The following is a 57,671-nucleotide window of genomic DNA, read 5'->3' on the forward strand; positions in this document are numbered from 1 at the left end:
TGCTCTAAAAGAAGAATTCGAGCAGTTTAAGGAACAAGCTTCAAAACCTCAAATGGTTTGGGTTTCTGGTACTTATTTAGGCAAAAATGAGGATTGCTATGGTCCAATCAATGCACCTCATATGATGAATACAAATGAATATCCTTTTGTATTAACCGGTCCTGATCCAGATATGAAGCATCCAAAGTATGATTATGCAGCTAACAAATGGATTGACCGTGGTGAAGCATACTATGAAGCACAGGTTAAGGAATTATCCAATGATTTAAAAGGATATACTCAAACTGTTTCAAATTTACAACAATCACAGAACGTAGCTATTAATCAATCAGCTCAATTGGCTAAAATGCTTGAAAGTTCAAAGCAATCACAAGAAGCTACGCAAAAGGCTTTACAACAATTGACAGTAATGGTTTCTAAGATTGTACAAACGGCACCAAGTTCAAATCCAACTTTTGAAAGTACAAGCAATGAAGAGAAACAACAATAGGAGGTATTTAGAATGACTTTTGATTTCAATGCAATGTGGTTTGACAACTATAAGGTTTGGTACGACTGTGGATGGTACACAAAGGAACAACTAAGATCGTTTGTACCAAATCTTTTCTTAAGCCCAGAAGGCTATGAAAAAATTACGGGTGATAGCTATGAAACACAGAATTAATACAAGTTTTATCTTGATTGGCTTAACCTTAGTGGCATTATCACTTTCATTTTTATCTGATAGGAATTTCTTCTTTTATCCGCCTGAGTGGGCACCAACTTTCAATGATATTAGGATTGATATTATTGGGATTATAACCGGCATCTTATTGATGATAGCCGGCTTTTTTAATCTCAAAAATGACTTTGTTGTTGGGATATTGCTAGCAGTTGCAGCAGCATTTGTTAGTTTCATGATTGCGATTGAACTCATTCATATTTATTTCGTTGGTGTATTCCGGTTAAAGCCTAGCATTATCCTTGATATTTATTTTCTGGTAAATATCATGCTGGCTGCCTATTATAGACGATCACACAAAAAACGATAACGGAGGTGTAGCACTTGCATGACTTAATTAATTTAATCCAAGTACTAACTCCAATCATCACAGGATTGTTTACCTTGTTTTTGAGTTCTGTCAAGAACAAACAGGATAGAATAGACGAGGAAAATGACAGATTAAGTAAAAGAGTTCAAACGTTGACATCCCGGGTTGAATACCTTGAAGCCGAAAACGATAGATTAAGAAGGGAACTGTTAAAAAATGACAATTAAAGACTATTTGTATCTATTTATTACTATTGCAAGTTGGGCACTAGCAGTAATTGCCGGCGTGTATGCTCATAACAAGCAAAAGATTAACCGTGCAACAAAGTTGGGACAGGTTTTAGACGCAATAGGCAAAGTTGCAACGTTTGCCGTTCATGAAGCTGAGTTTACTGGTATGGACAATGAAGCTAAGCGTGAGTATGCAAGTGAGATCATTTCACAGGCATTAAAAGTGGCCGGCTTGTCAGCAACGCCACAAGTCATTAATGGAGCGATTGAACAAGCAGTTAACGGAATGCACTTAGCAAATCAATCACTACCACAAACATCAGATGCAACCGCTGAAACAGTACCAGAAAACGACATTTTGAAACCAAGTATTGATGCTGAGAGCGCAATTGTAGAGCCTTCAAAAGTTGAAAGTGGTGTAACTGATCATGAATAGACAATACGGCATTGACGTTGCTACTTATCAAACAGCGGATTTAACACGCTATTATAATTGCGGTTCTAAGTATGTATTTGTTAAAGCAACCGAAGGAACTGGATACTTTAACCCAAAAGCAGTATCACAAGTTAGAAGCGCACATAAATTAAAGATGTTTGTTCATGCTTATCATTTTGCTACATTCGGCAATTCGGTCAGTCGGGCAAAAGCGGAAGCTAAGTACTTTGTATCACGTGCTAAGTATTTAAACATCAGCAAAAAACGTTACCTGGCCTTAGATTGGGAAACTGGTGATGGTAACGTAGTTGTTAATTCACGTTCAAGTAACACAAGTGCAATCATTGCTTTTATGAACGAAGTTAAAAAAGCCGGGTACAAGCCTATGTTATACAGTGGCGCTAGTTTGCTTAGAAACAATATTGACGCTGCAAAAGTAGTTAAAAAGTTTGGTTCATGTTTGTGGGTGGCATCTTACATGACTATGAACCCAATAAACAAACCTGATTTTAACTGGTTCCCGTCAATGAACGGAGTTGCGATATGGCAATTTTCTTCTAATTGGTGTGGGCTTAACGTTGATGGCAATATTAGCTTGATCAACCTACATGGTGAAAAGGTTGCTGAAAGTCATCAAAAGGGACCGACAAAAAAGCCGGTTAAAAAGGTTAGTGTGGTCTATGCTCCAATTATCAATAATGATCCTAATTGGAAAATAGCATTGCGAGATAAAGATGGTCATTTAACTGGTAAATATATTAGGACTGGTACGAGTTGGAAGGTCATTGATACGCTAACTATTAAAGGTGAAAAATACTACAAGTTGGGTACTGATCAGCAACTAGCACCGGCAAAATATTTTAAAGTCAAAAAATAAGTAATCAAATCTTACATACTAATAACCCTACTCGGTCAATTGCGACTGAGTAGGGTTGTTTTTATGCAAACTTTTGTAAAAGTTCATATTAACGATAAAAGTACAAAATTAGAAGACAAAAAGAAGACAATTTTTTAGAAATTGCTAGAAAATCATAGAATTTGTTAGAATTTATAGGAAAATAGAAAGGCGTTGGAATAGGCTTTACAGCGGTAATTCAACAATTTTTTCAAAAAATTTAAAAATAAAAAAATCAAAACTCCATTTTTTGCGTATATAAATATGGAGGGATTTTTTTATGAACAAAACAGATTTTATGCTTCGGTTGAAACTTCAACCGGGTATTGGTTATGTAAAAATGTTACAGATTGCCTGTAAGATTGATGTAGATGAGATTGATTTAGTTCAATTAAATGCTTTGGACCTGCCATATGAGCTAAGACAGGCATGCATCAAGGCATTTTTGGATGAAACAGCAGAGCTTTTGATCGACAAGATAAAAAAGCAATGTCAGGTAATTAGTTTCTTTGATCAAGAATATCCTAGCAAGCTACGACAAATATATCGACCGCCGTTAATCTTATTTGCTAGAGGGGATATTAGTCTGCTAAAAAAGGAGATAGTTACGATTGTAGGGTCAAGAATGGCAACTAATTATAGCCAAACTGTACTTACAAAATTAGTCCCTAATCTTGTAAAGGATCAAATAGTGGTTGCTAGTGGTTTAGCTAAAGGCGTCGATGCGATAGCACACCGAGCAACTTTAGATTCAGGCGGAAAGACTATTGCAGTTGTAGGTAATGGCCTCAATTATTATTATCCGAGTCAGAATGAATCTTTGCAAAAGAAAATAATTCAGCAAGGATTGGTTATAAGTGAATATTTGCCAGACACCAGACCTAAGCCATTTAGATTTCCAGAAAGAAATAGGATTTTGGCCGGATTAAGTAAAGCTGTGGTCATAACAGAAGCTAAAGTTAAGTCTGGTTCTCTTATTACAGCAAATTTAGCTCTGCAAGAAAATAGAGACGTTTACGCCTTACCAGGACCGATAACTAGTCCGCTATCTGAGGGGCCAAATAGGTTAATTGAGGCAGGCGCAATTCCAGTCACGGATTTTGTCTTAGAGAAATAAATTTGACAATTCACCTAATAATATCTTATGCTCAGTTTATCAATTGTATAAATCAAAAAAGATCAAAGGAGGCATTCAATGCCTACTAAAACAACAAAAACACGAAAAAGCAAAACTAGAGCAAAAGCAAGAAAAAATTTAGTAATCGTTGAGTCACCAGCCAAAGCAAAGACAATCGAGAAATATCTCGGTAGAAATTATCATGTAATTGCTTCAAAAGGCCATGTTAGAGATTTACCAAAATCTCAAATGGGAATCGATTTTGAAAACGATTATCAACCAAAGTACATTTCTATTCGTGGTAAAGGTGATACGATCAAGGAATTAAAGAATGAAGCTAAGAAAGCCAAAGAAGTTTACCTAGCATCCGACCCCGATCGTGAAGGTGAAGCTATCGCTTGGCATATTGCCCATATTCTAAAGCTTGATGAAAATGCTAAAAATAGAGTAACCTTTAACGAAGTTACAAAAGATGCAGTTAAAGAGAGCTTCAAGCATCCCCGCAGCATAAATATGGACACAGTCGATGCCCAACAAGCTAGACGTGTACTAGATAGAATAGTAGGATATTCTTTATCTCCAATTCTTTGGAATAAGGTCAAAAAGGGACTTAGTGCCGGACGAGTACAATCTGTTGCGCTTAAGTTGGTAATTGACCGTGAACAGGAGATCAAAAAATTCCAACCTAAAGAATATTGGACAATCGATGCAGAATTTACATTAGATTCTAAAACCTTTAAATCAAGCTTCTATGGTGTTGATGGCAAGAAGAAAGAATTGAACAATATTGAAGAAGTTCAAGCTGTTTTAGCCAAAATTGACAAGAAGGCAGAATTTAAAGTAGAAAAAGTTGTTGCTAGTGAACGTAGACGCCAACCGGTTGCTCCTTTCACCACTTCAACAATGCAACAAGAAGCTAATAAGCGTCTAGGTTATCGTACTAGAAGAACAATGAGCATTGCTCAACAGCTCTATGAAGGAATTAGTCTTGGCAAAGAAGGAACTGTAGGTTTAATTACGTATATGAGAACTGACTCAAAGCGTACATCTCCAGTTGCTCAACAAGAAGCATCTAAGTTTTTGACGGAAACATATGGTGCAGAATATGCTGCTAAGAGTCAAAGACATTTCAAGAATCAAGAAGACGCTCAAGATGCTCACGAAGCTCACGAAGCTATCAGACCAACTAGCGTTTACCGTACGCCAGATTCTTTGAAAGATGTCTTAACGACTGAACAATACCGTTTATACAGGTTGATTTGGTCTCGCTTTGTAGCAAGTGAAATGACGCCAGCTGTGTATGACACTATTCGTGCTGATATTGTTCAAAATGGCGTATTATTTAGAACCATTGGTTCAAAGATGAAATTCGCTGGTTTTACTAAGGTTTATAATAATAAGGAAGAAAAGAATTCAAGCTTGCCAAGTTTGCAAGAAAATGACCTAGTAAAATTGACTAAATCCGATAACAAGCAACACTTTACTTTGCCACCAGCTCGCTATACAGAAGCTAGTTTGGTTAGAGCATTGGAAGAAAATGGTGTTGGACGTCCATCTACTTATGCTCCAACTATTGATACTATTCAGCGTCGTTATTACGTTAAGCTTGAAGGCCGTTCTATCGTTCCAACTGAGCTAGGCGAAATAGTCGATCAACTTATTGAAGAGTTTTTCCCTGATATTGTTAACATCGACTTTACGGCTCAATTAGAATCTGATCTTGATAGTGTTGAAGAAGGCAAGAAGAACTGGATCAAGGTTGTTGATGAGTATTACCAACCATTGAAGAAGGAACTCGATACTGCCAGCAGTAAAATCGAAAAGATTCAAATCAAGGATGAGCCAGCAGGTTTTGATTGTGATATCTGTGGCGCACCAATGGTTATTAAGCTTGGTCGCTATGGTAAGTTTTATGCTTGTTCTCGCTTCCCAGATTGTCGCAACACTAAGCCAATCACTAAGAAGATCGGCGTAGTTTGTCCTAAATGTCAAAAGGGCGAAGTTGTTGAGAAAAAATCGAAAAAGAACAGAAAATTCTACGGCTGTTCTCGTTATCCTGAATGTGATTTTGTTTCTTGGGATCAACCAGTTGGACGTAATTGTCCAAATTGCGATCATTATTTGGTTCAAAAGAAGAGCAAGAAGGCTTTAGTAGTTTTATGTCCAAATGGCGACTATCGCGAAGAAGCAAAAGAAGACGCTGACGAATAAAATAGGGTATAATATCATCAAATGGTTTTTCATTTGATGATATATTTCTTTCAAAATAATAATTTAAAGGATGAAGATAATGACACAAAAAGTCACTGTTATAGGCGGTGGCCTAGCAGGTAGCGAAGCTACTTGGCAATTGGCCAAAAGGGGCATCGAAGTAGACCTCTATGAAATGCGTCCTGAAAAAATGACGCCAGCTCACGAAACTAAGGAATTGGCTGAACTTGTTTGTACAAATTCAATGAGATCCAATCAATTGTCTAATGCGGTAGGTCTTTTAAAAGAAGAAATGCGACAGATGGATTCTCTAATTATGGAAGCTGCAGATAAGACACAGGTTCCAGCCGGAGGAGCATTAGCCGTTGACCGGGATAGTTTTAGTCAATATGTTACTGATAGAATAAGAAGTTTGGATAATGTTACTATTCATACAGAGGAAATTAAGAATATTCCTACTGATGGAATAGTAGTTATTGCAACGGGTCCTTTAACTAGTGACGATTTGGCAAAGAATATCCAACAATTTTCTGGTAGCGATAGCTTGCACTTCTTTGATGCGGCAGCTCCAATCGTTGCGGCTGATTCAATCAATATGGACATTGTTTACAAGAAGTCTAGATATGATCGCGGAGAAGCTGCTTACTTGAATTGCCCAATGAACAAGGAGCAATATGAAACTTTCATCAATGAACTTATAAAAGCAGAAACAGCAGAATTACATGGATTTGAAAATAGTGAAGTCTTTGAGGGATGCATGCCAATTGAAGTTATGGCATCTAGAGGGTACAAGACCATGCTATTTGGACCTTTAAAGCCTGTTGGTCTTGAAGATCCACACACTGGTGAAACCCCATATGCAGTTGTTCAATTGCGTCAAGACAATGCTGCTGCTTCAATGTACAACATTGTTGGTTTCCAAACTCACCTAAAATATGGTGAACAAAAACGCGTATTTTCTTTAATTCCTGGTTTAGAGAATGCTAGATTTGTTCGTTATGGTAAGATGCACAGAAATACTTATATTGCATCCCCAGAGATTTTGTCAGCTAGCTATGAAAGCAAGAAACAAAAGGGATTGTTCTTTGCAGGACAAATGACCGGTGTAGAAGGCTATGTTGAAAGTGCTGGATCAGGTTTAGTAGCAGGAATCAATGCTGCTAGAGAAGCAATGGAACAAGAGCCTGTAGCTTTCCCAGTTGAGACAGCTTTAGGATCAATGGCTAACTATGTTACTACTACCGATGCCAAGCATTTCCAACCAATGAATGCTAGTTTCGCATTGATTCCAGGACTAGAAGGCAAAAAAATCCGCAATAAGCGCGAAAGACATGAAAAAATTAGTGAACGTGGTTTAGAAAGCTTGGCACAGTTTAAGACAACAGTTCTTGATTAAAATGCAAAAAGATGAATTACAACTATTTATTGACTATTTGAAAAGTGAAAGGAATTATAGCGACAAAACTATTAGTGCTTATCAAACGGACTTGCTAAAGGCAAAGTCATTTTGGCAGGAAAACGGTGGTTTTGATGGCTGGACTACTATTCAATCTAGGGATATTGAAGTATACCTTCAATACATAGCTGATAATGATAATCTCAGTCGAAGTTCGCAAACTCGCAAAATGTCCGCATTGAGGTCCTTTTATCGATTTTTGACTAGACGTCATATCGTCAAAGTTGATCCAACACAGACAATTGCTTTAAAAAAGGGTGAACGGCGCTTACCAGAATTCTTTTACAGTCAAGAAATTGCCAAAGTTATTGATAGTCTTTCAGGATCTGATCCATTAAGCCAGCGAAATTTAGCTTTGTTTGAATTGCTGTATGCAACAGGGATGCGTTTAAATGAGGTAGCAAATTTAAAAGTCAAACAAATTGATTTAGATACGACCACAATTTTAGTCCACGGAAAAGGAAACAAGGATCGAATCGTGGTCTTTGATTCCAATACTAAACGTGATCTAGAAAATTACCTAAACGATGGACGCAAGAAGTTATTAGTCTTGGCTAATGATCCAACCGAGTACGTATTTCTTAATCGATTTGGACGAAAAATTTCAAATCGAGGAATAGAATCTACTATGCAAAGAGTCTTTAATAAGGCTGGCATTGCCGGGAAGGTCCATCCCCATGAACTGAGACATTCTTTTGCGACAGCGATGATACATAATGGAGCAGATCTTAGAACAGTTCAAGAATTGCTAGGACATAGCAACTTATCGACCACGCAAATCTATACCCATGTGACAATGGCTCATTTGCAAGATGAGTACGATAAATTTTTCAATCAAAAAAGAAAGGAAAATAAATAAAATGACAACGATTTGTTCAGTTAAATATAATGGCAAAACGGCAATTGCTGGCGATGGTCAAGTTACCTTAGGCGAAAAAGTAATTGCTAAGGCAACTGCTAAAAAGATTCGGAGAATCTACCATGATCGAGTAGTTATTGGATTTGCCGGTGGTGTTGCTGATGCGGTAAGTTTGCAAGAAATGTTAGAAGGCAAACTTGAAAGCTTCGGAGGCGACTTGAGAAGAGCAGCAGTTGAAATGGCTCAATCCTGGAGAAAGGATCCAACCCTTCAAAAGCTAAATGCGATGGTGATTGCTTTTAATGATCAAGATCTATTGCTAATTTCTGGTAATGGCGAAGTCCTAGAACCAGATGAAAATGTTGTAGCAATTGGTTCTGGTGGTAATTTTGCTCAAGCTGCAGCAATTGCTATGACTAGACACTCAGAAGGAATGGATGCCACTGAAATTGCTAAAGAAGCTGTAAAAATCGCTGCTGGAATTGATGTATTTACTGATGATCATATCACCACAGATGAACTATAAGGGAAGAAAAAATGGCTATTAAGACACCAAAAAAGATCGTTGAAATTTTAAACCAGTATATTATTGGACAAGATGATGCTAAAAAAGCTGTAGCAGTTGCACTTTACAACCGTTACCGCAGAATGCAATTGTCTCATGATATGCAAAAGGAAATAACACCAAAGAATCTTTTGATGGCTGGACCAACTGGTGTAGGTAAGACTGAAATTGCACGTCGATTGGCAAATATCGTAGATGCACCTTTTGTTAAAGTAGAAGCAACTAAGTTTACTGAAGTAGGTTATGTTGGTCGAGATGTTGAATCAATGGTTCGCGATCTAGTAAACGAAGCTGTTCGAATGGAAGAAAAGGACGAATTCGAAGATATTCGTGGCAAGGCAGAAAAAGAAGCAAATAAGCAATTAGTTCGCTTGCTTGTTCCTAATCCAGTTAAAGAGAATAAAAACAATGATCTAATGGATATGATGAATATGCTTCGAAGCTTCGATGGTTCTAACATGAATGATGACAACAACGAAGAGGACAATGTTAGCGATGAACTTCGCGAAAAGCGGTTTGAAGTTGCTGAAAAGTTGAAGCAAGGCTTGCTTGAAAACGAAGAAGTAACTGTTGAAGTTGAACAAGCTCCAAAGGTCAACCCAATGGCTGAAATGATGGGCGGTCTTGATATGAGCTCCATGATGAGCAATTTGATGCCAAAGAAGAAGGTTAAACGTACCTTGCCTGTTAAGGATGCACGTGAACTTTTGATTCAAGAAGAGTCACGCAAGATGGTTGACTACGACGCCTTATACCAAAAGGCGATTACTCGTACAACTAATAACGGAATCATCTTTATCGATGAAATAGATAAGATTGCAGCTGGAAATAAAAATACTTCTGGCGAGGTTTCTCGTGAAGGCGTACAAAGAGATATTTTGCCAATCGTAGAAGGATCAACTATTCAGACTAAGTATGGTCCTGTATCAACTGACCACATCTTGTTCATTGCTGCAGGTGCTTTTGCTGAAAGCAAGCCAAGTGATTTGATCCCAGAGTTGCAAGGGCGTTTCCCAATTCGTGTAGAATTAAATGCTCTTACCAAAGATGACTTTGTAAGAATTCTAAAAGACCCAGAAAACTCTCTTTTGAAGCAATATATCGCTTTGCTTAAAGCAGATGGTATTAAATTGATCTTTACTAAAGAAGCGGTTGATCGTATTGCTGACATCGCTTTTGAAGTCAACCAAGGAACTGATAATATCGGAGCTAGAAGATTAGCAACAATTTTAGAAAAATTGCTTGAAGACGTTCTTTACGAAGGTCCAGACATGGAAATGGGCGAAATTACTATTACAGAAGCCTATGTTGATGAAAAGTTAAAGGATATCATCACTAATAGAGATCTTACTAAATTCATTTTATAGAGACTTTTGATAAAACTTTATTCATTTGTGATATAATTAACATGATAGTTGAAAGTTTTATAGCATTTTATAGCAGAGGGACTATATTATGGATTATGTAATTAAGAATAATATTTTAACTGTGACAATCTCTAGTCATGGTGCTGAGGTTCAAAGCGTTAAGGGAAATCACAGTGATTTTGAATATATTTGGCAAGCAGATTCCGAAGTTTGGGGGAGACATGCACCTGTTCTTTTCCCAATTGTAGGCCGGCTGAAAAATGATGAGTACACATATAAAGGCGAGACTTATCATTTGGGCCAACATGGATTTGCTCGCGATCAAGAGTTTGAAGTTGAACGACAATCTGTAGAGAGTATTACATTTTTGCTTCGTGACAGTGAAGAAACTCGTAAAGTATATCCATTTGAATTTGAATTTCGCGTTACTTACAATTTGTTGAACAACTTACTTGAAGAAAACTTCTCAGTCGTTAATAAATCAACTGATGAAATGATCTTCGGAGTAGGTGGTCACCCAGGATTTAATGTTCCTGTAAACGAGGAAATTAGTAAGAATGATTATTTCTTCTCATTCCAACCTTCAGTTGCTAGAATCAAGATTCCTTTGTCTGGAGCATATCTTGACTGGGAAAATCGTTCTCTTGGTTCAACTGATAGCTTGATTGAATTAAGTAATGAACTCTTTAAAAATGATGCTCTAATTTATCAATTAAAGGGTCACGACAATAAAGTTTCTTTGAAAACTCAAGCAAGCGATTATCATGTAAATGTTTGGACAAGGGATGCACCGTTTGTTGGCGTATGGTCCCAATATCCTAAGACTGCTGATTATGTATGTATTGAACCTTGGTGGGGCATTGCTGATAGATCTGATAGCAATGGAAAATTAGAGGATAAGTACGGCATGAACCACTTGCAGCCTCAAGCAACCTTTAACGCAGGATTTAGTATGGTCTTCCATGCTGAGAAGGAATAATACTGAAGGCAGATATTAACAAGAATATATTGATTTTAAAAGTTGGTTAGTCTTATTTGGGATTGCCAACTTTTAGTTTTTTTGAGAGCAATAATATGAACAAATTTAAGATAGCTTATTTAAAAACTCTACCAGCTAAAGAAATAGAATCAGCAATAAAAATATTAGCTGATAAGTATCCTGATTTAAGCTTTAATCAAAAGGCAATCAGTTATGATGAAAGTATACGGCCAGATGAAGACTATGATCTGATTATCACTAGTCTAAGAGACTGTTCTGGCGAGCAATTTTCTAAAATCGAACTTGCTAGATTACCGTTAATGGTTACCATCTTGAGGGATATTTTTCCTTCATGGCAGCAAACAGTAGAGAAGGAAGAATTGACGAGTTTCACTTGTTTAATCCCAGCGACAACTGAAGAGGATTTGAGTGAACTTCACTATTATCGCGATATATTAAAGATTTCTAGCAAATTTTTAGCTGTAAATAGTTATAGCGAAGCAAATTTGCTTGCATCGACTGATTCAGGATATATGGTAATAAGTGAGCCGCTGGCTTATTATGCATCCCCACAACTACAGAAGTTGTTTTTATTAGAAAACGGAAAGCAAGTGTATCAAGATGTATCTTTGCTTGTAGCTTCAACCCAGCTTCCTAATGAAGTAGCAGAGGATTTTGGACAAATTGTTCAAGGTCAGTTCAATTAATTCGGATAAAATAAAAATCTGTCAGCAATTGACAGATTTGTTTATTTATTCTTATTGGCTTTGGATTTTTTGAGATGATAATATAATCCAAAATGAACCATGTTTTCGTTACCACTGATGATTCTCTTAATATTGCTACGATGGCTCCAGAAGATAAGCACTACTAACCCAAAGCTCATGATGCTTAACGCAGTATCATGGAAAAATAGAGATGCGATAAATATTAGAACTACGGATATTAAGCTGGTAATAGATACGGTACTAGTAAGGAAAAGCAATGGGATGAAAATTACAGCGCAGATTAAGAAAAATTGGAGATTATATCCAAGAATAAATCCAGCTGAAGTAGCAACGGCTTTCCCACCCTTGAATTTTAAAAAGATCGAAAAGGCGTGTCCCAAGATGGCAGCTAGTCCAAAAATTATACATACCCAATGTGGTGCATCAAGTTTGAAGATAATAGGCAGGCTAGTAGCCAAAGTGCCTTTGAAAAAGTCGACTAAGAAAACGAAAATCCCAGCTTTTTTCCCAAGCACTCTAAATGTATTCGTAGTACCAATATTTCCGGAACCATAATCGCGTATGTCTTTATGGAAAAATATTTTTCCAATCAATACGCCAGTAGGAAAAGAACCGACCAAATATGCTAAAATAAGTAACGATGCAAATTTTAATGCAGTCATAACTAACAACTCCTAACTATGCTATTTTACTTTAGCAAAAATAGACTTACAATACACGGAGTTGAAAAAATAAATATTGGAGGAATTTTGTGTCTAAGGCAAATACTTATGATGATTCATCAATTCAAATTTTGCATGGATTAGAAGCCGTTAGAAAACGTCCAGGTATGTATATCGGTTCAACGGACATTCACGGCCTAAATCAGCTTGTATATGAGATTGTAGATAACTCTGTCGATGAGGCAATGGCTGGGTACGGTAAGCAAATAGATGTGACCATTCATCAAGACAACAGTATCACAGTTAGAGACTTCGGACGTGGAATGCCTACAGGGATGCATAAGTCTGGAAAACCTACTATTGAAGTTATCTTGACGGTGTTGCACGCCGGAGGTAAGTTTACCGAACAAAATTACAAGACTTCCGGTGGTCTTCATGGGGTAGGTTCTTCAGTCGTAAATGCTCTTTCTAGCTATATGAAAGTTAGAGTTGTTCGTGATGGAAAAGCTTATGAAGAAGAGTTCGAAAATGGTGGACATCCAATTGGAACTTTGAAGTTCGTTGGCAACACTAAAGACAAGACTGGAACAACGATTACTTTTAAACCTGATGCTTCAATCTTTTCTACAGTTAAGTACAAATATGAGACGATTCAAGAGCGTATCCGCGAGTCTGCCTTCTTGCTTAAGGGTGTCGAGTTTAACTTAACCGATGAACGTGAACCGCAACATCATGATACCTTTAAGTATGATGATGGCATCAAGTCTTTTGTCTCATATTTGAATGAAGGAAAAGGTACTATCAGCGATGTCTTTTATTTTGAAGGACAACAAGATGGTATGGAAATTGAATTCAGTGGCCAATATAGCGATGGATATTCAGAAAACCTTGTTTCATTCGTTAACAACGTTCGTACTTCTGACGGTGGTAGTCATGAAACTGGTGCTAGATCTGGTTTTACTAAGGCCTTTAACGAATATGCCAAAAAGCAAGGCTTGCTAGGCAAAAAAGATAAGCCAATCGATGGTTCTGATTACCGCGAGGGATTGAGTGCAGTTTTATCGATCAAGATTCCAGAAGAGTTGCTAGAATTTGAAGGACAAACTAAAGGCAAGCTTGGTACTCCACAGGCTAGATCAGCTGTAGATTCACTTGTTTATGAAAAGATGTCTTACTACTTGATGGAAAACGGTGAACTTGCTCAAGAGCTAGTAAAGAAAGCTCAACGTGCTCGGGATGCAAGAGAAGCAGCTAAAAAGGCTAGAGATGAGAGTAGAAACGGTAAAAAGAAGCGCAAAAAAGAAGTTCTATCTGGCAAGCTAACGCCTGCTCAATCAAGGGATGCCAAAAAGAATGAATTATTTTTGGTCGAAGGTGACTCTGCCGGTGGATCTGCTAAGCAGGGCCGTGATCGAAAGTTCCAGGCTATTTTGCCATTAAGAGGTAAAGTTCTTAATACCCAAAAGGCCAAGTTGCAAGACATCTTCAAAAATGAAGAAATCAATACGATGATCTACACTATCGGAGCTGGGGTAGGTACAGAGTTTAAGGTTGAAGACTCCAACTACGATAAAGTAATCATCATGACAGACGCGGATGACGATGGTGCCCATATTCAAATTCTATTGTTAACATTCTTCTATCGTTATATGCGTCCAATGATCGAGGCTGGAAAAGTGTACATTGCTTTGCCACCGCTTTACCGATTACAAAAAGGACACGGCAAGACTTCTAAAGTTGTTTATGCATGGACTGATGAAGAGCTAGCTGATGAACAAAAGAAGATGGGGAAAGGATACTCACTTCAAAGATTCAAAGGTTTAGGTGAAATGAACGCTGAACAATTGTGGCAAACTACAATGAATCCTGAATCTCGGATGTTGATCAGAGTTAGAATTGACGATGCTGCTGTTGCGGAAAGACGAGTAACTACTTTAATGGGTGATAAAGTAGAAGCTAGAAGAAAGTGGATAGAAGAAAACGTCAAATTCCGAATAGGTGAAGAAGGCTCACTTTTAGATAGTGATAATGACTAAAAAGGACTGATAGATAAGAATGGCAATTGAAGAAAGAATTCGTGAAATGCCGCTCGAGCAAGTTATGGGGGAGCGATTTGGAAGATATTCCAAATACATAATTCAAGAAAGAGCTTTACCTGACATTCGAGATGGTCTTAAACCAGTACAGCGTAGAATTTTATATGCGATGTATAAAGACAACAATACTTATGATAAAGCTTTTAAAAAGGCAGCTAAGGCCGTAGGTAATATCATGGGTAACTATCACCCACACGGAGATAGTTCCATCTATGGAGCCTTGGTTCACTTATCACAAGATTGGAAAATGAGAGAGCCTTTAGTAGAAATGCATGGTAACAATGGTTCTATGGACGGGGATGGTCCGGCAGCCATGCGTTATACTGAATCTAGATTGAGTAAAATTTCCAACCTACTGTTACAAGACATTGATAAAGATACAGTAAATATGGTTCTAAACTTCGACGATACCGAATATGAACCGACAGTTTTACCAGCTAGATTTCCTAATTTGTTAGTAAATGGTTCAACTGGAATTTCTGCTGGTTATGCAACTGAAATTCCACCTCATAACTTAGCTGAAGTCATTGATGCAACAATTTATCTATTGAAGCATCCCGACGCAAGTTTAGATGACTTGATGAAATATGTCCAAGGACCTGATTTCCCAACTGGTGCCATTGTTATGGGCTCTAAAGGTATCAAAGAAGCATATACATCTGGCCGAGGACGGATTCAAGTCAGGGCAAAAACAAACATTCAAGATATCGCAGGTCATCGCCAACAGATTGTAATTACAGAGATACCATTTGATGTAAATAAGGCTTTGCTTGTTAAGAAAATAGATGAAATTCGACTAAATAAGGAAATCGACGGAATTTCAGAAGTTCGAGATGAAACTGACCGTCATGGTTTATCTATTGTTGTTGAGCTTAAAAAGAATGCAGATGCAGAGAACATCTTAAATTATCTGTTAAAGAATACTGATTTGCAGGTTTCTTACAACTTTAATATGGTCGCAATCGATCATATGACGCCTATGCAAGTTGGCTTGAAACAAATCTTGAGTTCTTACTTAGAACACGATATTCAAGTAGTAACTAAGAGAACCCAATGTGATTTGAAGAAAGCGGAAAATCGTCTTGAGATCATTGATGGTTTGATTCATGTGATGGATATCCTAGATCAAGTTATCAAGACGATTCGTGCATCTAAGAATAAGGCAGATGCCAAAACAAATTTGGTCAAAGAATTCCAATTTTCTGAGCGTCAAGCAGAGGCTATTGTTTCTTTGCAATTGTACCGCTTGACTAATACTGATATTAAAGCCTTGGTTGCTGAACAAAAAGCTTTGACAGAACAAGCTGAAAGGTATCGTCGGATTTTGAACGACCGATCAATCTTGGAAAAAGAAATCATCAAGGAACTTCGCCAAGTCAAAAAAGACTTCGGTAGTCCAAGAAAGACTGAAATTTCGACAGAAGTAGCGAAGATTGAAATTGATGAAAAGGCATTAGTTGCCGACGAACAAGTACGAGTATTGATCAGTAGGGATGGATATTTGAAGCGCTCATCTTTAAGATCATTCCAATCAACTAGTGATGATGACAATGGTTTGCCAGAATCGGATGTTATAGTTTACGAAAAAACAATATCCACTTTGGCCAACCTATACTTGTTTACTAATAAAGGGAATGTCATCTACCGTCCAGTCCATGAATTAACAGAAACCAAGTGGAAAGAAACAGGACAACACTTATCTCAAGAATTAGGCTTATCTGCTAGCGAACAAATTATTCGAGTTTTCGAAATCGATGATTTGGCTGATGAGCAGACTAACTTCTTATTGGCAACTAACGATGGATATATCAAGCAATTAAACTTGAACAACTTGCAGCCTACTAGAACCTATCGTTCAAGAGCTATCTCTGCAATGAAGATGAAATCTGATAGCAGTGTAGTTGTTAGAGTAGACAAAATAAAACGCGATACTAAGCAAGAGATTGTTTTATTCACACATAAAGCTTATGCTGTACGATACAATATTGATGAAATACCTGAATCTGGTGCTAAAGCCGTAGGTGTAAAGTCCGTCAACCTCAAAGACGATGATTTTATTGTTAACTATGTATTGCTCGATCCAATATATGTAGATAATACAAGAGTAGGTATTATTACTGATCGCGGAGCATTTAAGCAATTAGAAGCTAATAGCATTAATAAAGTTTCTAGAGCCAAAAGAGGAGTTTTAGTTCTTAGAGAACTTAAGACAAAACCACATCGAATAGCTGCCTTAGTTGCTTATGGACAAAACCATGTATTGAAATTAGTAACAAGTAGTTTACGAAAATTTGATATCAATACATCAGATTATCCAATTAGTGATCGTTATTCAAACGGATCTTTTATTATTGATCCAACTGTCGATGGTAATCCAAATAAATTATTGCTCGGTAGACCACTAGCAGACTAAAAAGAGTTGAATATTATAGAAAATCAAGTCGATAAAAAGACCTGATTTTTTAATTTTTATTATTTTTATTAGTTTTCAGTAGCTATATTTTGACAGTTTAACTTTTTAAGTACACAATAAGGATGTAAGGCTTAATATTTATGTATTACTTAGAAAGAGGCAATATACTATGCCTAAAACAGATACAATTCTCTCAGCAAAGGCATTACGCTACTTCCTGCAGCTGACCGAGACAATGAACTATACACAGGCTGCACAAATTTTAGGAATTACACAACCAGCATTAACACAACAGATTAAGAAACTAGAACATGCAATTGGCGCTCCTTTATTTGGGCAGGTAGGAAAGAAACTTTATCTAACCGAAGCAGGTAAAAAAATGGAAGCTGCTTCATCGTCGTTATTGGATACTATAAGCTCGGTAATCAATGATATTCAAGAGTTTACACAGATTGATCGGGGTACTATTACAATTGGCATCCTAAAGACCATTGATTTACCAATTTTTAACAAGTTTTTGGCTACTTTTAAAAATAAATATCCAAATGTTGTTTTACGAGTTGAAACATATGAAAGAGAACGGCTATGGCAATTGCTTGATACTAACGCTCTTGACGTAGCAATTATGTACTTGCCAGATAATACTAGAAGAGATCATATTAATCTCCATCATCAATATAATCATCTCAATGTTGTAGATGATGAAATAGTAATTTTATCTCATGATCCTGACTTAGAAGCAAATGTTTCATATCCTGTAGGTGAGTTTGTTAATTCAAAATGGATAGCTTATCCAGATACCTTTTACTTAACTCAGATAATAAGAGATAGTTTTGGCCCTAAGCATTCCATGGATATTGTTGGTAGTTTTACTGATTCGCGAGATTTGGTAAACTTTGCGACAGAAACCAACTATAATACTTTCGTTACTAGGACATTTTTTGAACAACATAGAGATAGCATATCTTTAACGCCAGTATTTCTTAAACGAAATCGGAAATTCAACATTTCAATTGTTTATAGCAAGAGCAAAGTTGAAGTACCACGGATCAAGAATTTGATTGATGAATGGAAAAAGTATATTAACTAGAGTAATTAGTCTTTTAAAAAGGCTGATTACTTTTTTGTAGCTAGTAAAAAGAATAATCTTTATGGACTAGATAGACAGAATTTAGTAGACTAGTAGTGAATGTTTTTTGAATGAAAGAGGAAGTTTATTAATGGAAAAAGAATTCATTTTCGGACACCAAAATCCTGATACTGATGCAATTGGTACTGCAATTGCTTACTCATATTTACAAAACAAGTTAGGTTACAACACTGAAGCTGTTGCTTTAGGTGAACCCAATGATGAAACTACTTATGCACTTAAGACTTTTGGCTTTGAAGCACCTAGAGTCATTGAAAAGGCTGCTGATGAAGTTAAGGCAGTTATGTTGGTAGACCACAACGAACCTCAACAAAGTGTTTCAGATATTGACCAAGTTAAGGTTACTCACGTAGTAGATCACCACAGAATCATGAACTTTAACACTGCTGATCCACTATATTACCGTGCAGAACCAGTTGGATGTACTTCAACTGTAGTATGGAAGATGTTTAATGAACAAGGTGTTGAAATTCCAAAGAACATTGCTGGTATTATGCTTTCAGCAATTATTTCTGACACTTTGCTCCTAAAGTCACCAACTACTACCGATTTTGATAAGCAAGCCGTTGAAGCTTTGGCTGAAATTGCTGGCGTTGACTACAAGGAATATGGTTTGACTATGCTTAAGGCTGGTACTAACATCGCATCTAAGTCTGAAGAAGACTTGATTGATTTGGATGCCAAGAGCTTTGAATTAAACGGCCATACTGTGCGAGTAGCACAAATTAACGTAGTTGACTTAGCAGAAGCTATGGAACGTAAGGAAGCATTCCTTTCATCAATGTCTCAAGCTTCAGAAGCTAACGGTTATGAAATGTTCATGCTTTTGATTACTAATATTCTTGATTCAGATTCTGAAGCATTAGTAGTTGGTAGCGATGAAACCAAGGCTTTATTTGAAAAGGCATTTGATGCAAAATTGGTAGATTCAGAAGTTAAACTTCCAGGCGTTGTTTCAAGAAAGAAGCAAGTAGTTCCACCATTGACTGAAGCTTTCGAAGGATAAGATCAAGCTTTTAAAACTTTAAAAAGAGGGAAAAGACGACTAACTCTAGCCGTCTTTTCTAATTTATGCTATAGGAGGAACAGATTTTGTTTCCACAATTAAACCTAGATAAGTTGGAAGGACCAACTGCAGTTATCAAAACCAATAAAGGTGATATAAAGGTAGTTCTATTTGCTAAAGAGGCTCCAATGACAGTAGAAAACTTTGTTCGTTTAGCAAAGAAGGATTACTATAACAACACTACTTTCCACCGAGTAATCAGCGACTTTATGATTCAAGGAGGGGATCCTAAAGGTGATGGTACAGGTGGTGAGAGTATTTGGGGACATCCATTTGAAGATGAATTCTCTCGTAATTTATTCAATTTAAGAGGGGCTTTATCAATGGCCAACTCTGGTCCTAATACTAACGGAAGTCAATTCTTTATCGTTCAAAACAAGAACATGCCAAAAAGATACATAAGAGAAATGGAACCTGCTGGTTATCCTAAAGAAATCATCAAGGCATATAAGCAAGGTGGAACCCCATGGCTTGATGGTCGTCATACAGTATTTGGACATGTAATTGAAGGAATGGATGTTGTTGATACAATTGCTAAAAGTAAAAAAGACAGCATGGATCGTCCTATAGATTCAGTTGTTATTTCAACAATTGAAATTTTAGATGAAGTTTCTAAATAAAAATTATAAATAAAATAGCGCCAAGCTACTTACATCAAAGTATAAGCTTGGCGCTATTTTTGAATCTTAAAGAAATCAAATTATTCGTTTGCTTCCTTTAAGAGAATAATAAATGCTTTGCACATTTTTTCTGCTCTCTCTTTTGGCAACTTGCGCAATTCATTAGCAACTTTCTTAATGAATACAGGAGTACTGTCTTGAACAACTTCACTATTTCTGACTTGTTTTTCGCGATATGCGTTGTTAACAATATCTGGAGTAGTGGTGTTTAAGGCGCGAGCAATAGAATCAAGTTTTTGAATACTGATGTTCTGATCCTTGGTTCTTTCCAAACGAGAAATAAAGTTCACAGAAAGATCGCTTAATTCAGCCAAATCCTCCTGAGTCAATTTTTGTTCACGTCTACGACGAGAAATTTCAGCACCTAGATTAATGCTCATAAAACACTCAATCCTTTCAATAAATTTTTGATTACTAAAGATTATAGGCAAAACCTAGTTCAAAAAATTCTGATAGCTAGCATTTATATGATGTAGGTTCCTGTGTCAAATAGGGTAATAAACACTAGTATTTTTTGAAAAAAGTTATAACTGTAAATAACACTATTCAGTTAACGATTTACGCGCATATAAACTAAAGTGGTTAAAGCATGTATACTCTATCTTCCATGCATATTTTTATTTTATAGCATTTATGTCTATTATCAAATATAATTTATTCTTTTTATGTAAATTATGTGGTATCAAAGATCACATATGTATTAGAAAAAGTATAGATATTATAAGTGAGAACAAACATTAATAATGGAGACATATGCTATCTTCCTCAATTAATATTATGAACGATTATTTCTAAAAACACAATAAAAAAGACTTATTCTGTGATAATTATCCAAGAAAATATTTGAATTAATACAAAAATAAAACCAGAAATAGGGAAAACAATCACCGGAATAATACTTAAAATCAGCAAAACAAGATCCAGAATGCTGTGTATACGTAGTGTTTTAAATCTCTTATCTTTAATGGGAATGTCGTTGTCGATCAAAAGGACATATTCCAAAAGATAGTAGGAAATACACCATAATAAATATACTAAATAATAAAAATAAGCTGGAATCTTTGCCATAGGATGTTCGCTTAACCAACCAGTAGCCATAGGAAATAAACTCATCATCATTAACCAAAGAACGTTTATCCAGAATCCACGTTTAGTTCGGAATTTTGATTTCTAATGCCATAATAGTCATTAAAATAGCAATTATGGCGTCGCTTAATGCCTCAAGCCGAGATTTATTAATCATTTATTTTTACACCTCACAATTTAAATGATTTTAGTAACTTGATCTATTATACGAAATTCTAACTTATTTGTCCTGATAGGTGATTTGGTAATTAGATCATTATGTTCGCATAATGTATATTATGTAAAGCTGAATAAAAATTATGAAGATAGCTGCAAATCAAAATGTATTTTAGTAGCAATTAAAGTTGGCATAATTGATCGTGTTTATTTTGAATAACTTTGGTTATACGCAACAGTTTATCCTAAACTAAAAAACTTTTAGGCAAATAATTTTATTGATCATCTTAATTATCAACTTATACTGTATCAAGCATCTGACAAATTATTCCTAAGTGCGATTATTTGTCTATGCTGAGATCGACATACGGTCAAATAAATACATCTAATGAATGATTGACTGTAATCAGACTAATAAATTTAAATTGCTGAATATTTATTTGAGAATTACATTTAGCAATTTAGCAACTAATGATTAGTTGATTAGTGATATAATAGCGATTTATTTAGTAATTTGAGATAGATAGAAGCTTTTTCAAGCATTGAAAAAGCGCATGGAATCAGCAATTAGCGATATTTTTAAGTCTATAATTTGAACGGAAATCAAAGCAATTTTATAAAACATGGAGTTATTTCGACGTATTTATTTTTGCTATTTTATGCTATCATTAAAATTATAGTTTTAATGATAGGTAAAGGATAAAATTACGAATAAGCTTGACCAAATATTTATAATTCAAGCTTTATAACTAGCTCTATGAATTTTATCAAATAAAAATTATGTTTGATCGCTTAGGTTATTGTTATCTGCTTTTTAGTGACGATGCTGAAGTTTTGGTTTGCAATTTTTCCCTATTTCCTATCATTGATAGTTTGTAAATATTTTTTATTGGAGACTAAACTCAATTATGGAAACACAAAAATATCTAAAACTCATTGAACTAGAATTATCTAAAATGCCAGATTTTGTTAAACAGTACTATTTAGGTACACATCATTCTTTGACTACTACCTATCAATACTTAACAGAAATTCGAAGATTTTTTGATTGGCTACGACAAGAAAACTATGATTCTGCTACAAGTAATAAAGATATTGACATTAAGACTCTAGAGAATCTCCTCCGCAGCGACATAATGCTTTTCATTGATAATTTGCAGCATACTAAAAACCAACAAGGAAGATTAAACTCTCCTACTACAATCAATCGAACGATTAATGCTTTACGCTCATTGTATAAATATCTAACGATTACTGCAGACAGCAATAATGGTAATCCTTATTTTGAACGAAATGTGATGCTTAAGATCAATTCTTTGAATAGCAACCAAACTTTAAATTATCGGGCTCACGTTTTAGAATCGCACATGTATACTGGAAATCGAAAGTATGAGTTCTTGCAGTTTATAGATAATGACTATGAAAAATATTGCAATCGCCAGTCTTTGCCTGGATTTAAGCAAAATAAAGAAAGAGATTTAGCCATTATTGCTTTGATTTTAGCAACTGGAATTAGAGTTTCTGAGTGTGCTGGAGTTAACCTAAAAGATCTTAATCTCAAAGAATCTAGTTTAGATGTTGTCAGAAAAGGTGGTCAAAAAGACAGTGTTCCGATTGCAAGTTGGGCTCTAGAATATTTAAATATCTACAAAGATATTCGAAATGAACGCTACAATAATTTGGATAATAATGTAGCGTTTTTTCTGACAACTTGGCATGGACAAACAAGAAGAATGACGACTAATGCAATTGAAAAAATGGTCAATAAATACTCTGCTGCTTTTGGTCATCCGTTGACTCCACATAAGCTAAGGCATACTTTAGCCTCAGAGTTGTATGAAGTGACTAAAGATCAAGTCCTAGTCGCTCAACAACTGGGTCAAAAAGGAACAACAGCTACAGATTTGTACACTCATGTTGACCAAAAGAAGCAAAAAGACGCCCTAAATAGCATAGATAAAAAGCAATAACAAAAATGTAATCTCTAGAATTAATTGGCTTAATCCGATAACAAATGAGTTATATTAACGCGATAGCAAAAATGTTATCGAATTTATCCTTGTAAATAAGGTTATAATATTTTTATTATTGAAGGAAACAAAAACAAAAAAGCCTACTGACTAAAATTAATCAGTGGCTTTTTTGATTCATCTTATAAACTTTCAAAATCTATCTTTTCGATGTCAATCATCCAAGCGATCGCAATTGACTTTTCACCTAGGTGTGTAGCTATAACTGGACTAAACTCAGCTACATCTACTGGCATACCTGGAAATTCCGAATTGATGAAGTCATGGATTTCATCTGCTTGCTTTAAATCATTGGAATAAAAGACAAATAAGCGTAGCTTGTCTTTGTATGACAAATCCGAAGTGCGGTCAAGAGCTATCTTTTCAATTCTCGATACTGCTCTCTTCATGGACCGTATCTTGTCAAATGCGACGATTTTTCCATCTTCAAATGTTAATAATGGCTTAATATGCAACATGGTGCCGATAAATGCACCCGCATTGCTTAATCGACCACCTCTACTCAAGTTCATTAGATCGTCAACAACAAATAATTCGTCGATTGTGTCTCTAATCTTGTCTAGCTTTGCAACTATTTCATCAGGCTTAAAGCCCAACTTGATCATTTTAGCTGCGGCTAAAACCAAGTATCCTTGTAATTTAACAGTCATCTTTGAATCGTATGGATACAAGTTATACTCAGGATTATTATGAGCAATGTTTTGTAAAGTAGAATTGTATCCTGAAATACCGCTTGATAGAGTAATATCAATAATAGCCTCATAGCCTTCGGCATGTAATTTATTGTATAACTCAATCATTTTTCCCATACTTGGTTGGGATGTTTTTGGAAATGCGGCACCATTTCGTTGCATTTCAAAGAGTTTTTCAGATGTGATATCGATGCCTTCCATGTATTCTTTATCTCCGATGATAACCGGAATAGGCATCACAATTATGTTGTTCTCTTCAATTTCTTTTTGAGTTAGAACACTAGTACTATCGGTCACTAATGCAATCTTCATAGAAAACCCCTTCATTATTCGATTTCATATAGAAGGAATTATAGCACAAAAACGAGCTATATCATAATCGACCAATTACGCTATTCGGTATATTTACTTAATTTTTCTAATTCTGACGCAAAAATCTTCGTATGATCCTCATCTAATTGAGCAAGCAAGCCCTGCTCTATTTCACTTAATTCTTGTTCCAACTCCTGTGCCTTTTTGAGCCCTGCGGAATTTAAATTAACATTTTTGCTTGAGTCATTCAGCAAGCGAGTAATTGAAATATACTCCTGAGTTTTTTTCTGCTGCAATTGTCTGCTCAAGGTTGATAGCGAAATATGCAACTCGTTTGCCAGCTCTCCCATAGCTAGAGGTTGATTATTGCTGTGGTAGAAAAAAAGCAATAATCTAGTTTGTGAAAGATTGAGTCCGCATTTGTGATTTATTTCCTTTTTGATATACTCAGATATCGCACTAAAAGATAAAACGTCCATCCTTATAACCCTTTTTCTCCAAAGTGATAAGCATAGGTAAATTATATCATTCATAACAATTTATTGTCAGCCTTATTTTTGTGAAACAATATATAAGATATATCTAATTTATATAAGTTCTTTATTTTAAGATTTGTGTTTTTGGATAGTTGCTGCGTTTATTGCTATAATGTAACCTGTATCTATTTTTGAAAAGAGGTATTTGTTTTGGCATTTGATGGATTATTTATACACTCTCTATTACAATCGATTTCCCCTATCCTAGAAGGTGGGAAACTTTCAAAAATCTACCAACCATTTAACCAAGATTTGATTTTTACTTTTCGTAAGAATCGACAAAACCAACAATTACTAATTTCTGCTAATGCACAATCTCCAAGAATGTACCTTACTAATATGTCAGTTACTAATCCGGATAAAGCACCTACTTTTGTAATGGTTTTGCGAAAATACTTGGAAGGATCTATTCTTTTAAAAATTGAACAAGTAGGATTGAATCGAATTATCAATTTCCACTTCAGCAATCGCAATGAATTGGGTGATCAAGTTCAGCTGGTGTTGTCTGTTGAGCTTATGGGACGCCACAGTAATGTGATTTTGTATAACCAAGGTACAAATAAAATTATTGATCTGTTAAAACGCATTAACCCCGATGAAAATCGTGCTAGAATGTTGCTACCAAAGGCTAATTATGAATTGCCTCCATTAAAGCCGGGAATAAACGGGCTTACTTTGACAGAAGATCAATTCAATGAGCTTTTAAAAGAAAATCCAGCTTTGCCTGAATTTGTATCTAAATTTGATGGTTTGGATAAAGATGATCGAATGGAATTCTTAGGATATTTAGAAGATGAATTATCTTATAACTCCTTAAAGATATTCTTTGATCATTTCAAGCGAGTTAAAGGTGCATACACACTCCTATCGCCTAATAATAAAAGAAAGATTTTTACCTATTTGCCATATCATTTAGATTTACAAAAAGAATCTTTTGATGAAGATTTAAACCATGCGTTGGATGAATTCTACCAATATCAAGCCAATCGTGACTGGGTAAAGCAAAAGGCTGGCGCAGTTGAAAAAGTTGTCAAAAACGAGCAGAAAAAATTAGCTAAAAAACTCGTTAAGCTTGAGAATCAATTAGATTTAGCAGAAAACTCTGAAGGCTATCGAATCAATGGCGAAATTTTGAATGCAAACTTATATAGTGTTAAGCCTGGGATGACCTCAGTTAAGCTCCCAAATTATTACGAAAATAATGCCTTGATCGAAATTAAATTGGACCCTGCCCTCTCTCCAGCTAAAAATGCTCAGCGGTATTTTGTAAAGTACAAAAAATTGCGTGATTCAATCCGTCATATAAATGAACAGATCAAGATTACCAATAGCAACTTAAATTATTTTGATTCTATTCAAACTGCAATCGATAACGCAGAACCAGATGATATTGACCAAATTCAAGATGAATTGATTAGCCAAGGTTATATTAAACGTCAAGATAAAAATAAAAAGCGTAAGACAAAAAAGATCTCCGAAAAGAGCATTAATCGCTTTAAACTAACTTCTGGTAAAGTAGTTCTTGTTGGTAAAAATAATTATCAAAATGATTGGCTTACTTTCAAAAAAGCTGACAAATCTGATTATTGGTTCCATGTTAAAAATATGCCTGGATCCCATGTAATCTTGCAAGACTCCGATCCTAGTGAACAAGATATTAAAGAAGCTGCAGAAATAGCAGCATACTTTTCAAAGGCAAGAGATTCAGCCCATGTTCAAGTAGATTATGTACTTGATAAACGAGTTAAAAAGCCTAACGGTGCAAAGCCAGGTTTTGTTATTTATACAGGACAAAATTCTATCGAGGTTACACCTAAGCAAGATGATGTAGAAAGCAAACGAATCTAGCTAAAAAAAGATTGACCAAATGATTGTCTGTTTTATAAACAGAACGATCTATCATCGGTCAATCTTTTTTATTTTTAAATTGGTTGTGTAGTTAATGCTAGAGATTCTAATACATCTAGAATCAATTCAGTTGTTTCAATACTTGAGAATACTGGAACATGAGTAAATAGCGCTTGATCTCTAATTCTAATAGCATCTTCACTAGCAATATCGGATAAGTTAGTGATATTTACGACCATCACAATCTTATGTTGTTGTATTCGTTCAAGAATTTTATGCGAATTTTCGTGCAATTTTTCTACTACTCCAGTCGTGATCCCTGCTTCAGCGAAAATATTAGCTGTCCCTTCTGTGGCGATCAGCTTAAATCCTAATCTATCGAATCTTCTAGCTAAATTAGTTACTCGCTCTTTATCTTCGTCACGTACAGAAATAAAAATTGTCCCATAGCTAGGAATATGTAAGTCACTAGCTTCATATCCCTTATATAATGCCTTAGCCAGCAACGTATCGCGCCCCATTACTGAACCAGATGATTTCATTTTTGAATCAAATGTATTATCACTTGAATAGTTAATGTAAGAAAAGACTGGCATTTTGACATGAATTAAGTTGTTTGCTTTCCAAAGTTCTTCCTTAAAACCTAGCTCTGTCAAACTCTTACCTGCCAAAATTTCAACTGCACATGAGGTGATATTCTTGCCAAGTGATTTAGAAAGAAATGCGACATTATGACCAGCATAAGGTTTTATCTGTAGAAGATATAAAGTATTTTCGACTTTCAAAAAGTGAAGATTATAAATCCCACGAACATGTAAGTTTTTAAGCAAAGAGATAGTAATCTGCGCTAATTCCTCTTGACCTTGAGCTGTTAGATTTTGAGGTTGGAAAACTGCGATAGAGTCTGATGCATGGGAGCCTGTTTGTTCAAGATGTTCAATAATACCTGGAATACTAGCATTCTCACCATCTGAAATAGCTGTTACTTCATATTTATTTCCTTCAATAAATCTAGAAATTGTAATTTCATCTAGATCATTTTCCATCAAGTATTTGTCAACTGCAGGTAGATCATAAACTACAGCGGATTTTTGCTTGATTGATCTACTGAAACCACCAATCAAAATTGGAAAATCATATTTTTTAACGAAGTCATAAATCTCAACAGGATTTCGTGAAATCAAAGAAGGCACTCGGTTAACATTGATCTTGGTATCAGCGAACATCTTATTGAGTAGATGCATCTTTGGTGCTTCTTCTCCCATTACACTAACGCCATGTTCGATCAACTCTTGACTTAAAGCATTAACCTTTTTACCAGAAAATTGCAACAGCACTTGATCGATCTTTTCAATCTTGATAATGGATAAAATCGATTCCATTGTAATTGGTTCAAAATAAACTCGATCAACATTTTTATAGCGAGTAGATACGGATTCACTATTGTTTGAAAGTAAAATAGTAGCATATCCTAATTTATGTAAAGTCTCTGCCGCATGAGCTATCATGTAATCAAATTCACTCGTCACTGAAACTTGAAGTGGCAACATACCAATGATTAATACTTTCTTTTGTGCATTAATTGGCTCTAGTTCATTTTCGACATTATAGGCACTATAAAATGCTTCAAAGTTTGGTCGATAGAATCCAGCTGAACCATCAATTTGAATAAATGATGGTGAAATATTATTTTGATCGATATACTGATCAACTACTTTGCTATCCAATTGTCGCAATTTGGCAATTAGCTCATTTGAAAAGCCATAAGTTTTACATTCTAATAGTAAAGTTTGATCTAATTCATCAGTTGCTTGAACTTTTTCGGCTAATTTGACAATATGTCTAAGTTTTTGGTAGTAAATGGGATGCAAATTGATAACATCCTCAAGTTCCGCATAACTTGCACCTTTATAAATAGCAACCATAATTTTGATTAGGTGTAACTCATCGAAATCCTTGAGTTCAAGCAGCAATTCTTGCTTATCTTTTTGCCAATATTTCTGAATTGCAGTCCAAGCTACATCTAGATCAATCGTGGAATATAAAGCCTTTAGGAATGCCGTTTCAAAATTGCGTCCAATACCGATCGCTTCTCCACTCGCTTGCATCACATTATTTAACTTATAGTGATTGATTCCTGATTCGGATAAAGACCAATACGGCATTCTAACTGATATTGTATCAAAGGTTGGCTCAATTGAAGCATTTAATCCAGTCATTGGGTCAACTATTTCATTCAATTGATAACCTATCGCTATTTTGGCAACAACATAACCAATGCTGTATGTGCCAGTTCTTTGTGCCCAAACTGCACTTCTAGTTAACCTTGATTTTACGGTTAAAACCTTGGCTTGAATCTGCGTACCATGATGCTTTATTGCAAAGTGAATGGATATAATGCCCACGGCTTCCAATTTGTTTGCAATTAGTCTTGATAATGCACGCAATTCTTGGATCTGGTCATTATTCAAGGTTAAGGCAGGAATAACGATCGCTGAATCGCCAGAATTAATTTTTACCGATTCCATTGAGTCAGTAAAATTGACAAAGACCATATTTCCTAATCGGTCTCGCACGACACTAACGATTACTTCGCCCCATGATGATAAGTCCTCGACTAATTGATAATTTTTCCAAGAGAAATCATCATTCTTCCGTTCCCGCTTAAAAAAGTTGACCAACTTATCAGCGGTTTTGAAGTGGAAGTATTCATTATGCGTGTAGCGGTGATACTTGGTTACCATCACTGGAAAAGTGATCGTATGTTCAATCTCGTTAGAGATATCATCAACTTTGCTAGCGATCAATTTATCATTTAGTTGCCAAGAGAAGTTTACATTAAGCCCTAAATCTGCAAGAAATTTGTTACGCTTGCGTTGATCTTCCATTGTAAGCATAAGATTGTTAAGAGTAAGCAAGCGAATATGCATCTGTTGAAGAATTCCATCTTGTAATAATTTTTTGGTGATTTTTAGACTGGTAGTTGATCCGTATGCAGTTATAATTGCATCCGGTTCTTCCATTCGCAAAATTCGCTTAAAAAAGTCAAGCGTCATTGGCTCAAGATAAACCGTAAGGTTTTCTCTTTTATCAGTCGATACTGTAGCCGGATTAGGATTGACTAGAACAACTTGAATGCCATCTTCAATTAAGGCGTCAATAGCATCCATTGCCAACAAGTCCATTTCTGCAACGCTACCAACTAGAGATGGTCCCGACCCTATTATTAAAACTTTATCTAAATCATTTTCTAAAGGCATTGTTAAATTACTCCATCATATCTAAAAAAGTCGTAAATATTTTATGGGCATCTAAACTTCCTGGGGCTCCTTCAGGATTAAAAGCCGTAGCAACAATCTTTTTATCTTGAAAGACATAGCCAGCTAGTAATTCTGTATGTAAGTCATAGTACTCTTGACTCATATGATCTTTGATACTATCTGGGAGAACTAATTGATCAATATTCATTGCCACTTGCCATAGCTCATTAGTCCCCTGTTCAACAACTGGGTAGTTAATTCCGTTAAAAATATGTGGTAGGTCAATCAACTCATATTTTAAGTAGTCGCTGATTGCTAAGAATCCCAACCCTATTCCTAAAATTGGACAGTTACCTAAATAATGATCAAAAATAGCCTGCAAGTTTTTGAGGACTTCTTGAGGTTTGCCCGGTCCATTTGAAATTATGATTCCATCCGGACGAATGTTTTCTAAATCATTAACACTGGCATTATAAGGCAAAACAGTAACGTTTACTTGTTTTAATGACAATTCCCGTAACATTGAGTGTTTCAATCCCAAATCAATAACGGCTACAGTCTTGCCAACATTTGGGGCAGCGTAAGCATTTTTAGTCGATACAAGTGAAGACTTATTTTTAGGCAAAACTAAGGCACGAATTTGATCAAATGCATGCTCATCGTTTGTATCCATAATTGATGCTTTGATCGTCCGCTTTTCTGTCAACTTATGAACCAATGCTCTTGTATCAACATTGCAGATTGCAGGAATATTCTTTTCACTTAAAAAGGTTTGTAGATCCTGAAAGGCAGGATTATCAGTAATGTTGATGGCAATATCCGAAACAATGATTCCTTTGATTGCTGGATCTATACTTTCATAATCAATGGCATTGATTCCCACATTACCAATCATTGGCGTAGTAAAAACCAATATTTTTCCAGCATTAGTTGGATCTGTTAAAGCTTCTTGGTAGCCGTAATTTCCAGTTTGAATTGCTAATTCACCGGTAGAAATTATACTAGCTCCCATACCATCACCAATAAAAGAACTACCATCTTCCAAAATCAAATATCTTTTCATGATTCCACGCTTACTTGTTTCTAAGTCTAATTAATGTTTGTTCAAAAATCTCCGGAACATCAACAGAAAATTCTAGCCATTCACCACTAGTTGGTTGATTAAATCCCAATACTTTTGCATGTAAAAACTGACCATTGCCTTTAAGTGTTTTTCTTGGTCCATATAAAGGATCCCCAGCAACTGGGTGGCCGATATAAGCCATGTGAACTCTAATCTGGTGAGTTCGGCCAGTTTCTAATTGACACTGAATCAAACTATATCCTTTAAACTGTTCTAAGACTTTAAAATGCGTCACTGCTGATTTGCCATTTTCAACTACAGCCATTTGCTTTCGATTTGAAGGATTTCGTCCAATTGGAGCGTCAATTTTACCAGCTGATTCGCCAAAATTACCATGAACAATTGCTAAATATAGTCGCTTATTCAATTTATGAGCAAGTTGATCTTCTAAAGATTCTCTTGCCTTAGGGTTTTTAGCAATCATCAACAGACCGGAAGTATCTTTATCAATTCTATGAACGATACCTGGGCGAAAACCTTCAGGACTAGCTGCCAAATCCTTGGTGTGATAAAGCAATGCATTGACTAAAGTATAATTTGGATGACCTGCAGAGGGATGCACAACCATGCCTTGAGGTTTATTAACTACGATCACATCCTGATCTTCATAAACAATATCTAATGGAATATCTTCTGCTTCTACATTCAAAGGCTCTAATGCAGGAACGTTCACAACAATTTTATCCCCTGCTTGCACTTTATACGATGCCTTTTCCTTTTTATCATTCACTAAAATGTTTTGGCTATCAATCAATTCTCTGATTCGAGTTCTTGAAAGATCAGACAATTTTTCAGCAATAACCTTGTCTAATCTTCCTTTTTCGTCTTGAATAACTAATTCATAACTATTTGACATTATTTTCTTTTCCTTCAATAAAAATTAGATAAATAAAAATTATTCCAACGCCAATCGTAATGGCAGAATCAGCAATGTTAAAGATATTGAAATGTACAAAATCCAATTGGATCATATCAATAACATACTTTAAATGTAAACGATCAATGAAGTTACCAATTACTCCACCTAGAACTAACGCTACACCCCACTTGAAGAGAGCGTTGTTTTCTTTAGAGCTTAAAATATAATAAACGCAGATAACTATAGCTACAATACTGATAATGTAAAATAGCCACATTTGTCCTGGAAGAATGTTCCAAGCAGCACCATTATTTTGTAGATAATTAAAAGAAATCAATCCTGGAATAATTGAATGAACTTCTCCAATTTGGTAATTAGTAGCTATGTAAGCTTTAAGACCTTGATCTAAGCCAACTGCGATAAGACTAATCAAAAAATAAATATATTTCATATTACGATTCACAATCCTTATAACCCATTCTTTTTGTACTAATTAATTATAGCAAATATTTTCTAATCACACTTTTTATATTAGAATGAAAATAAGTAAAAGAATTGAGGCATAAAAAATGAAAATTGCAATTTTGACAGACAGTTCAGCTTATTTAACTAGTCAACAACTTGAAGAATACAAAATAGATGTTATTCCTATTCCGCTCATTTGGGATAATCAAATTTATCGCGATATGATTGATATAAAATTTGAAGAATTCTACCATAAACTATCTGAAGCAGAGAATTTGCCAACTACTTCTCAGCCATCTATTGGAGACTTTCAAGAATATATCGATCGCTACGTTGAACAAGGGTATACTGATGTGATTGTCATCACTATCTCAAGTGGTATTTCTAGTTTCTATAGTACATTAGCTGCTGAGAAAAATAATGAAAATAGAATAAAGATTCACCTATTCGATTCAAAGGTTACTTGTGCCGGCTTAGCTCATGAGGTATTGCTAGCAGCTAAATTGGTTCAAGCTGGTGCTGACGCAGATACTATCATCAAATATTTGACTGATTTTAGAGATACTATTAAGGTAAGATTTGTCGTTGATGATCTAAAGTACTTGCAAAGAACAGGTAGATTATCAAATACGGCTAGCTTTGTTGGAAGTATGCTTAAGATAAAACCTATTCTGGCAATGGATGTCCAAAACGAAGGAAAGATCGAAGCCATTGCTAAGGAAAGACAATATAAAAGAGCATATCAACACATCAAAAAAGACTTTGCCAATAGCATCGCTTCTGTTTCATATCCAATCGAAAGCACAGTTTTTGATGCACTTGATCCAGATCGAAAATCTGATTGGTTAAACGATTATGAAGAAAGCTTTCCAACAGTAAAACTTGAAAGTAGCATCATTGGACCAGTAGTTGGCGTTCACGTTGGTCAACATGCGATCGCCATGATTTGGCATCGCGATATTGATTCTTATTTTGATGACCAAGGAAAAATAATCGATCTATAAGCAAAAACTATGATCTCAGCATTACTATATCAATATCATAATGCTAAGATCATAGTTTTTTATTTTTCAATTCTCAACAACATGTATTTCTTGATCGAATTTAATTGTAATCGATACACTTTAAAGAATTTCCATGAACCGATCAGTTCAGGTTCTTGATTGATTTGCCTTTTCTTTGAATAAGGCAATTTTAGATACTTATCATTATAAAATGAAGAAATCCAAGTATAAATGAAGGCCATTAAAGCTACAGCCAAAATACCAATAGCCAGCCAATTAATCTTTTCTGTTCCTTCATAAGTTATGACAAGTCCTACAAAAAGGATAACAAACAACCAACTGTAGTAAATTATGCCGGCTGTTCCCAAAAACACAAAATGTTTTTTGTTAGTAGTTTTTTCCATATATGGCATCTCTAATAATTAATTCTAGCTTGCAAATTGCTGTGACTGCTAGTATCGTATAAAGTCTTTAGATACAACCTATACTCTGGATGTTGTTTGATCAAAACTTTATATTCTTCTGATGAGCGAATTTTTGATAATTCTGCTTCACTCAAGTGATTATAACCTGTATAGAAATTATAATTCATCTTTGCAAAAAGCTTGCCCATCTTTCTAATCAAGTCAAGATTGTTATGATTTTTCTTAAGGTCCGATTGCATCAAGTCAGCTGCGATTGTACCTAATTGCAAGGTCTCTAAATAATCCCGAAAATGTAGTAATGTATAGTCCTGCTTTTCCTTTTCAGTTAGATAAGCAGCCATGTTAAATTCCTTTCGGATGTAGGTTATATGTCTTGAGTGTAATCTAACAACTCCATATCCTTGATCATTAGAGCCAAAACTTGATGTGACAATTTCCGTAGTTGGCGTCATATCCTGCGGACCCAAAATGTTTTGCGCATGAATATGACCGGAAAAAGCTAGTTTAACATTATAGCGACTACACAATCTTCGCAACTCATTCGCATTATCTAACACATATCCCCGATCAACGGCTGGATTATGTGCATATAAATTGTGATGCATAAAAATGATTGGACGCAAGTTCTCTTTGCTGGCATATTTCAATTGCCCTTCTATCCATTTGAGCTGCTCTTTATTAATGCCACCACGCGTATGTGGTGCTTCTGTCGTTTCTTCTTTTCCATAATAGTTTGAATCTAACATTAAAAGCAAGTACTGAGAATTCAACTTAACACTGTAAGCAAGTGAACTGTCGTCTTCACTTTCTGCTATGCGGTAGCATTTGTTAAAAATCATTTTCCAAAATCTTGGACTAATTTCGCCAGCATAGTATTGCTTTTTACCGTGGAATTCTCTAGCCCAGCCATCGAAAATATCGTGATTGCCAGGAACAACTAGCAACTTGGTAGTTGTCATTTTTGAAAAAATTTGTGCAAACTTTTCAGCTGAGACTCTTTCGCCGTTAAAAGTCACATCGCCAGTAACAACGATTGCAGCAGGTCTTTTCTTTTCTGCCATTCTAGCAAAAGCTGCCAAAGCTGTTTCTTGGTAATACAAATCTTTACCTTGGCTTGTTTTTTGCATACGCGAAAATGCTTGGCCATTATCATGCAAACTGTCAGCAATCAAGTGAGTGTCGGAAATAACCCAAATCTCTGTGTTTAAGTCGGAAGTAATCATTTTTTATTAACCCAATATTGATAGAAATCTACGCGAAGATTTCCATTGAATAACTTTCTTTTCTTTGTTGCTTTTTTGCCAAAATACTTTTCAAAGTTTTGATCAGCTGTTAAGTAATATTGACTGAAACTATCCATAGGTAAAAAGACTTTTCCCATTTCTTGATAAAGCTTTTCTGCAGACTCACGATCTTTAAGTCGTTTACCATAAGGTGGGTTGGCAATAATAATTCCATTTTCTAAATCAGTGGTGAAGTCCTTTACTGCTACTTGTTTAAATCTTATATCTTGCAAAACGCCAGCATTGTGAGCGTTCAGTTTGGCAATTTCTAAAACAGACTGGTCAATATCGCTAGCCCAGATCGGTGCTTCTAATGGCTTAACCTTGGTTGAAGCTTCTTCTAACATTGTCTTATGCAAACTACTATCAAACCAATCGAAGCCATCATATGCAAATTTTCTCCAAGTTCCCGGAGCAATATTTTTGGCCATCAAGGCAGCTTCGATAGCTAATGTACCTGATCCAGTCATTGGATCGATCAATGGGTGTGTACCGTTATATGGTGTTAGTCTTAATAAACCAGCACCAAAATTTTCCTTTAATGGTGCGCCACCATGTTCAACTCTGTATCCACGCTTGAATAAACTTTCTCCAGTAGTATCAAGAGATATTCTAGCCACATCTTTGTAGATGTGCACATCTAACGGATATTTATTCCCAGTTTCTGGCAAAAAGCCTCTACGGTGGTATTGATCAACCATTTTGTTAACAATGGCCTTCTTGGTAATTGATTGAATATCTGGTTCAGAATGCAATTTTGATCTAACAGCTCGGCCTTGAACAGGAAATTGTGCATCTACTGGTAATAAATCAGCCCATGAAAAACTGTAGACTTGATCATATAGTTGCTCAAAGCTCGTTGCTCTAAATTCTTGCAGCAAAATCTTAATTCTATCAGCTGTTCTAAGCCAAAGATTAGTTCTAACTATATCTTCTTGAGTACCCTCAAAAAATACTCGTCCATTTTCAGTTTTGGTCTCATACCCCAATTCCTTGAGTTCTTTGGCTACAACTGCTTCAAAGCCCGCTCCCATTGTAGCGTAGAGTGTATATTTCTTCATAGTAATCTCTTTCTTAAATTAAAAAAGTTGGACTCCATTCGAAGTCCAACTCTGCCAATGTGAATTTCTATAAGCCACGTTTTGTTCTAGTGATTTTGGCAAATCACTGTCTGCAGCCATCTATCTTTGAATAAATCAACCTGATCTTTAGTTCAATTCCTTAGATCAAGACGCCCCCACCAAATTTGGGTTGCACGCTCGCAGGGTTTACCTCGTTCCACCAGAGTCGTTTCCGACTCTGCTACGTCACTGTGGCACTTTCCAGGATACTAATGCATGTCAAAATGATTTAGCACGTTCTCCGCCGTGATTATAAAAATCCTCCAGCTTATTAGGCTGAATACGAACACTACAAGCATCGCAGCTTGTGCGTGCGTGGACTTTCCTCAGCTAGCTTATAGCTAACCGCGACTGCACAAAACTCACACTATCAAACATTATAACAAACTTTATTGCTTTTGTAAGCCATAAACTCGTTGTTCTAGATTATAAACTTTTCTTTCAAGAGTAGAAATTCGTTGGATGATTGCCATATTAGTAGAAGTTTCGCCTAAAGATATACTATCTTCGAAACTATTCTTGCTAATGTGTGGACGTTTGTTAACTGGAGTATAAGTTTTGATTTCTTCAGTATCTTTTTCCACACTTGGCTTTGCTACAACAGCTTTACTACTCTTTTGAGCTTCAATTAACTTGCCTTGCAAGTCACCGATTTGACCATATAGATCTTCGATTATTTGTCGAAAAACTCCATAGTCAGATATGATTTGATCCAAATAAGTATCAACTTCGTCTGGGTCATACCCTTTTACCTTCGTTTTAAATGTCTTTTTTAAAATATCTTCTGATGATAATTTTACATCACTTAATTTTGCCATCTCTGACAGCTCCTTTACACTTATGTAATATTTTAGCAAAAAATACCATACTAATAAACTGCTATGTGCACTTTAGCAAAACCTTTATATTTAGAAATAATCTTTTCGATTCTTTTCAGAGTACTCTTCAGCAAAACTTTGCAAATCATAGAAATCAAGTAAATCAAGCTCATAATTTTCGCTTTCCTGATACTTTCGGATCAAGCTGTAGTCGTACTTTGGTTTGCCAGGATATTCCGTATCATAGACCATTAACGCACTGTCTGTATGTTTCAACATAAAATTTTGATAATTGCGTAATTGCGCTGGACTACTGTATGGAGTTTTGGAAGTTGATGCAAAGAAATCTACTTGATTTTTTAAATTTAAAAATTTGCTTTGATTTGAGTCATTCCACCTATCGGCAAAGTTTTCATATGGTATAATTACTGAAACTTTTAGAGGATACTCTTCTCTTAATTCAAGCGCGACCTCTGCTGCCCATTGTTCTGTTCCTAGGTTGGCTCCGGTAATAACCCAATCCAATGCGCCTTCCTCAAGTAGACTAACTAGGCGCTGCTTTAACGCATATTTTATAACTTGAATTTTAGGATCCTTATCGCCGAAAACATTAAGTTCATATGCTCGATAACCAGTAACCCATAGCCGTTCCATTTTTGTAAAATTGCCCCTTATTCAAAAAAAAGTTCTTTATTGCTATAATGCTAACAGGAGTGATAATGATGGTCAAATATCCTAATGGGTCTTTACCCATTTTTAATCAGGCTAAACAGCCGAAAATCAGAAAAAAGTATGAACATCGTAAAGGTGTCAACTTTTCGGATCGTGGGATGACTCTAGAACAACAAATTAATGAGTCTAATAAGTATTATTTAGAAAAAGAAATTGCCGTTGTTCATAAAAAGCCAACCCCAATTCAAATCGTTAAAGTTGACTATCCTCAAAGATCTAAGGCAGTAATTAAGGAAGCATATTTTAGACAAGCATCAACTACTGACTATAATGGTGTATATAAAGGATACTATTTGGATTTTGAAGCTAAAGAAACCAAAAATAAAACTAATTTTCCAATGAAGAACTTTCATGAACACCAGATTTATCATTTGGAAGCTTGTCTAAAACAAAATGGCATCTGTTTTACGATTATTGGATTTACCAGCTTGGGAAGATTTTTTGTAACGCCAGCTAGCTTTGTGATCCAGCAATGGTATAAAAAGCACAAAAGTTCAATGACTTTAGAGGAAATTGAGAATAATTCGATTGAAATTCAAAGTGGATTTCGACCAACAATTCCCTACTTAAATGCTGTTGACCAATTTATTACAGATAGGAAAAAAGATAATGGCAAATAATACAAATAATTCTAGGCGTAGAAGTTCTCCAAATAACGATAATCGAAGAAGTAGAAAGACGAACAGAAAATCCAGTGGTATCTGGGTCAAAGTTATTAAATGGCTATTTCTAGCAGTTTTAGTAGTGGTTGTCTCTGGCATTGGCCTTTTTGCGTACTATGCTAAAGACGCACCTAATATTAGCCAAGCTCAACTGCAAAGTGGCGGAACATCGAGTCTTTACACTAATGATGGCAAATTCTTACTGTCACTAGGTTCTGAAAAAAGAATTTATGTCAAAAATGAACAAATTCCTCAACTTTTAAAAGATGCAATTGTTTCTGTTGAAGATAAAAGATTCTATACCGACAAGCTTGGGGTTGATCCAATCAGAATTGCAGCTTCAGTCATTACTAATGCCAAAAGCAATAGTATTGCAGCTGGTGGTTCAACTATCACCCAGCAGCTCGTAAAATTGACGGTGTTTTCAACTGATGCATCTCAACGTACGCTAAAGCGTAAAGCTCAAGAAGCTTGGTTAGCTATGAAAATTCAAAGAGAATATTCAAAAGATCAAATTCTAGAGTTTTACATCAATAAGGTTTACATGAATTATGGAAACTATGGTATGGGAACAGCAGCAAATTACTACTACCATAAGTCTCTTAAGAAATTAGATCTTGCACAAACTGCCCTACTTGCCGGGATGCCAAATGCACCTGTAGCGTATGATCCATATCTTTATCCAAAGGATGCTAAATATCGAAGAGACGTTGTATTAAAGGCGATGCTCAATAATGATAAGATTAGCAAGCAACAATATGAGCAAGCTGTAAATGAAAGCATCACCAAAGGATTGAAGAAACATACGTCAAGTAGCGAATCTAAATTGCGCAAAATTGATGACCCTTATATCAAAGAAGTAATTTCTGAAGTTAAAAGCAAAGGCTTTGATCCTTATACTGATAACCTTAAGATCACAATCAATATTGATCAAAAAGCACAAAACAAGCTCTACAAACTAGCAAACGATGGAACTGTTCCATTCACAGACAACAAAATGCAAATCGGTGCAACCGTAATTGATCCTAATAATGGACACGTTGTTGCAATTCTGGGTGGTCGTCACCTGCCATCCATTCAGCTTGGTCTTGACCGTGCCGTTCAAACAGGTAGGTCAACAGGTTCTTCAATCAAACCTGTTTTGGATTATGCTCCTGCTATTCAATACTTAAACTGGTCAACAGCACATATTTTGGATGACAGCAAGTATGTATACCCTGGTACTAATATTCAGTTATATGACTGGGATAATAAATATATGGGCGACATGACCATGAGATATGCGCTTGAACAATCAAGAAACGTGCCAGCTGTTAAGACTTTAGCTGAAGTCGGGATGGCTCGGGCATCTGTTTTTGCTAAGAGAATGGGCGTCAATGTTTCAGCCAAGTCTGGCCTTTCTGTAGCCATTGGTGCTAACGCTTCAAGTTTACAAATGAGTGGTGCTTACTCTGCATTTGCGACTGGCGGTATTTACCATAAGCCACAGTTTGTATCGAAGATAGAAACTCCAGATGGCCTAACTAGAAATTACGATTCTAGTGGTGTTAGAGTCATGAAGAAGTCAACTGCTTACATGATTACTGACATGCTTAAAGGAGTAATTAAATCTGGATCTGGTACAAAAGCACAAATCGATGGTTTATATCAAGCTGGTAAAACAGGAACTGTTAAGTATTCTGATGAAGAATTAGCTAAGTACCCATCCTACGCTTCTACGCCAAAAGATTCATGGTTTGTTGGTTATACTAGAAGCTATGTAATGGGCGTTTGGACGGGTTATGATAATTTGAAGGATGGTTCAATTTTTGGAGATGGCCAATATTCTGCTCAGTTAATGTATAAGTACATGATGACTTATTTAATGCAATCCAAGAAAAACTTAAATTGGGAAAAACCATCTTCTGTTATCAGAGCAAAGATTGTTAAGAATTCTAACCCACCTGAAGTTGCATCTGCTGGCCAAAGTGGTCAATGGCAACTATTCGTTAGAGGTCATGCTCCTGCTGGAATCATTGATGATGCTAGCTATGACGAAGACGATGAAGAAACAGATACAAACGATGAACAAACTAATACTGTAACCACTCAGACTAGTTCTAGTCAAAGTAGTTCATCAAGTCAATCAAGTAGCTCTCGATCAAGTTCCTCTAGTTCAAGATCTTCATCTTCAAGTTCTCAAAGTAGTTCGTCTGCGCAATCAAATTCAAGCTCGTCTACAAGTCATAACAATGATTAATTAACAAAAAAGAATCTAGTGAATTGTTTGAAAAAACATCACTAGATTCTTTTGGTTTGTTCAATATTATTTTTTCTTAGTTAGATATGAATATGGATCTGGATTTTTAGCTCTGGCAGGCATAGTATATCTTCCAAAGTGGATCATTGCATGGTGAGTGTGAATCCACTCTTCTTTTGGCAATATCTCTTCTAGTCTTTTTTCGATCTCATGAGGCTTAGCATCCTGAGCAACAATTTTAAATTTCTTAGATATTCTAGCCACATGAGTATCGACAGCAATTGCAGGGATGCCAAATCCTTCAGCTAAGACGACATTGGCAGTTTTCTCTCCCACCCCAGGCAAAGACATCAAGATTTTCTTATCAGCAGGTATTTCGCTATTGTATTTATCTCGCAAAATCTTCGCTGTTGCTTTTAGATGTTTTGCTTTAGAGTGATACAAGCCGATTTTAGAAATATCATTCTCGATATCCTTAATATCTGCATCAGCCAAGTCACCAGGTGTTGGAAAATCCTCAATGAACTTTGGCATAACACTATTGACCATCTTATCAGTCGTTTGTGCACTCATTAAAACCGCACATAGTAAATGAAAATGGTTATCCCAATATAATTCGCCTTTTGCATCAGGATACATTGCACCGATTTGTTCCAAAACCTCACGTGCTTCTTGATCAGTTAACAGATTGCTAGTTTTATCCATAATTATCTATTCCTTTTCAAAAATCTGGATACATCTTCAGCTGTTTTTAAATTATGACGTTGCCAATTTAACAGAATTCGATCAACATATTTCAAACTGTATACCTGCGATAAAACTGACTCTCTTAAGGCTAATTCAATGATATCTGGTGAATAGTGGTCAGCTTCAATCCATGCAGCAATTTCTTCTCGTTCAATCGGACTAAGGTAACGCCCAAATTCAATTTCAAACTTTCTAAGCAAAAGATTTATTGGGCTATTGTCAATATTATCTGCAGGCTTAATTTCTTGTTTGTTGTCTGCTTTAATAACAACATTGTTAGTTAAGTATTCTTCTAATCGATCGTAAAGTCCAGCCAAACTGTAACAATTACCAATTCTTCCCTGATTATCAGTAATTTGTTCAATCGTTAGATAATTTTTTTCAATTAGTCGTTGAATTAATCCTGCAATTTCCGAAACAGACATGTTAGTATTAGCAGCAATTTTTTCATTAGAAGGAAAGTTATCTCCTTTTTGGAAAAAAGCTTCCAATTGAACAATTAAGACAAATTCTGCATCAGAAATATTCAATTTGGAATAATAAGCGATAAGTGAATTTTGCAGGGTAGAAAATCCTATTCGCCGATAATCATTGTAATTCATTCTTTTCCCTCACAGATAAAAGATAAAGAAAAAGCAGAAATAGTTAAACTATGCTCTGCTTTTTAACTGATCCATTATATTTTTTACTATGGGCGTAAACGATTAATAGTTCTTGGGAATGGAATTGCTTCACGAACGTGGTCTAAGTTACAAATCCAAGCAATTACACGTTCAAATCCCATACCAAATCCAGAGTGAGGAACACTACCGAACTTACGCAAGTCTAGGTACCATTCGTAATCGTCTAAGTTAAGTCCAGCTTCTTCAATTTGTGATTTCAAAGTTTCGTAATCACTTTCACGTTCAGAACCACCCATGATTTCGCCGTATCCTTCTGGTGCTAATACATCAGCACATAGGTATTCCTTAGGGTTTTCAGGATTCTTCTTCATATAGAATGGCTTGATAGCTGTTGGATAGTTAACAATGAAGAATGGACGGTCAAATTGCTCTGAAATGAATGCTTCGTCAGGTGCACCAAAGTCGTCACCCCACTTAAAGTCGCGACCAGCATCTTGAAGCATCTTAACAGCATCATCGTAGCTAAGTCTAGTAAAGTTACCTTCAGCAGTTGGGCGTAACTTTTCAGGATCTCTACCTAGCAACTTCAATTCGTAAAGGTTCTTTTCCAAAACTTGACCAGTAATGTATGCCAAAAGTCTTTCTTGAATATCAAGAGATTCATCTTGGTGCATCCAAGCCATTTCTGGTTCCATCATCCAAAATTCAGTCAAGTGACGACGGGTCTTAGATTCTTCAGCACGGAAAGTTGGACCAAAAGTAAAGATCTTACCGAATGCTTCAGCACCTACTTCACCGTATAATTGACCAGATTGTGATAAATATGCGTCATGGTCGAAGTATTCAGTATGGAATAATTCAGTAGTTCCTTCTGGAGCAGAGTGAACAAAGAAAGGAGCATCAAACTTGATGAAACCTTCTTTTTCAAAGAAGTCAACAGTTGCCTTAAACAAAGTGTTTCTAATTTGCATAATTGCAAAAGGACGACGACTTCTTAACCAAAGGTGGCGGTGATCCAATAAGAAATCAACACCGTGTTCCTTGTTAGTTACTGGGTATCCTTCATTGTTAGTAACAACTTCTAAATCAGAAATTTGGATTTCGTAACCAAAGTGTGAACGAGTATCTTCATGTACAGTACCTGTAATGTAGAAACTTGCTTCCTGGTACAAAGATTTTGCTGCTGCAAATACTTCTTCAGAAACGTTTTCTTTTCTAACAACACCTTGGAAAAATGCTGTACCATCACGCAACTGCAAAAAGATAATCTTTCCGCTTGAACGCTTATCAGTTAACCAAACATGCATTCTAACCTCTTCACCGACGTATTTGGAAGAGTCTTTAATTGAAATTAATTCTGTCATAAAATTACTATCCACCTTTTATTTTTACTGTCTATATGATACCAAAAAAACTATAAATTATCGACCTTGTTTATCTCAATTCCGTTTTTAAAATTATACATAACGTAGCCTAATTTATGATTGGAATTTTTATAAGCAATTTCCCAAACAGGATTACCTTGGTACCAGCCAAAATTAATAGAGCTGATAGATTTATTCCTGTAACTTTTTTTAAATTTATCAATAATTTCCGTCTGTGTAAAGCCTTTTTTTGCTTCATACAAGAAAGCCTTTTTGCTTTTAGGTAAATAGACAAAGTAATAACTTGCTTTTTTGTTGCTCTTGCCTGCCAAAGCGTAGCTATTTGTACCACGATTTAGATGATAATAACGATCAACTTGAACAATTGGTGTTTTTTGTTTAGCTACATTAAGCATCGTTTTGTCGTGGGTTCTACTTGTAGATCCTGCTTTATAAAAAACAAAGATGCTTCCGAAGAATAGAACTATTACTGCTACTAAGACTCCTAGGAGAAATCTAATTACCTGTCGTGTATCGTCTCTTAAAATCATAGTTTCTTTTCAACTTCATTCTTAAGTTTTTTTTGCGGAATAATTTTGGCCTCTACCGGTATGGTCTCAATAAATTCATGACCATATCTTTGAGTAAGAATTCTTGAATCTAAAACGGTAAATCTACCCGAATCATATTCACCACGAATCAACCTACCTATTCCTTGTCTAAAGCGAATTACCGCTCTAGGTAAAGTATCATTCTCAAAGAAATTGATATTTTGGTTAGCCAAAAATTCTTGTCTCAAATGTACTTCTGGTAAATCTGGTGACTCAAATGGCAATCTTGTTACAATCACATCATCAATCCCGCAATCATGGAAATCGATTCCTTCCCAAAAGCTATCTGCTCCCAATAAAATGGTCTTTGGCGCAATAGAAAATCTCTTAGCGATCTTGTTATTAGAACCTGTAACCCCCTGCCCTAATAACTCATAATCCTTGATTTCTTCATAAGAAACAAGCTTCTCAAAAACCTGCTTAATCTGATCAAGATTGGTCATCAGAACCAATACGTGCGAGCTTTGGGTAAAATTCTGAGCAATAACTTTCGCCAGATTATCAGCATAAGCCGGAGAATTTGGATCTGGCATATCTTCTATGATAAACGCCTTTAGCTTATCCTCAAAATTAAAAGTACTATTTCCAATATAAGTAAGAGGATCTAACTGTTCAATTGCAAGCTGCCTAATTGAATAATCAAATTTATCATTATCAGTTAGTGTAGCACTTATGAACAACAAATGATCGAATCGACTATAAATTTGTTCCAATTCTTCTGAGACATCTAACATTAGCCAATGTAAATTGGTACTTAGTGGATCCTCATTATTAGTAATATTTAGAATAAATCCTTTTTCTTGCAGATGATCTTTATCATTCAGCATATCTACAAATTGATAGCTTTTTTCAAGATATAAATCAAGCTGATCAAGAACATCAGTCAATTCATTCAAAATACTATTGTTATTAATAATAAAAACATTATCTTCTTGATACAATCGATCCATGATATTGCTAGTTGCCTGACGAACTTCTTCAAGTTGAACTTCAAATTTTGAAAATTCCTGAAAAATTGGGCTGTTGTCAGGAAATAGTGTTTTTCCTAAGAAACTTACTTTGACACTATCGTTTGGCAGCTGAGTATAATCACTATCATCTGCTGGTTTATAATACAGATATTTCTGTAATGAGTTGATAGTATAGATCAAATCCAAAATTTTACTATCAAGCTTCTGAATTCTTAAATTGAAACCTAGATCATCGTTCAAGATATTTTGAATACTATCATCAGAGAAAGTAAGCAGATTGCGCAAGTGGCTCAAAGTTCCCCAAATCGCTTCAAACTGCAAAGCATCATTGCGTGAACTCAAAACATTATCACTAAATCTATGAGCCTCATCAATTACTAGATAAGGATTCTGTCCCCAAATATTATCAGTGAAGTGGTTGGCTAGGTATGCATGGTTCGTGATTAAGATGTCAGCTGTCTCTTGGCGCTGTCTAGCTAAATTCCAAAAGTCAACTTTAGCAAAATGCGTTCCAACACGTGCATCACCTGGATGAGTTATCTGATTAAACAATGGGCTATTGTAATTTGTTAATTGTAGTTCATCAAGGTCACCAGTTTTTGTTTTAGTCAGCCAAACCAAGATTCGCATTTTCAGAACTAAACTAGCTCTATTTTGAGTATCCTTAAAGATACTCTGAACAAATCCGTCCAAATCAATATAATGTCGGCTCGACTTCACTATTTCAGCTCTAATATCCAATTTGGTTATATCAAGAAGTTGTGGAATTTCTTTTTTTAAGATTTGTTCCTGCAAGATTTTGGTAGGCGTAGCGATCACTAGTTTTCGGCTAGAATACAAACTATAAGCGTAAGCAAACAAGTAAGAAAACGTTTTTCCTGTACCGTTAGGCGATTCTACGATCATCGCACGTTCAAAGTCATCGTCAACAAACTGATGAATCTTGTTAATTAGTTTTATCTGTTCTTGACGATAGTTAAGCTTTCCTTTGAGCAGTTTCCTTTTTTCTGCATCACTTGTTGGAAAAGTTTTATCAGTAGCTACTTCGTTAGTATTTCCGACTATCTGACGTTGCAAAACGATATTTCGAATTTGAATGTAGTCTTTAGATAAAGGATAACGATGTTGACGATAATCGTCTGCAATTTTCTTAAAGATCCAAGATGTATCTCTAACAAGTCCCCGAGCAAGAGAACTCAATGTGTTTAAAGTGGCCTGAGGTAGTTTCTCGAATTGCTGGATACACTCAATCAATAAAATGGCGGTTCCATAAGCATCAGAATCTGCCTTATGAGGATCTGTATGTTTAATTCCTAAACTAGATGTCAGATCGCTCAGCTTGTATGATGGCAAGGTCGGAAAGGCAATTTTAGCTAATTCAACTGTATCAATGGCTCTATTTGTCAATGCTTCATAGCCATGTTGCGTCAATTCGTAGTTTAAAAATGGTAAGTCAAAGGCAACATTATGAGCTACAAAAGTAGTTCCTTCTAGAATTTCTACTATCTTTTGAGCATAATGAGAAAAATCTGGTTGATTAGCCACATCCTCATTGGTGATTCCAGTCAAATTTTGAATGGACATTGGAATATCACAATTAGGATTGATCATGAAAGAATAGGTTTTCACAACCTTCATTTTTTTGACAATTGCACATCCAAATTGAATGATATGATTACCATTTTCCCTTTGGGTCCCCGTTGTCTCTAGATCTACAACTGCAAATGTCTCATCATCAAAAATTTGCGACATTAGTTAATCCCTATTCCTTTCTACTAACTAAACTATTTCTACTATCTCCTGCGCATCAAGTAAAATCAAATACTTAGCCTTTACCTTTAAATTGCTAAATGAAGTTAAAGCTTGTTCATACAAGCGCAATTGTCCTTGATACTTTTGCTTGATCAATTCAATTGCTGAATCTAAATTCTTTTTATCAACATAATCAGTCTTATAGTCAAATAAAATGATACCATCATCTTCAACAAAATATCCATCTATCGTACCGTGAACCAGGATTTTTGCATTTTCATCAGAGAAATCATCAAATAATTTCTTAGCAGGCAATAAGCTTGAAAAGTCTATTTCACGGAAAAGCTTATCCGGATTTTCTCTAAACTTCTGCGCAAATTCGCCTCTAACAAACCATTTAATCTGATCTAGATGTAAGTGAGGGATGATATTTGGATTCAATTTATGTTGATCAACCAATTGCTGAATCTCTAGCTCCAATTGTTGGTCTGAAGCATCAAGCGTGTAATCATAATACTGCAAAACAGTATGTGTAGCCGTACCAATATCCGCCCCAGTAAATTTGTCATTAAACAAAAATGCTGGTCTAGTATCGATTGGCTGCAAAAATCGATTGTTTGATTTATCCATATGGGCGTTTTCTAGTTCAACCTCAACAGGATCATTAAAAATCCGCTTGATTTCAGAAACTGCCTGATAGGCTGTTGTGGTGCTGGCATCTTTAAATTTGTAATTAAAATCAAATAGTCTACTTGATGTTTTTAACAATAAAGAGTTGCTAGTTTCAGTATCTTTGTCAAGTTTTTTAGGCTCAGGTTGTTGATACTCATCACTGTTAAAGTCCAAGTATAGAACTTCTTCTTTTTGATCTAATTCTTTCGAAATTTCAGAGATCTTTTGACTAGCGTGCTTGTCAAAAGCTAGTGCCTGTCCTACAAAATCTAGTGGACATTTAGCATTTAGCTTATCCTGTAGAATCATTTGCTTTTGGTTAGGCTTAGCACTCCATTCAGCCACTTTTTTATCGAAGCCAGGAATTTCCGTAACAAGAACAAGTTTTTGTTTTGCTCTAGTTAAAGCGACATATAAAATTCTACTTTCTTCTTCAATGATTTGTCTACGTTTTTCAATATTTCCTAAGGCTTTGAGCAAAGAATCAGCTCGATAATGGTCTTGTTTAACTGATATGCCCAAGCCAGTTGAATTAATAACATAATCACCAGTTAAATCTTTAGTTTGATAGCGATGCTCTAAGCCAATGTAGAATACTATTGGAAATTCTAGTCCCTTCGATCCGTGAATCGTCATCAGCTTAACCGCATTTTCGGCTTCTTGGGATAATAACGGCTGAGCTAAATCTTTTTGGCTTCGGCGCATGCGTTCAATGAAATTAATAAATTGATATAAACCTTTGAAGCCAGCAGATTCATAGGATGCTGCACGCTCATACAGAGTCTCAAGATTTACTCGTCTTTGCTTACCGTTTGGCAAGGCGGTCATTATTTCTAACAGCCCTGTTCGCTCATATACGCTCCAGATCAATTCAGAAATCCGATGACTTACTGCAAAGTCTCGCAATGATTCTAACTGGTTGAGGAAGTTTTTGATCTTGATACTCAAATCATCATTAACTGAGATATATGAAAGCAAAGCTTGATAAAAACTTGACTGTTTATTGTTAATCCTTATCTTTGCCAGTTCAGGTTCGTTAAATGAAAAAATTGGTGACCGCAAGACTGAGACCAAAGGAATGTCTTGATCAGGATTATCAATTATCTTCAGGTAATTCATAATAACAGTCAATTCAAAAGTCTGGAAGTAGTTAGCCGCATCGCTGACAAAAAGCGGGATGTTGCTTTGGGCAAATTCTTGCATAATATCCAAGTTGTTGCTTCTGCTTCGAGTTAAAATCGCTATATCGCTATACCTAAAGTCCCGACTTTCACCTGTTTTAGCATCATAAATTTGAAGTCCTTCGCGTTTGAATTGATTGATTCGCTCAATAACCATTTGAACTTCTGAATAAGAAATATCATCTGATTCATCATTTTCAGTAGCTTTTCCGCTCTCTTTTTTATGATAGATGATTTCGCTAGATTGCTCTAACTTTTCAGGATAGTAGCTTGCCCCAAAAATCAACTGTCCTTCACTGGTATAGTCAATTCCACCAAAGTCTGTAGTCATAATTGTATTAAAAATGCCGTTGACCAAGCTAACGACTGGACGACTAGAACGGAAATTGTCCTTTAAAATAATCCGCATTTTTTTCGACTGATCAGAATTGCCGAAATCATGATACTTCTTTAAAAACAAACTAGGTTCGGCCTGTCTAAAACCATAGATTGATTGTTTGACGTCACCAACCATAAAAAGAGTATTCTGTTTGTCATCTTTTAAAAGTTGGATAATTCTTTCTTGAAGTTCATTGATGTCCTGATACTCATCGACTAGGATCTCTTTAAATTTGCTTTGATAAAACTCTTGTGCAAGCTTTGCATTGGAAGTATCTTGACTCAAAATTTCGTAAGCCAGTTGTTCCATATCAGTAAAGTCAAGATAATTCTGTTCTCTCTTGAGAGCATTAAAGCGATCAATTAGAGCTAATTCTGCTTTAGAAATTGCTTTGACGATTTTATGTGCCTTTTGCAAAATCTCTTGTTGTTCATCTTCTGAATTAATATAAATTGTTGCAAAGGTATTGAAAATCAAGTCTCTGGCTTCTTGTTTAAAGCTCATTATGTCTTGTTGATAGAATTCTTGTATATCTTCTGGCCATTTTTTACTAATTCTGAAGTCTACAAATACACATGATCTTAAAGCCTCTCGTTGATGGTCAAACGACTCATCATTAGTTAAAGCCTCAAGATAATTAGTTAAACTTGATTGAAAAATAGTAAAACTGTCTCTTACTTTAGCAAGCTCCTTGCTTTCCATGAATGATGTTTCAAGCAAGGCATCATTTTTCTTTTTTAAATCAGAAAAAATCGTCGATAAATATTGCTTTAGCTCTTTTTGCCATAGATCAGCTTTTACCAAAGTCTGATCATCTAAAGCATAGTCATTTGGCAACTGCTGCAACCATTGTCGATAGTCAGGCTTAGCCATGGCAAAGTTATATAGATCTAACAACAAATTGCGCGGGCCTTCTGCATCACGGTCTCCGGCAAAATTGTCATAAAAGGCTAAAAAATCTTCGTCCTTGTTTTCTAAAAATTCTGTTTCAATATCTTTTAGTGCACGTTCTTTTAAAAGAGCAGCTTGAGTTTCGTCAGTCAAGATATTAAAGCTAGGATCAATATCAACGGCATAGTAAAAGCGGTGAATTACATCCAAACAGAAAGCATCGATTGTTGAAATGTTTGCTGTATCGACGTTGTTCAACTGGTTTTTTAAATAAACTTTATCGCTATCTGGTTCATACATCTTCCTAAGTAGTTCACGCTTGATTCGATCTTTCATTTCAGCTGCGGCTGCCTTAGTAAACGTAACAATTAAAAGTTGATCTACACCTACACCCGAAATGATTTCCTTTAACACTCTTTGAACCAAGACTGTTGTTTTTCCTGAACCGGCTGAAGCGGAAACCAAAATATCATGATTTCGATCATTGATCGCTAATTCTTGTTCCTTAGTATATGGCATTAATCTTCATCCTTTTTCTGTAATCGCTCTTTTATTTGGTTCAATAAATCCTTCTTGTTTATCTTGCTGATATTGTGATATTTATTTTGTCTAAGCATAGCATCGAAGAAGAAGACGTCTCGGTAATCAGAATAAGTCAATGCATTACTACTATTACCGTACTTAAATGGATTCATTTCAATTTCACCAGATAAAATTTTCTTGGCAGCTTGCTTGATTAGGTATTCATTATATTCCAGTAAAAGCTGCATTTCTGTGTCACTGAAATTAGTCTCTCCGGTAATTGAGAATTCACCATTCTTTCTTACAGAAAGTCCAGAGTAAAGACGTTTATCCTTATCTCCATCTTTGAGCAAAAGCGGTTCAGCCTGCTTAAGATTATCCGGATTATTAGAAATGATCCCTGTATATTCAAGCCTGGATCTGCTATCTAAGAGCTTTTTCTTTACGTTAAATGCTTTATCAATAGACTGCTTAGAGTTTATTTTATCAAGCTTATGAGTAACAGTTTGATAAAAGGCCCCTAGTAATGAAAGGTCATTATTGCCCGTAAAGAAGTTCTTATTGCGCTCTAAGACATCTAAGTATGAAATCATCTGCAATGAAATTCCATTGTAGAACATACCCAAATCAAAACTCTTAGCTGAAGATTTATAGTCAATAACCTGTGCGAGAATTCGATTGCTATCAGAAAAAGGCGCCAGGTCTACCCGATCGATCTTACCACGCAAATTGACAGCATGCTTATCTGATAAATCAGGCAGATCAAGATTGATTCCTTGAATTTTTTCGCCAAAACCAAAGGCCAATTCTGAATATCTAGGTCGAAGCGGCGTTCTTTGTAGACGTTTATACCAGCTAACTGCCACATCTGACGTTGTTTTATCTAGACAATCAAACAAGTATCGATTGAATGGATCATTCATTAGCTGAGCATAACGCCCTTCTTCTTTCATGACTGCTCGAATATCACTTAAGCTTTTTTCTAGCTCTAACTCTGAAATCTCTGATAAATCAAGTTTTCTTTGTTGTAAATATTTAACCAAGCGATCAAAGGTCTCATGGAAATAATTACCCGCTTGAATCACATCAAACTCATTTTTGAATCTTCTTCTTAATTTCAAACCATAGTTCAAGAAGTATTCATAGGAGTTCTCATAAAAAGTCTCTAGTTGTGAAACTGAAGAATTTAGGCGCTCGCCATAAAGCTCTTTAGCTAGATCAATACCAAGATTTTGAGGCTTATTGTCAAATTGACTAGCTTCAATGATATTTTCTTCTAGCTTAGGCAAATATTCCCTTGAAATAGCTAATAACTCATCTAAAGTCTTGCTTGGTTCAATACTATTAAGGTATGCCAAATATCCAAGAGTTGCTTCAGGACTAGTCACAAAATACAATAAATCGTTCAATTTATCTGGCAAATCATGCTGAGCAAATTCAAGTGCACCAGCTTGTGCAAATTTTCGATAAAAGATGGAAGGATCTAGTTTTTCATTTGAAGCATTCAAAACAGGATACGTCAAATATACTCGGTCTTGTGCTAAAACTAGTGCCAAACCAAATTGATAGTCTTGATCTAGGTTGTTAATCTTTTGTTGGTCTTCAATATATGCTTCATCACTAAAAGATTTGGCTAAGTCATCCAAGTTTTCGCTGCTCAAAAATCCAGGCGTTTTACTGATGTTAGGCAAGTTAGCACTAGTTACGCCAATGATGAAAACCTGTTTGTAGCCAGTAGCCTGCACCATTCCTAGTTCAGAGATATTGACCGCATCCAAAGTAGATGGAATTTGCGAAAAGTTAGCTTCTTTGAAAGCAGAAATAAGCATCTCAAAAAAGCCATTTGCTTCAAACTCAACTGGATTAATCAATAAGTAGTCCTGGAATAAGGTCATTAATAATGACCATAGCTGCTCGGGTTGCTGTGCTTGTTGTAAGTCGCCTGCATCGCTATCGCGCTCTCGCCACTGCTCTAATCGTTTAGGGATGCCACAATCAACTAAAAAGTCGAAAAAGATTCTCAAAGCTTGCTTGCTATCAGTTTCTTGATTGAGGTCTTGAATCAGCTTGCTGATTTTATCAATAACATACGATCTTAGTTGATCTAATCTTGCTACCTCATCTGGATATTTATCTAATCTAATAACGTTGTTGTTCAAAAAGCTAGATAAATCCTTTAACCAAAGATTATGGTTGATTCCATGTGCTAAGACAAAGTTTTCTAGTGAATCGACATCCTTAAGATATAAAGATTCATTTTGATACCAATCTGGGATGAGCAATCGAGTTTTTAAGATTGCAATAATATTAGCAGTTTGGTAATTATTTTTGAGCATATCCGCAAGATTTTCGATTAAAATAACTAATGGATGATACTTCATCTCTTGTTGGAGATCATTGAAGAAAGGAATCTTGTTTTGACGCAAAATTGGCGCCAAATAAGTTTCGTATTCCTTCAAATTAGATGCAAGGATCAAAAAGTCTTTGAAGCGGTAATTGTTTAAGGCAACTTGCTGGTAAATGGTTCTAGCGACAAAATATGCTTCGGCATAACGCGAATCTGCTTTTACAAGCTGAATCTGATCAAAATCTGACAGATCATCTGTAGCGCCAATCCAAAAAGCATTCAGTAGTTCTTTGCCATTTTGTTTTGGGGCTAGAGGCAATTCTTCTATATCGAAATTCAATGAACGTTTGCTAGCAAAGTCAATCAAACGGTTAATTGTTTGTTGGATAACATAATCATAGTCACCTGCTTCTGGATTTGGTCTCAAATTGCCAAGGCCAGTTTTAAATGCTAGCGTTATATTTTGCGCTCTAAGCATCAGCAATTTGATAGTTAAACTCTCTTGCAAAGAAAAGTGAGAAAAGTCCGTAAAATAAAAGCTACTTTGAGATAAGTTGGCCTTACTCAATGCATCGTTTAATTGTAATTGGATCTCATTTTTGGTTACAAATTTGTCAGCAATTTCTTCGATAAAGGCTTGATAAATGATTTTGAGGTCATGAATTTTGTTCCTAGTTTCAAGATTAAGAGCATCTGTATCTATTTCGTCTAAATCCAAATTGCCTTCATAGACTTGCAAAATTGTCTTATAGATTTGATCTACTAAGCCGGAGTTAACATTCACATATTTAAACAGCAAAAATTCATCATGATGCTTGCGAATTATTCTACTCAATAACATTGCTGCAGCGGCATCGTCAAGCTGGGTTTGCATACCCTTTTCTTGATCTTTTAAAAAGTACCAGGCCAATCTTGAAAAAGATAAAACTTGTAAATTTTTGACTGCAACGCTACTTGCATTTTCTAATTTTGCTAGTTTAGATATTGCTTTAACTTCTGTGGTAAACTTAATATGATTTGGGACAATTATAAAGGTTAATTTGTCTGGATTTTGCTGGTAGTGTTGTACAGCTCGATCCAGGATTATTTCTTGTAATGGGTCAGTTTGACGACCAGTTAAAAAGTTAATCATTGTTTTTTAGCTCCTTGCAATTTATTTTAGCATAGAGTATTTCGATTTATAACTTTACTAAGGATGATAGTCATTGGAAAAATATACTTATAAAGCTCATGGGAAAGTTATTCTAATTGGAGAACATTCCGTCGTGTATGGCTATGATGCACTAGCCATGCCAATTGAGGCCTTAAACATCTCTACTACAGTCGAGAAATTTAATCAAAATTGGATGGATACTGATCGATATCACGGTCCACTTATTGCAGCCCCTGCAGAATACAATGGAATAAAATACGTAGTGGATACTCTACTAGCAAAAAGTCAAAGTACTCAGCCAGTTAAACTCAGCTATCAAGGAAAAATACCTGTCGAGCGAGGTTTAGGATCAAGTGCTACAGTTGCTCTTGGAACCAGCATGGCTTTGAACCAATTTTTTGACTTGAAGCTGGATCATGATCAAATAATGGCAATTACCAATCATGCTGAAATGATTAATCACGGCAAAGCCTCAGGTCTTGATGCTGCTACTGTTAGCTCTGATCAATTGATCTTTTTCAATAAAAAATCAGGCCCACAAAAAATCGCTGGAAAACTTGGCGCCAGTTTATTAATTATGGATACAGGAGAACTGGGCAATACTAGAGAAGCTGTCAGCATGGTAAAGGCAAAATATGACGCTTCTGATGTCGTTAAAAAGCAAATGAAACGATTAGGTGACCTAGCTACGGCTACTAAAGAAGCCTGGCTAGAGAAAGCGACTGAAAAAATCGGCCAATATTTCAATGAAGCACAAGAAATTTTGACAGATTTTGCTTTATCGACCCCAAGAATTGACCAATTAAAGCAAATCGCACTTGACAATAAGGCATTAGGTTTTAAATTGTCTGGTGGTGGCTTAGGCGGTATAGTAATAACATTGTGCTATAATCAAGCGGATGCTCAACAAATTGCAGATTTAAGCCAAAAATACATCAATGATTACTGGATTGAGGAAATTTAATGAACAAAGTAAGAGCTCACACAAACATAGCCTTAATTAAATATTGGGGAAAAGCAGATACCCTCTTGCGTTTGCCCTTAATGTCATCACTATCGATGACTTTGGATGCATTCTATACAGAAACTTCAATTGAAGCAACGGATGGGCCAGATCAATTCTATTTAAATGGAAGCCTGCAAGATGATCGAACTGCCAAGCGAGTATTCAAATATCTGAACCTCTTGAAGCAGAATTATGGCAAGATCGATAACTTGCTTGTAAAGTCTGATAATCATGTCCCAACAGCTGCTGGTCTAGCTTCTTCAAGCTCGGCTTTTGCTGCTATGGCAGCAGCATTTGATAGCTATTATCAATTGAACCTATCTAAACGCGATCTTTCCATTTGGGCTAGACAAGGATCTGGTTCAGCTTCTAGATCAATTTTTGGTGGATTCAGTATTTGGCAAAAAGGACATGATTCCGCTAGTTCATATGCCTACCCCATTGATGAAAATCCGCAAATGGACCTTCATCTCTTGGCTATCGAGTTAAATGTCAAAAAGAAAAAGCTGTCGTCAACCCAAGGGATGCTTCAGGCTAAAAGCTCCCCATTCTTCCAGACTTGGCTTGATCGAAATGAGCAAGAAATTTCACAAATGCAGGATGCCATCAGCAATAATGATTTCACCAAATTAGGTGAATTAGCCGAACTGAATGCAAATGAAATGCATGCAATCAATCTCTCAGCTCAGCCTGGATTTACTTATTTTGAACCAAATACGCTTAAGGCGATTAACATTGTCCATGAGCTTAGAAGCGAAGGCATTGAGTGTTACTACACTCTTGACGCCGGTCCAAACTTGAAGATTCTTTGCCAATTAAGAAATGTCAAATTTATCAAAAATCGCTTTGAGTCTGTATTTGATAATGTTAATATTATTGATGCAAGTTTTGGTCCAGGAATTACTTATCTGGACTAATAATAGATCTTAATTTAGATTAGAGGACATTTTTTTGATAACAGAAAAAGCACCAGGAAAATTATATATTGCAGGAGAATATGCGGTATTGGAGCAAAATTGCCCAGCTATCTTAGTAGCTGTGAATCAATTTGTGCGCGTTTCAATCTCAAAAAGTACAACTGGTACGGGATTAATTCACTCAAAACAATACTCGCAAGATTCAATTCACTGGGTTAGAAAAGGATCACGAATGGTAATCGACAATCGTGATAATCCTTTTGAATATATTCTTTCAGCTATTTCTTACACTGAACAATATTGTTTAGAAAAAAACATAGATCTGACCGTTTATGATTTACATGTTAACTCAGACCTAGATTCGGCTGATGGCAAAAAATTTGGCCTAGGATCCAGTGCTGCCGTTACTGTAGCAACCGTTAAAGCTATTATGCGATTCTATGGCTTAGAAATCGATAATGAAGTTGTCTACAAGATATCAGCTATCTCGCACTACCATGTACAAGGAAATGGTTCAGCTGGAGATATTGCTGCCAGTGTTTATGGTGGCTGGATTGCATATCAAACATTCAACAAGGAATGGTTGAAACATGAATTAGCTACTAAGCCTTTATCTAAAGTTATTAATGAAGCATGGCCAGGACTCAGAATAGACTTGCTTACCCCACCTGAAGGGATGAAATTATTAATTGGTTGGAGTCAAAAGCCTGCATCAACTTCAAGATTAGTTGATGAAACCAATGCCAACAAGTCATCTATCAGTCAGGAATATACTAAGTTTCTCCACGATTCACGTGATTGCGTATTGAAAATGATTGAAGGCTTTGAAGCTGGCGATATCGAGCTCATTAAACATCAAATTCGAATCAACCGTAAGTTATTAATGCATTTTGCCCAAATCAATAACATTGCAATTGAAATTCCTAGGTTGACTAAATTGATCAACATTGCAGAAAACCTAGGCGGTGCTGCTAAAACCTCAGGTGCCGGTAATGGAGATTGTGGGATTGTAATTGCTGATGAAAATACAGATCTTGATAACCTACAAGCTGAATGGAAACAAAATGATATTCTTCCTTTAGATTATCGCGTTCACCAAATTACTTATATACACTAATCGGAGAAGATTTATGTCGATCAGATCTAAAAGAAAAGAAGAACATCTCACATTGGCTCAGATGTTCTTTGATAAAGAAAAAGTAAATAGTTTCGATCAAATGCATCTATTGCGCCCCACTCTACCGGAATCGGTCGTTGATCCAAATTCTATTAAAACTAGAATGTTTGGCAAGGATTTAGATGCTCCATTTTTTATCAATGCAATGACTGGTGGTTCAGCTAAATCATTGAAAATCAACCAAGCATTAGGCAAAATAGCCCATCAAGAAAAAATTGCTTTTGCTCTTGGTTCAGCCAGCATCTTAGTTAATGAAAATGATCAATTGGAATCCTTCTTTGTCGCTCGCAAGGAAAATCCAGATGGAGTGATTATTGCTAATGTTAATCCTCTTACTTCAGCTAGAGATGCCCGAAGAATTGTTGAAGAAATTCAAGCAGATGCTTTGCAGATTCATCTTAATACAATTCAAGAAGCAGCCATGCCTGAAGGAGACCGTGATTTTCGATGGCTAAACAACTTGATAGAGATACGTCAAAGCGTCGATAAGCCTATTATCATTAAAGAAGTTGGATTTGGATTTGACTCTAAATCAATTAAACTTTTGCAAAATAATGGCTTTGATTTACTTGATCTTGCTGGATCTGGTGGAACAAACTTCGCCCAAATAGAAAACGCCAGAAATAATCATGATGTATCTTACTTAGAAGATTTGGGGCTTCCTACCGTCGTCTCTGCTATGATGGCTAAGAAAGAAGGGATCGACTTTATTGTCTCTGGCGGTGTTAGAAATCCACTAGATGTCTTGAAGGGATTAGTTTTAGGC

General features: G+C 35.8%; 49 protein-coding genes and 1 other RNA gene (1 of these 50 running past the window's edge). 27 read left to right on the plus strand and 23 right to left on the minus strand.

The features are described from left to right. The 13 genes from BN53_RS09725 to BN53_RS06300 form a co-directional block, all read left to right on the plus strand. On the plus strand, positions 1 to 490 hold a 490-nt coding region (locus BN53_RS09725), incomplete at its 5' end, for an exocyst complex component 4 (RefSeq protein WP_040537372.1). A 12-nt stretch (positions 491 to 502) separates the two neighbouring features. Beyond that, positions 503 to 664, plus strand: coding sequence for an XkdX family protein (locus BN53_RS09480; RefSeq protein ID WP_009560091.1), 162 nt, complete (start codon positions 503 to 505; stop codon positions 662 to 664). Beyond that, a complete protein-coding gene (locus BN53_RS06245; protein WP_040537373.1) occupies positions 648 to 1,031 on the plus strand; it encodes a hypothetical protein in 384 nt (127 codons plus the stop codon). The genes BN53_RS09480 and BN53_RS06245 overlap by 17 nt, the downstream gene beginning before the upstream one ends. A gap of 216 nt (positions 1,032 to 1,247) precedes the next feature. Continuing rightward, on the plus strand, positions 1,248 to 1,697 hold the full coding sequence (locus tag BN53_RS06255; RefSeq protein WP_009560093.1) for a phage holin: 450 nt from the start codon (positions 1,248 to 1,250) through the stop codon (positions 1,695 to 1,697). Beyond that, positions 1,690 to 2,574 carry a GH25 family lysozyme gene (locus BN53_RS06260; protein WP_009560094.1) on the plus strand — a complete coding sequence of 295 codons (885 nt, stop codon included), beginning with the start codon at positions 1,690 to 1,692 and terminating at the stop codon, positions 2,572 to 2,574. Before BN53_RS06255 ends, BN53_RS06260 begins: the two co-directional genes overlap by 8 nt. Before the next feature lie 298 nt (positions 2,575 to 2,872). After that, on the plus strand, positions 2,873 to 3,709 hold the full coding sequence (gene dprA, locus BN53_RS06265) for a DNA-processing protein DprA (RefSeq protein WP_009560095.1): 837 nt from the start codon (positions 2,873 to 2,875) through the stop codon (positions 3,707 to 3,709). 78 nt (positions 3,710 to 3,787) lie between these two features. Beyond that, positions 3,788 to 5,920 (plus strand): type I DNA topoisomerase, encoded by a 2,133-nt coding sequence (topA, locus tag BN53_RS06270; RefSeq protein WP_009560096.1) that lies wholly within the window; start codon positions 3,788 to 3,790, stop codon positions 5,918 to 5,920. Positions 5,921 to 5,999: 79 nt separating this feature from the next. Beyond that, positions 6,000 to 7,316, plus strand: coding sequence for a methylenetetrahydrofolate--tRNA-(uracil(54)-C(5))-methyltransferase (FADH(2)-oxidizing) TrmFO (gene trmFO / locus BN53_RS06275; protein ID WP_009560097.1), 1,317 nt, complete (start codon positions 6,000 to 6,002; stop codon positions 7,314 to 7,316). Continuing rightward, complete coding sequence (xerA, locus tag BN53_RS06280; RefSeq protein WP_133286448.1) at positions 7,312 to 8,235, plus strand: site-specific tyrosine recombinase/integron integrase; 924 nt, start codon at positions 7,312 to 7,314, stop codon at positions 8,233 to 8,235. Before trmFO ends, xerA begins: the two co-directional genes overlap by 5 nt. 1 nt (position 8,236) lies before the next feature. After that, complete coding sequence (hslV, locus tag BN53_RS06285) at positions 8,237 to 8,761, plus strand: ATP-dependent protease subunit HslV (RefSeq protein ID WP_009560099.1); 525 nt, start codon at positions 8,237 to 8,239, stop codon at positions 8,759 to 8,761. Between the two features lie 11 nt (positions 8,762 to 8,772). After that, the gene (gene hslU / locus BN53_RS06290; RefSeq protein WP_009560100.1) at positions 8,773 to 10,167 is read left to right on the plus strand and encodes an ATP-dependent protease ATPase subunit HslU; all 1,395 of its coding nucleotides are present in this window, start codon (positions 8,773 to 8,775) and stop codon (positions 10,165 to 10,167) included. Between the two features lie 88 nt (positions 10,168 to 10,255). Then, complete coding sequence (locus BN53_RS06295; RefSeq protein WP_009560101.1) at positions 10,256 to 11,146, plus strand: aldose 1-epimerase family protein; 891 nt, start codon at positions 10,256 to 10,258, stop codon at positions 11,144 to 11,146. Between the two features lie 95 nt (positions 11,147 to 11,241). Beyond that, on the plus strand, positions 11,242 to 11,853 hold the full coding sequence (locus tag BN53_RS06300) for a hypothetical protein (RefSeq protein WP_009560102.1): 612 nt from the start codon (positions 11,242 to 11,244) through the stop codon (positions 11,851 to 11,853). A gap of 41 nt (positions 11,854 to 11,894) precedes the next feature. On the opposite strand, the gene plsY is transcribed toward BN53_RS06300, so the two are convergent. After that, positions 11,895 to 12,536 carry a glycerol-3-phosphate 1-O-acyltransferase PlsY gene (gene plsY, locus BN53_RS06305; RefSeq protein WP_009560103.1) on the minus strand — a complete coding sequence of 214 codons (642 nt, stop codon included), beginning with the start codon at positions 12,534 to 12,536 and terminating at the stop codon, positions 11,895 to 11,897. An 89-nt stretch (positions 12,537 to 12,625) separates the two neighbouring features. Between plsY and parE the strand changes: the two genes are divergently transcribed. The 5 genes from parE (at position 12,626) to BN53_RS06330 (ending at position 19,881) form a co-directional block, all read left to right on the plus strand. Beyond that, positions 12,626 to 14,572 carry a DNA topoisomerase IV subunit B gene (parE, locus tag BN53_RS06310; RefSeq protein WP_009560104.1) on the plus strand — a complete coding sequence of 649 codons (1,947 nt, stop codon included), beginning with the start codon at positions 12,626 to 12,628 and terminating at the stop codon, positions 14,570 to 14,572. Positions 14,573 to 14,591: 19 nt separating this feature from the next. Next, positions 14,592 to 17,045 carry a DNA topoisomerase IV subunit A gene (gene parC / locus BN53_RS06315; protein WP_009560105.1) on the plus strand — a complete coding sequence of 818 codons (2,454 nt, stop codon included), beginning with the start codon at positions 14,592 to 14,594 and terminating at the stop codon, positions 17,043 to 17,045. Positions 17,046 to 17,214: 169 nt separating this feature from the next. Then, positions 17,215 to 18,135, plus strand: a complete 921-nt coding sequence (locus BN53_RS06320; RefSeq protein ID WP_009560106.1) for a LysR family transcriptional regulator — start codon at positions 17,215 to 17,217, stop codon at positions 18,133 to 18,135. A gap of 130 nt (positions 18,136 to 18,265) precedes the next feature. Next, positions 18,266 to 19,201: a manganese-dependent inorganic pyrophosphatase gene (locus BN53_RS06325; RefSeq protein ID WP_009560107.1), complete on the plus strand. Its 936-nt coding sequence runs from the start codon at positions 18,266 to 18,268 to the stop codon at positions 19,199 to 19,201. A gap of 83 nt (positions 19,202 to 19,284) precedes the next feature. Next, positions 19,285 to 19,881, plus strand: a complete 597-nt coding sequence (locus tag BN53_RS06330) for a peptidylprolyl isomerase (protein WP_040537375.1) — start codon at positions 19,285 to 19,287, stop codon at positions 19,879 to 19,881. An 80-nt stretch (positions 19,882 to 19,961) separates the two neighbouring features. Here the strand turns inward: BN53_RS06330 and BN53_RS06335 are convergent, their stop codons facing one another. The 3 genes from BN53_RS06335 to BN53_RS10105 all read right to left on the minus strand — a co-directional run bounded on the left by BN53_RS06335 (position 19,962) and on the right by BN53_RS10105 (position 21,184). After that, positions 19,962 to 20,321 carry a helix-turn-helix domain-containing protein gene (locus tag BN53_RS06335; protein ID WP_009560109.1) on the minus strand — a complete coding sequence of 120 codons (360 nt, stop codon included), beginning with the start codon at positions 20,319 to 20,321 and terminating at the stop codon, positions 19,962 to 19,964. A 433-nt stretch (positions 20,322 to 20,754) separates the two neighbouring features. Then, on the minus strand, positions 20,755 to 21,039 hold the full coding sequence (locus BN53_RS09640; RefSeq protein WP_056936253.1) for a hypothetical protein: 285 nt from the start codon (positions 21,037 to 21,039) through the stop codon (positions 20,755 to 20,757). Positions 21,040 to 21,091: 52 nt separating this feature from the next. Then, positions 21,092 to 21,184, minus strand: coding sequence for a TMEM175 family protein (locus tag BN53_RS10105; protein ID WP_009560110.1), 93 nt, complete (start codon positions 21,182 to 21,184; stop codon positions 21,092 to 21,094). 907 nt (positions 21,185 to 22,091) lie between these two features. On the opposite strand from BN53_RS10105, the gene xerS reads away from it, so the two are divergent. Then, entirely contained in the window at positions 22,092 to 23,153 is a 1,062-nt protein-coding gene (xerS, locus tag BN53_RS06345; RefSeq protein WP_009560111.1) for a tyrosine recombinase XerS, read from the plus strand. Between the two features lie 182 nt (positions 23,154 to 23,335). On the opposite strand, the gene BN53_RS06350 is transcribed toward xerS, so the two are convergent. Continuing rightward, on the minus strand, positions 23,336 to 24,217 hold the full coding sequence (locus BN53_RS06350; RefSeq protein ID WP_009560112.1) for a DegV family protein: 882 nt from the start codon (positions 24,215 to 24,217) through the stop codon (positions 23,336 to 23,338). Positions 24,218 to 24,297: 80 nt separating this feature from the next. Beyond that, on the minus strand, positions 24,298 to 24,696 hold the full coding sequence (locus tag BN53_RS06355) for a MarR family winged helix-turn-helix transcriptional regulator (protein WP_009560113.1): 399 nt from the start codon (positions 24,694 to 24,696) through the stop codon (positions 24,298 to 24,300). A gap of 207 nt (positions 24,697 to 24,903) precedes the next feature. Between BN53_RS06355 and BN53_RS06360 the strand changes: the two genes are divergently transcribed. Further along, positions 24,904 to 26,601: an Rqc2 family fibronectin-binding protein gene (locus BN53_RS06360; protein ID WP_009560114.1), complete on the plus strand. Its 1,698-nt coding sequence runs from the start codon at positions 24,904 to 24,906 to the stop codon at positions 26,599 to 26,601. Between the two features lie 74 nt (positions 26,602 to 26,675). Here the strand turns inward: BN53_RS06360 and BN53_RS06365 are convergent, their stop codons facing one another. From BN53_RS06365 to lspA, 4 genes are read right to left on the minus strand one after another with little or no spacing between them, the layout of a single operon-like run. Beyond that, positions 26,676 to 29,861, minus strand: a complete 3,186-nt coding sequence (locus BN53_RS06365) for a carbamoyl phosphate synthase large subunit (protein WP_009560115.1) — start codon at positions 29,859 to 29,861, stop codon at positions 26,676 to 26,678. 7 nt (positions 29,862 to 29,868) lie between these two features. Then, positions 29,869 to 30,924 (minus strand): carbamoyl phosphate synthase small subunit, encoded by a 1,056-nt coding sequence (locus tag BN53_RS06370; RefSeq protein WP_009560116.1) that lies wholly within the window; start codon positions 30,922 to 30,924, stop codon positions 29,869 to 29,871. 10 nt (positions 30,925 to 30,934) lie between these two features. Then, positions 30,935 to 31,840 carry an RluA family pseudouridine synthase gene (locus tag BN53_RS06375; protein ID WP_009560117.1) on the minus strand — a complete coding sequence of 302 codons (906 nt, stop codon included), beginning with the start codon at positions 31,838 to 31,840 and terminating at the stop codon, positions 30,935 to 30,937. Then, the gene (lspA, locus tag BN53_RS06380) at positions 31,830 to 32,294 is read right to left on the minus strand and encodes a signal peptidase II (protein WP_009560118.1); all 465 of its coding nucleotides are present in this window, start codon (positions 32,292 to 32,294) and stop codon (positions 31,830 to 31,832) included. The genes BN53_RS06375 and lspA overlap by 11 nt, the downstream gene beginning before the upstream one ends. A gap of 118 nt (positions 32,295 to 32,412) precedes the next feature. On the opposite strand from lspA, the gene BN53_RS06385 reads away from it, so the two are divergent. Continuing rightward, on the plus strand, positions 32,413 to 33,312 hold the full coding sequence (locus BN53_RS06385) for a DegV family protein (protein WP_009560119.1): 900 nt from the start codon (positions 32,413 to 32,415) through the stop codon (positions 33,310 to 33,312). 59 nt (positions 33,313 to 33,371) lie between these two features. Here the strand turns inward: BN53_RS06385 and BN53_RS06390 are convergent, their stop codons facing one another. From BN53_RS06390 to BN53_RS06410, 6 genes are all read right to left on the minus strand, one after another. Next, entirely contained in the window at positions 33,372 to 33,716 is a 345-nt protein-coding gene (locus BN53_RS06390) for an acyltransferase (RefSeq protein WP_133286445.1), read from the minus strand. 11 nt (positions 33,717 to 33,727) lie between these two features. Further along, a complete protein-coding gene (locus tag BN53_RS06395) occupies positions 33,728 to 34,960 on the minus strand; it encodes a metallophosphoesterase (RefSeq protein ID WP_009560121.1) in 1,233 nt (410 codons plus the stop codon). Further along, positions 34,957 to 36,081 carry a THUMP domain-containing class I SAM-dependent RNA methyltransferase gene (locus tag BN53_RS06400; RefSeq protein ID WP_009560122.1) on the minus strand — a complete coding sequence of 375 codons (1,125 nt, stop codon included), beginning with the start codon at positions 36,079 to 36,081 and terminating at the stop codon, positions 34,957 to 34,959. The genes BN53_RS06395 and BN53_RS06400 overlap by 4 nt, the downstream gene beginning before the upstream one ends. Positions 36,082 to 36,146: 65 nt before the next feature. Continuing rightward, an RNA gene (gene rnpB, locus BN53_RS09490) (RNase P RNA component class B) lies at positions 36,147 to 36,504 on the minus strand. A gap of 26 nt (positions 36,505 to 36,530) precedes the next feature. Continuing rightward, entirely contained in the window at positions 36,531 to 36,959 is a 429-nt protein-coding gene (locus BN53_RS06405; RefSeq protein WP_009560123.1) for a DivIVA domain-containing protein, read from the minus strand. A 90-nt stretch (positions 36,960 to 37,049) separates the two neighbouring features. Beyond that, positions 37,050 to 37,613 carry an SLOG family protein gene (locus BN53_RS06410; RefSeq protein ID WP_009560124.1) on the minus strand — a complete coding sequence of 188 codons (564 nt, stop codon included), beginning with the start codon at positions 37,611 to 37,613 and terminating at the stop codon, positions 37,050 to 37,052. A gap of 68 nt (positions 37,614 to 37,681) precedes the next feature. Between BN53_RS06410 and recU the strand changes: the two genes are divergently transcribed. Together recU and BN53_RS06420 are read left to right on the plus strand one after the other, a co-directional pair. Then, complete coding sequence (gene recU, locus BN53_RS06415; protein ID WP_009560125.1) at positions 37,682 to 38,311, plus strand: Holliday junction resolvase RecU; 630 nt, start codon at positions 37,682 to 37,684, stop codon at positions 38,309 to 38,311. Then, positions 38,301 to 40,592, plus strand: a complete 2,292-nt coding sequence (locus tag BN53_RS06420; RefSeq protein ID WP_009560126.1) for a PBP1A family penicillin-binding protein — start codon at positions 38,301 to 38,303, stop codon at positions 40,590 to 40,592. The genes recU and BN53_RS06420 overlap by 11 nt, the downstream gene beginning before the upstream one ends. Positions 40,593 to 40,658: 66 nt before the next feature. On the opposite strand, the gene nth is transcribed toward BN53_RS06420, so the two are convergent. From nth to BN53_RS06455, 7 genes are all read right to left on the minus strand, one after another. Then, positions 40,659 to 41,297: an endonuclease III gene (gene nth / locus BN53_RS06425; protein ID WP_009560127.1), complete on the minus strand. Its 639-nt coding sequence runs from the start codon at positions 41,295 to 41,297 to the stop codon at positions 40,659 to 40,661. 2 nt (positions 41,298 to 41,299) lie between these two features. Continuing rightward, complete coding sequence (locus BN53_RS06430; protein WP_009560128.1) at positions 41,300 to 41,941, minus strand: DnaD domain protein; 642 nt, start codon at positions 41,939 to 41,941, stop codon at positions 41,300 to 41,302. Between the two features lie 86 nt (positions 41,942 to 42,027). Further along, positions 42,028 to 43,326, minus strand: coding sequence for an asparagine--tRNA ligase (gene asnS, locus BN53_RS06435; RefSeq protein ID WP_009560129.1), 1,299 nt, complete (start codon positions 43,324 to 43,326; stop codon positions 42,028 to 42,030). A 50-nt stretch (positions 43,327 to 43,376) separates the two neighbouring features. Beyond that, positions 43,377 to 43,874 (minus strand): hypothetical protein, encoded by a 498-nt coding sequence (locus BN53_RS06440; protein WP_040537387.1) that lies wholly within the window; start codon positions 43,872 to 43,874, stop codon positions 43,377 to 43,379. After that, positions 43,874 to 46,660, minus strand: coding sequence for a helicase C-terminal domain-containing protein (locus BN53_RS06445; RefSeq protein ID WP_009560131.1), 2,787 nt, complete (start codon positions 46,658 to 46,660; stop codon positions 43,874 to 43,876). The genes BN53_RS06440 and BN53_RS06445 overlap by 1 nt, the downstream gene beginning before the upstream one ends. Before the next feature lie 27 nt (positions 46,661 to 46,687). Beyond that, complete coding sequence (gene addA / locus BN53_RS06450) at positions 46,688 to 50,302, minus strand: helicase-exonuclease AddAB subunit AddA (protein WP_009560132.1); 3,615 nt, start codon at positions 50,300 to 50,302, stop codon at positions 46,688 to 46,690. Next, positions 50,302 to 53,784, minus strand: a complete 3,483-nt coding sequence (locus tag BN53_RS06455) for a PD-(D/E)XK nuclease family protein (protein ID WP_009560133.1) — start codon at positions 53,782 to 53,784, stop codon at positions 50,302 to 50,304. Before BN53_RS06455 ends, addA begins: the two co-directional genes overlap by 1 nt. A gap of 73 nt (positions 53,785 to 53,857) precedes the next feature. Here BN53_RS06455 and mvk point away from each other — a divergent pair, with 73 nt between their 5' ends. The 4 genes in view from mvk to fni are tightly spaced (at most 34 nt apart) and all read left to right on the plus strand, a layout consistent with a single transcriptional unit that may run on beyond the window. Beyond that, the gene (gene mvk, locus BN53_RS06460; RefSeq protein ID WP_009560134.1) at positions 53,858 to 54,769 is read left to right on the plus strand and encodes a mevalonate kinase; all 912 of its coding nucleotides are present in this window, start codon (positions 53,858 to 53,860) and stop codon (positions 54,767 to 54,769) included. Beyond that, positions 54,769 to 55,728 carry a diphosphomevalonate decarboxylase gene (gene mvaD, locus BN53_RS06465; protein WP_009560135.1) on the plus strand — a complete coding sequence of 320 codons (960 nt, stop codon included), beginning with the start codon at positions 54,769 to 54,771 and terminating at the stop codon, positions 55,726 to 55,728. Before mvk ends, mvaD begins: the two co-directional genes overlap by 1 nt. 34 nt (positions 55,729 to 55,762) lie before the next feature. Further along, positions 55,763 to 56,845 (plus strand): phosphomevalonate kinase, encoded by a 1,083-nt coding sequence (locus BN53_RS06470; protein ID WP_009560136.1) that lies wholly within the window; start codon positions 55,763 to 55,765, stop codon positions 56,843 to 56,845. A gap of 13 nt (positions 56,846 to 56,858) precedes the next feature. Further along, positions 56,859 to 57,671, plus strand: the 5' portion of a protein-coding gene (fni, locus tag BN53_RS06475) for a type 2 isopentenyl-diphosphate Delta-isomerase (RefSeq protein WP_009560137.1). Its footprint extends 204 nt past the window's final position; only the first 813 of its 1,017 coding nucleotides appear in the window; it begins with the start codon at positions 56,859 to 56,861; its stop codon lies beyond the right edge, outside the window.

Origin of the sequence: Lactobacillus pasteurii DSM 23907 = CRBIP 24.76, assembly GCF_000297025.1 — a bacterium.
GTDB lineage: Bacteria > Bacillota > Bacilli > Lactobacillales > Lactobacillaceae > Lactobacillus > Lactobacillus pasteurii.

Coding starts and splice junctions, on each gene's coding strand:
- BN53_RS09480 (WP_009560091.1), top strand. CDS start 503: ATGACTTTTGATTTCAATGCAATGTGGTTTGACAACTATAAGGTTTGG.
- BN53_RS06245 (WP_040537373.1), top strand. CDS start 648: ATGAAACACAGAATTAATACAAGTTTTATCTTGATTGGCTTAACCTTA.
- BN53_RS06255 (WP_009560093.1), top strand. CDS start 1,248: ATGACAATTAAAGACTATTTGTATCTATTTATTACTATTGCAAGTTGG.
- BN53_RS06260 (WP_009560094.1), top strand. CDS start 1,690: ATGAATAGACAATACGGCATTGACGTTGCTACTTATCAAACAGCGGAT.
- dprA (WP_009560095.1), top strand. CDS start 2,873: ATGAACAAAACAGATTTTATGCTTCGGTTGAAACTTCAACCGGGTATT.
- topA (WP_009560096.1), top strand. CDS start 3,788: ATGCCTACTAAAACAACAAAAACACGAAAAAGCAAAACTAGAGCAAAA.
- trmFO (WP_009560097.1), top strand. CDS start 6,000: ATGACACAAAAAGTCACTGTTATAGGCGGTGGCCTAGCAGGTAGCGAA.
- hslV (WP_009560099.1), top strand. CDS start 8,237: ATGACAACGATTTGTTCAGTTAAATATAATGGCAAAACGGCAATTGCT.
- hslU (WP_009560100.1), top strand. CDS start 8,773: ATGGCTATTAAGACACCAAAAAAGATCGTTGAAATTTTAAACCAGTAT.
- BN53_RS06295 (WP_009560101.1), top strand. CDS start 10,256: ATGGATTATGTAATTAAGAATAATATTTTAACTGTGACAATCTCTAGT.
- BN53_RS06300 (WP_009560102.1), top strand. CDS start 11,242: ATGAACAAATTTAAGATAGCTTATTTAAAAACTCTACCAGCTAAAGAA.
- plsY (WP_009560103.1), bottom strand. CDS start 12,536: ATGACTGCATTAAAATTTGCATCGTTACTTATTTTAGCATATTTGGTC.
- parC (WP_009560105.1), top strand. CDS start 14,592: ATGGCAATTGAAGAAAGAATTCGTGAAATGCCGCTCGAGCAAGTTATG.
- BN53_RS06320 (WP_009560106.1), top strand. CDS start 17,215: ATGCCTAAAACAGATACAATTCTCTCAGCAAAGGCATTACGCTACTTC.
- BN53_RS06325 (WP_009560107.1), top strand. CDS start 18,266: ATGGAAAAAGAATTCATTTTCGGACACCAAAATCCTGATACTGATGCA.
- BN53_RS06335 (WP_009560109.1), bottom strand. CDS start 20,321: ATGAGCATTAATCTAGGTGCTGAAATTTCTCGTCGTAGACGTGAACAA.
- BN53_RS09640 (WP_056936253.1), bottom strand. CDS start 21,039: ATGGCTACTGGTTGGTTAAGCGAACATCCTATGGCAAAGATTCCAGCT.
- BN53_RS10105 (WP_009560110.1), bottom strand. CDS start 21,184: ATGATTAATAAATCTCGGCTTGAGGCATTAAGCGACGCCATAATTGCT.
- xerS (WP_009560111.1), top strand. CDS start 22,092: ATGGAAACACAAAAATATCTAAAACTCATTGAACTAGAATTATCTAAA.
- BN53_RS06350 (WP_009560112.1), bottom strand. CDS start 24,217: ATGAAGATTGCATTAGTGACCGATAGTACTAGTGTTCTAACTCAAAAA.
- BN53_RS06355 (WP_009560113.1), bottom strand. CDS start 24,696: ATGGACGTTTTATCTTTTAGTGCGATATCTGAGTATATCAAAAAGGAA.
- BN53_RS06365 (WP_009560115.1), bottom strand. CDS start 29,861: ATGCCTTTAGAAAATGATTTAGATAAAGTTTTAATAATAGGGTCGGGA.
- BN53_RS06370 (WP_009560116.1), bottom strand. CDS start 30,924: ATGAAAAGATATTTGATTTTGGAAGATGGTAGTTCTTTTATTGGTGAT.
- BN53_RS06375 (WP_009560117.1), bottom strand. CDS start 31,840: ATGTCAAATAGTTATGAATTAGTTATTCAAGACGAAAAAGGAAGATTA.
- lspA (WP_009560118.1), bottom strand. CDS start 32,294: ATGAAATATATTTATTTTTTGATTAGTCTTATCGCAGTTGGCTTAGAT.
- BN53_RS06385 (WP_009560119.1), top strand. CDS start 32,413: ATGAAAATTGCAATTTTGACAGACAGTTCAGCTTATTTAACTAGTCAA.
- BN53_RS06390 (WP_133286445.1), bottom strand. CDS start 33,716: ATGGAAAAAACTACTAACAAAAAACATTTTGTGTTTTTGGGAACAGCC.
- BN53_RS06395 (WP_009560121.1), bottom strand. CDS start 34,960: ATGATTACTTCCGACTTAAACACAGAGATTTGGGTTATTTCCGACACT.
- BN53_RS06400 (WP_009560122.1), bottom strand. CDS start 36,081: ATGAAGAAATATACACTCTACGCTACAATGGGAGCGGGCTTTGAAGCA.
- BN53_RS06405 (WP_009560123.1), bottom strand. CDS start 36,959: ATGGCAAAATTAAGTGATGTAAAATTATCATCAGAAGATATTTTAAAA.
- BN53_RS06410 (WP_009560124.1), bottom strand. CDS start 37,613: ATGGAACGGCTATGGGTTACTGGTTATCGAGCATATGAACTTAATGTT.
- recU (WP_009560125.1), top strand. CDS start 37,682: ATGGTCAAATATCCTAATGGGTCTTTACCCATTTTTAATCAGGCTAAA.
- BN53_RS06420 (WP_009560126.1), top strand. CDS start 38,301: ATGGCAAATAATACAAATAATTCTAGGCGTAGAAGTTCTCCAAATAAC.
- nth (WP_009560127.1), bottom strand. CDS start 41,297: ATGGATAAAACTAGCAATCTGTTAACTGATCAAGAAGCACGTGAGGTT.
- BN53_RS06430 (WP_009560128.1), bottom strand. CDS start 41,941: ATGAATTACAATGATTATCGGCGAATAGGATTTTCTACCCTGCAAAAT.
- asnS (WP_009560129.1), bottom strand. CDS start 43,326: ATGACAGAATTAATTTCAATTAAAGACTCTTCCAAATACGTCGGTGAA.
- BN53_RS06445 (WP_009560131.1), bottom strand. CDS start 46,660: ATGTCGCAAATTTTTGATGATGAGACATTTGCAGTTGTAGATCTAGAG.
- addA (WP_009560132.1), bottom strand. CDS start 50,302: ATGCCATATACTAAGGAACAAGAATTAGCGATCAATGATCGAAATCAT.
- BN53_RS06455 (WP_009560133.1), bottom strand. CDS start 53,784: ATGATTAACTTTTTAACTGGTCGTCAAACTGACCCATTACAAGAAATA.
- mvaD (WP_009560135.1), top strand. CDS start 54,769: ATGAACAAAGTAAGAGCTCACACAAACATAGCCTTAATTAAATATTGG.